The sequence below is a fragment of the Streptomyces sp. NPDC048248 genome, assembly GCF_043201875.1.
GTDB lineage: Bacteria > Actinomycetota > Actinomycetes > Streptomycetales > Streptomycetaceae > Streptomyces.
In genome coordinates, this window is sequence record NZ_JBICZL010000018.1 from 1 (window position 1) to 56,423 (window position 56,423).

Consider the following 56,423-nt stretch of genomic DNA (forward strand, 5'->3'; position numbering starts at 1 on the left):
CACCTGGTCACCGACCGGAACGGACTGCCGCTGTCGCTGGGGATCTCCGGCGCCAACATGCACGACAGTCTCGGCCTGCCACCGCTCGTGCGAGGCATCCCGCCCATCCGCTCCCGGCGCGGTCCCCGGCGCAGACGTCCTGCCAAGTTGCACGCCGACAAGGGCTACGACTACGACCACCTGCGGCGATGGCTCCGCGAGCGCGGAATCATTCATCGCATCGCCCGCAAAGGTGTCGAGCCCTCACAGCGGCTCGGTCGCCACCGCTGGGTGGTTGAGAGAACGGTGTCCTGGCTGGCCGGCTGCCGACGCCTCCACCGGCGCTACGAACGCAAGCCTGAGCACTTCCTCGCCTTCGTCGGCATAGCCGCAACCCTCATCTGCTACCGCCGACTCACCAAGTGAAACAACGTCTTACACGGCTAGCCCGAGCGCTCGGCGACGAGCAGGCCCAATCCGTCCAGGATGCGTTGCAGTCCGAACTCCAATGCCTGGTCCTGCCCACCGTCCTGGGCCACCGAGGTCAGGGCTGCGGCAAGGGCGGGGTAGTGCTCGCCGTGCGCCTCCATGAGTTCACCGAGAGCGGCACTGAACTGCGCTTCGGGGTGCCCCACCGGCCCGGCGGCATGGGCTTGTTGGGCGATTCCCCGCACATGGCCGACCAGCAGGACGACCGCGTCCATCCGTTCCGCTCCTGACAGACCGGTCCCCTCCAGCGCGGCGATGGCGCGTTCCGTCCAGGCGAGCTCCCTGGGCCCAAGGATCCTCGGGCCGACGGTGGCGTCCAGCAGCCATGGGTGACGGTGGAATACGGCTGCCAGTTCGCGTGCCCACGCGCCGAGTTGCTCCCGCCAGCCCGGGCGCGGCCCGTCCGGCGGCGGGCCCTCACCGATCGCGGTCTCCACCATCAGTGCCACCAGCTCGGACTTGCCGGGCACGTACCGGTAGAGCGCCATTTTGGTGACGTCGAGCAGCCCGGCGACCCGTTGCATGGAAACGGCGGCAAGCCCCTCCGCCTCGGCGACATCGACGCCGGCTCGAGCGATGCGTTCCAGGCTGAGGGTCGGTTTGGGCCCCCGGGAGGGCTTCGGGTGCGGGCCCCACAGCAGCCGCACTCCCGCGCTGCGCTCGTCGCTCATGCTCTCCGCTCCCGTCTCCGGTCTTGCCGGGCAGCAAAACTGTGTCTACGGTACACATAATAATTAGTGTCCATCGGACACAGTTCCAGGAAGTGGAGTGACACCCATGAGGAGAGTCCTGATCTCCGGTGCGAGCATCGCGGGGCCCGCGCTGGCGCACTGGCTCGGCCGCTACGGATTCGAGCCCACCGTGGTCGAGCTGGCACCCGCCTTACGGGGCGGCGGTCAGGCCGTCGACTTCCGCGGCGAGACGCATCTGACCGTGCTGGAGCGGATGGGCGTGCTCGCGCAGCTGCGCCGGATACGGACCGGAGGCAGCCCGATGCGTTTCGTCGACGATCGCGGGCGACAACTGCTCGGCCTGCCACCCGAGTTCGCGGGCGGCGATGTGGAGGTTCCCCGCGGCGACCTGGCGCGGGTGCTCCACGAACACAGCCTCCCGCACACCGAATACCTCTTCGGCGACTCGATCACCGGCCTCACCGAGACCGCAGGGGGCGTCCAGGTCACCTTCCGGAGCGCAGCGCCTCGGGAGTTCGATCTCGTGATCGGAGCCGACGGGCTGCATTCCCAGGTGCGCCGGCTCGCCTTCGGCCCGGAGGAGGGGTTCGTCCGTCATCTCGGCTATTACGCGGCCACCTGGCAGCTGCCCAACTACCGGGGATTCGGGCGGGGTTCGGTCGGTTTCAACACGCCGGGCAGGCTCGCGAGCGTGGGCGGCGACCCCCGGGACGCGGCGAAAGCCGGCGCCTTCTTCCTCTTCGCCTCCCCTCAGCTCACGTACGACCGCCATGACCCCGACCGGCAGAAGGCCCTGATCGGCGCGGCCTTCGCCGGGCTCGGCTGGGAGGTGCCACGGCTCCTCGATTCGCTCCGGCAGGCACCGGAGCTCTACTTCGATTCGATCAGCCGGGCCGACGTGCCGAGTTGGTCCAAGGGGCGGATCTGCCTGGTGGGGGATGCCGCCTGCGGCGCCACCATCGGCGGCATGGGCACGGGGACCGGCGTGGTGGCCGCCTACGTCCTTGCCGGCGAACTCGCGCTGGCCGGTGGAGATCACCGCGCGGCCTTCACCCGGTACGAGAACACGATGCGCGCCTACGTCCAGGGCTGCCAGAAGGGTGGCGACCGCACGGGCAAGTTCCTCGCCCCCGCCACCGCGACCGGCATCCGCGTCCGCAACGGCCTGATGAGCAGGCGCGCGATCCTGAACTGGATGCTCAGGGAGGGGCGGAAGGTCAGCACGCTTGCCCTCCCCGACTACCGGGCCGCGCTGCCCTCCGCGCCCGAGTGAGGAGCCCGACCCGTGCGCGACGTGGCCTCTGCACGGCCCCGGCGATGAATCCGGCCGGGCTCGCGCTCCCCGCTCACCCGGTCTTGGCGGCGGGCTCCTCCTCCGTGAAGGCCATCACCGGGGGCGCGACGCGGAAGCCCTTGGTGAGGTAGGCGAGGTAGCCGATGCCCAGGGCCAGCCAGATGACGCCGAGGGTGAGGGCCTTGCCGTCGAGATGGGCGAGGAGCCAGACGTCGACCGCGGCGCCGATGGCGGGTGCGACGACGTGGGTGAGGCGGTGGGGGCGTTCGCCGGCCCGGCGGCGCCGCAGGTAGGTGGCGATGACGCTGACGTTGACGAAGGTGAAGGCCGTGAAGGCGCCGAAGTTGATGAAGGAGGTGGAGGTCGCCACGTCCATCCGCACGGCGATCAGCCCCACGACTCCGGTGAGCAGGATGTTCAGGGCGGGGGTGCGGTAGCGGGGGTGGAGGTACCCGAAGATGCGGCGCGGCAGGACGGAGTCCCGGCCCATGGCGTACAGCAGTCGTGAGGCACTGGCCTGAGCGGCGATCCCGGAGGCGAATTGGGCCACGACCAGACCGGCGAGGAAGACGGACGAGAACACGTCGCCGCCGATGGTCTTGGCGATCTCGAACGCCGCCGAGTTGGGGTCGTCGAAGTCGCCGCCCGGGTGCACCAGTTGTGTGGCGTAGGCGACGGTCACGAAGACGGCGCCGCCGATGAGGGCCGTCAGCATGATCGCTCGCGGCATGGTCCGCTTCGGGTCGACGGTCTCCTCGGTGAGCGTGGTGACGGCGTCGAATCCCAGGAAGGAGTACGCGGCGAGGGCGGCGCCTGCGGAGATGCCCGCCAGCGTCGTGGCGTTGTTGGCGAAGGGCGCGGTGGAGGCGAGGGCACCGGCCCCGCCGAGGTGGAAGACGTGCCGCAGCGAGAGCAGGACGAATATCCCGATCACCAGCAGCTGGAAGATCATCAGCAGGTCGTTGGCCCGCTCCGCGGTCTTGATGCCGCGAAGGTTCAGCCCCGTGGTCACGCCGATGAAGCCGATGATCCACACCCAGAGCGGGACCCCGGGGAACTGCGCCTGCAGATAGGCGCCGCCGATCAGCCAGATGACCATGGGGAGGAAGAAGTAGTCCAACAGCGTTGCCCAGCCGACCAGGAAGCCCACCCGGGAGTCGATCGCCCGCCGGACATAGGTGTACGCGGAGCCGGCTACCGGGTGCGCGGCGGCCATCTTGCCGTAACTGTGTGCGGTGAAGAGCATCGCCGCCAGAGCCAGCAGGTAGGCCGTGGGGACCGCGCCACCGGTGTCGCCCGCGACCACACCGAAGGTGCCGAGCACGATCATCGGCGTCATGAGTGCCACGCCGAACAGGACGACGCTTCTGAGGTTGAGCTCCCGTGCCAGCTGCGGGGCGGGGAGGTGATCCATTCGAGACTCCGGGGACGAGAAGGGAACGGGGAAGGGACGGGGGCGGCGGGTAGCGCCGCGCCTCAGGAAGGGGTCGTGCCTCCCTGGCCGGGGTGCCAGCGCCGGGGATCGATCCGGCCGCCGTACAGGGGGAGGTCGATCGGGGTGTCGGCGTCCGTGAACTGCGCCCACATGCGGCTGAGCCCGGCCGTGCCGTAGGTCCGCGCCCGGGTGACATGGTCCAGGTCGAGCACGTCGGTCAGCACGGTGGCGCCGTCGCCCGGCGCCTCGGTACGGACCAGGCCCTCCGGGTCGACGACCAGGCTGCGGCCCGTCCCCGGTGGGCCCGCGGTGTTCACACTCACCACGAAGACCTGGTTGACGATGGCGTTGGCCCGGGCGAGGACCAGTTCCTGGGCCCGGTCCGAGGTGGTGGTCATGACCGGGTTGACGATGACCTCCGCCCCCATCCACGCCAGATGACGTGCGACTTCCGGGAACCAGGCGTCATAGCAGATGGAGAATCCGACCCGTCCCGTTCCGGGGATGTCGAAGACCACGAAACGGTCACCTGGGACGTACGGCTCGCGCGGGCGCCACGGAAAGACCTTCCGGTACGAGGCCGCCAGTTCGCCGTCCGGGGAGAAGGCCAACGCGGTGTTGTACAGCTCCCCCGCCGGCCCGCGCTCGCAGATGCTGCCGGGCAGCAGCCAGACGCCCAGGTCGCGGGCGAGGCTGCCCAGCTCGACGACGCGGCGGCCGTCCAGCGGCACCGCGGCCTCCTGGAGCTGCCGGTCCGCGTCCTCCGCCTCGTCGATCCCGCACAGGTGCAGCTCGGGGAAGACCATCAGCCGGGTCTGCGGAAAGCGCCGCAGAACGGCCTCCGCTTCCTCGGCGAAGCCGGACACGGGTGTCCCTGCCGGGCGCGGCGGCGCCTGGACGAGGGCGATGGGGAGGGGACGGGACACGTGCAGCCACCTGCTTCATATCGGGTGCACCGAAATTAGAGCAGGATGAGCAGTTAAACAAGAGTGCTCAAGATGAGCTGTTTTTCTGAGCAGCGGCTAGAGTGGCGTCATGCCTGGACCCAGCGACCCGCCCACGCCGGGCACGGCACCGCCTCCGGCGCCTTCTGCAGCCACCGGCGTCGCCTCTCCCCCGGCTCCGGCGGACGCCGAGCCCGGGAGTTCCATGGCTCTCAACGCCCCGCCGCTGAAGGGCATTCGACAGTTGTCGGCCCTGGAGACGGTGCGTGCCCGGATAGCCCTGGCCGTCGACCTCGGACTGCTGGCGCCCGGCGAGCGGCTGCCGGCCACCGGGCAGATCGCCGAGGCGCTGGGCGTCAGCGAGATCACGGTGCGCCGCGCGCTGGTCTCCCTGGACAAGGAGGGCGTGCTGGAGCGTCGCCGGGGCCGCAACGGCGGGACCCTCGTCGCCCTCCGCCCTCCCAAGGGCGCGGTCGAGGCAACCGCCGCCTACCGGTCCGATGCCACCGCCGTCACGGTGCACCAATTGATCGACCACCGGCTCGCCCTGGAATGCGGCATCGCGCATCTGGCCTCCGGCCACGCCGACGACGCCGCACTGGGAAGCCTGGATGCCCTGGTCGAGGAGATGGACGGCATTGACGGATGGGCGGAGTTCCACCGTTGCGACGAACGCTTCCACCTCGCGCTGGCCGCCGCCACCGGCCTCTCGTCGATCGTGGAGCCCTACACCGAGGTGCTCCACGACCTCTATCGCTACTACCTGCCGTATCCGGTGGAGACCCTCCGCGACTCCAACCACGAACACCGCGAACTGATTGCCGCCATCCGCAGGCGTGATGCCACCGCCGCGGCCCGCATCGCCCAGCGCCACGTCGAGATCCTGCACCGGACGATGTTCGTCGGCCTCATGGACAGCTGAGCGGGCCGCCCTCGCGCGAGCCGAGCGCGGACCGTCGACACGAAAGCACCGGCCCGCGCTTGGACCGCAGGGGCGTCGCCGCCCGCACAGGACGTCCCGCCGCTCAGATCAGGCCACGGCCATGATCAGGCCGCGGCACGCACCCGGGCGGCGAGGGCGTGTCCGATGAGGACGTAGACCACGGCGGGCAGACCGTAGTTGAGCACGGTCCGAAGCCAGTCCGGGTCCATCGTGAACAGGTCATGGGACCATCCGGCCAGCCAACCGGCTGCCGACTGCACCCAGCTGACCAGGTCGTTCGCGCGATTTGCGTCGAGGAGGGCGAAGAGGATCCAGAGCCCGAGGATCACCGCGGTGAGGTCCGCGATGACGACGATGACCTTCGCTGCTTCGCCTTTGCCACTACGAGTACGTCTGGACATGACAAGCGGATTGCCGTTTCCGGCCGATTGAAACCCGCCACGAGGAGCGGCGGCGTCAAACCTCACCGCGTCCAAGGGCAACCGGCTGCCGGAGGTGGCCGCTGTCAGGCCGTGAAGTGGCGGACGTACCGCCGCTGCCAGGGGGTTTCGACGGCACGAGGGTGATAGTTCTCGCGTACGAACTCCACGGCCCGGGCGGCCGGTACGCCGTCCAGCACAGCGAGGCAGGCCAGGGCCGTGCCGGTTCGGCCCCGGCCACCGGCGCAGGCGATCTCGACACGCTCGGCGTCGGCCAGCTCCCACGCCTCACGGAAGACGGCCCGGGCCTCCTCACGGCTCCTGGGAAGCCAGAAGTCCGGCCAGCGCAACCACCGTTCCTCCCAGGGGACTTCGGGCGGACGCTCACCGAGCAGATGGACGGCGAAGGTGGGCACCGGCCCGTCCGGCAACGGTCGCCGCAGCCCCCGCCCCCTCACGAGACGCCCGGAGGGAAACCGCAGGACACCGGCGTCGGTCGCCTTCCAAGGATCGGTCATCCGCTCACCGTAGATGACCGCGCAGCCGCAGCGGACCGGAAGGGCCGTCTCCTCGGCGGGGACCGGTGGAGCCTCGACGGTGAGCCGGGCCCCGTCCCGGCTCAGCCGCTCCACGACGTCGGCTGGAACGTCCCTCCGTACATGGGCAGTCCGATCCGGTCGCCGTAGCGGGCGAGCTGGGACCAGGGGCGGTTGATGCCGGCGGATCCGTAGGTGCGGACTCGGGTGACGGTGTCGAGATCGAGGACGCCGACCAGCACCTCCTCGCCGGAGCCCGCCTGCTGACGGACGACCCCCTCGGGGTCGACGATGGCACTGGCCCCGACACCGGCCGGGTCGGCGGCGTTGAGGTTGACGACATAGAGCTGATTGGTCCAGGCGTTGGCCCGCGCACAACGCGGTGCGGAAGGTACGGGGGTACGCCCTGTGCTCCCCCTCCCCCACCGTCCCGCCGGCGAGGCGGGCGGCCGCGTACAGCCCGGTGTGGAAGGTTCGCCGGTCGGTCTCCGGCAGCGGGCCGTCCTCGGGTCGGAAAAAGCCCGTCGCGCCCCGCGGCAGGGAGAAGCGGGCGTTCTCGTCCATGGTCATGCGCTCATCCTGCCCAGCGCGAGGGCGCTGGGCAGGTGGCTCGGGCTATGACCTCTTCGCCCTCCTCACGGGCTGGTCACGCCCTCCCCCAGTTGGCGTCGCGCCGGCGCAGTTCGCGTAGCGCGATGGTCCGCTTGTGGACCTCGTCCGGGCCGTCGGCCAGGCGCAGGGTGCGCAGGTGGGCGTACATGCTGGCGAGCGGGAAGTCGTCGGAGACGCCGCCGCCCCCGTGGACCTGGATGGCGCGGTCGATCACCTTCAGCGCGACCTCGGGAGCGGCGACCTTGATCGCGGCGATCTCGGTGCGGGCCTCCTTGTTGCCGACGGTGTCCATCAGGTAGGCGGCCTTCAGGGTGAGCAGACGCGCCATGTCGATCTCGATGCGTGCCTCGGCGATCCAGTCCTGGATGTTGGCCCGGTCGGCGAGGGGCGCCCCGAACGTCGTCCGTGCCTGCGCGCGGTCGATCATGAGATCGAGAGCACGCTCGGCCATGCCGATGGAACGCATGCAGTGGTGGATGCGGCCCGGCCCGAGCCGTGCCTGACTGATCATGAAACCGTCGCCCTCGCCGGCGAGCAGGGCCGTCGCCGGTACGCGGACGTCCTCGAAGAGCACCTCCGCGTGGCCCTCGCGGTCCTGGTAGCCGAACACCGGCAGATTGCGCAGGACGGTGACGCCCGGGGTGTCGAGCGGGACCACCATCATGCTCTGCTGTCGGTGGCTGGGGCCCTCCGGGTCGGTCTTGCCCATGACGATGAGGACCTTGCAGTTCTTGTGGAGGGCGTTGGAGGTCCACCACTTGCGCCCGTGCAGGACGTAACTGTCGCCGTCGCGCTCCATCCGCATCTGGATGTTGCGGGCATCGGAACTGGCGGCCGCCGGCTCGGTCATCGCGAACGCCGAGGCGATCTCACCGGCGAGCAGGGGCTTCAGCCACTTCTCCTTGTGCTCCTCGGTGCCGAAGAGGGTGAGGACCTCCATGTTGCCGGTATCGGGGGCGTTGCAGTTGGTGGCCTCGGGCGCCAAGTGCGCGCTGCGTCCCATGATTTCGGCGAGCGGCGCGTATTCGAGGTTGGTGAGACCGGGGCCCCACTCGGGGTGCGGGTGGAAGAGGTTCCACAGGCCCTGCTTGCGTGCCTCGGTCTTGAGCTCTTCGAGGATCGGCGGGTGGAAGTGCGGGTCCCCCGACGCGGCCATCTGCGCCTCGTAGAGGGGCTCGGCGGGGTAGATGTGCTCGTCCATGAAGGCGAGCAGCTTGTCCTGGTACTCCTTGGCCCTGTCGGACGTTTCGAACACGGGTCCTCCCACGGTCGCGGATCGCTGATTCACTGTTCGGTCGAAGACACCGGCCGACGGCCCGCCGGCGCCAGCAGCTCCCGCAGCTCGCGTGCGGTCGTGGCCGCTTCCCGGTGGACGACTCCCGAGAGGCCGATGCGGTGTGCGGCCGCGATGTTCTGCTGGAGATCGTCGACCATCACGGTGTCCTCGGGCCGTACACCGAGCCGCTCGCAGGCCGCCTGGTACGCGCGGCGCGACGGCTTGCGTACACCGATGTCGCGGGAGACGGTCACGGCGTCGAACATGGCGGGCAGATCGAAGCCCCGATAGCAGTCGTCGCCGAGGGAGTTGGAGAGCAGACCGACGCGGTGGCCGTCGGCCCGGAGCTCCGCCACCAGGGCGATCATGTCGGCGTCGGGGCTCAGCAGCGCCTGCATCCGGCTCACCAGGCCCTCGCCCTCCACCGTCACGCCGTGCGCACGCAGGCGTGCAGCGAAGCCCTCCTCGAACTCCCGCTCACCGATGCGCCCTTCCTCGTGCGCCACGAGGAGCGTGCTGCTCCGCTCATCCGTCCCCAGCAGCCGCAGAGGCAGCCGCGGGTCGGTGCCGAGCTGCCTCCCGACCTCCTCGAAGGCGGTGACCACGCTGGTGGTCAGAACGCCGCCGAAGTCGAAGAGGACGGCGTTGCGGGTGCCGGTCACTTCACTGCCTCCTGGTAGCGCCGCATGCCGCGTATCCATCGGTCGTAGTCGCTGCCCTTGCGGCGGTAGAAGTCGAGCACCTGCGCGTGCGGCAGGACCAGGAACCGCTCGTCGCCGACGGCGGCCAGCACGCGGTCGGCGACGTCCAGGGGTTGCAGCAGCTCCCCCGAGTCCAGTACGGCACGCGCACCGGCACGTTCGACGGGGTCGGCCGAACGCGTCCCCGCCATGAGCAGTCCGGTCTCGACGCCTTGCGGGCACAGGCAGCTGACCCGCACACCTTGATCCCCGTACGTCACCGAAAGCCACTCGGCGAAGGCCACCGCAGCGTGCTTGCTGACGGAGTAGGTGGCCGAGCCGATCTGCGTGAGCAGTCCCGCGGCCGACGCGGTGCTGAAGAAGTAGCCTCCGCCGCGCTCGACCCACCCCGGTACGAGCAGCTTCGCCGCGCGCACATGCGCCATGACATTGACGTCGAGCGCGGTGGACCACGCTTCCTCGCTCGCATCCAGCCCGGAGCCGCCGCCCACTCCGGCATTTGCGAAGTAGAGGTCGACGGGGCCGAACTCCGCCTCGGCCGCACCGATCAGGCGCCGCAGGTCCTGCGTCGACGAGGCGTCCGCGGCCACTCCCGCGGCCCGCCCGGCATGGGCGTCGGCGAGCCGCTTCGCCGTCGCGTCGAGGCGGGCGGCGTCCAGGTCCGTCAGCAGGACACCGCGCGCTCCTTCCTCGAGAAGGCGCTGCGCGATCGCGGCGCCGATGCCTCCCGCCGCGCCCGTGACGATCGCGACCTTGCCGTTGATCTGCACGAAGTCTCCGTCCCACACATCCCGTACGGCTGTCCGACGACCGCCTCGGCGGCCGACTCCGGTCACCGTATTTGAATCTGAGTTCAACTTCAATGGGTGGCATGGCGGTGAAGCGTCAGAGGGCGGGAGAGCTCGGGCGGGCCGTCAGCTCGGCAGGTGACCGGCGAAGAACGACCGCACGAGGTCGCGCACGGCGGGCACCGCGATGCGCGGATCGGCCCGGCCGACCATGGCGGCGCGCCCGGCGGCGGTCATCAGGCCGGCCCTGTGGAGCTGCGGGACGAGGGACGCGTAGTCGGTGAAGACCCAGTGCTCGGCGTCATCGAGCTGCCGCCGGGAAACGGGGCCCGCATGGGCGAGGAGCGCTCCCCAGGACCGGTCGAGCCGGGCGTCGCGGAAGCCGTCGGTGCCGACCAGGAGCAGCGGCCGGTCCGTCCCCTGCCGGGCCACGGGCAGGAGTTCGCCGTCCATCTGGTCGAGATATCCCTCCAGGTTGGCGGCGGCGGCGATCCGCCGGTCCTCGTGGAGCGCCTGCGCGGCCGCGGTGCCGCCCGCGGAGTGCCCGTAGACGCCGACCCGGTCGAGGCCGAGGGCATCGAGGACGAAGCGGAGGTCGGCGACCCGGGTGTCGATCATGGTGCGGAAGACCGCCGCGTCGGGCGGACCGTGCAGCGCGGTGGACCGGACCCGTTCGCGGCCGGGCCGCTCGTCGGGGAACTCCACCTGGCTCGCGTCCCCGGGATGATCGACGGTGAGGACCGTCCAGCCGTGCGAGGCGAGGTCCACCGCGAGGGAGCTGCCCGTCGTGCGGGCGTCGCCACCGCCGGGGCTGTAGAGGAGCACGCGGCGCCGGCCCGGCAAGGGCGGGGCCCCGGTCCGAGCATGCGTGAGGGTGGCCGCCCAGTCGACTCCGGAACCCGGGAGTTGCGGGTGGATCCGCTGGGCGAGGCCGGCGAAGCGAGCGGCGGCGCCCGGTGTCAGCTGCGGAGCGCGCGGGAAGCCGTGGCCGGGGGCGGCCGGCCGCAGGACGGTGACCATGATTTCGCGTACGCCGATCTCGGGCTCCCACGGGTCGTTGCGGGAGCGGTCGACGAGGTGCAGGGTCGTCGCACCGACGGGGCAGGGCCCGTCAGGAGCCGGCAGACGCAGGAACGGCGCGGCGCTGGAGGCGGCGGAGGCCCTGTCGCTGCCGATCAGCATCGTGGCAGCCCCGGCGAGGGCGCCCTTGGCCAGGGAACGGCGACCGGGTGTGAAGTAAGGGGTCATGAACGGCATCGTGGGGGCGGACACCATGTCGAGGCGAAGCTTGCGGCCTGGTCCGAAAAGCTGGCGCGCGGCGGGGGAATGTACATGATCCGGATCCACTTCACGGCGGATGATCTCGCGCGGGTGCGGTTCGCGCCGCGGCCCTCGCCCGTACCCGAACTGCACGCCGCCCTGCTGATGTTGGGCGCCCCGCACGAGGAGCTGCTGTTCGGACGCTGGCGGGGCAGGTTGCTGCGGTCCCTCCCGAGCGCGGCCGGGCCGCTCGCGGACCTCGCGCCGGAGGGTGTGGCCCCCTCCTTCCTCGATGTCCTCGGCGACACACCGGAAGAGGGGTTCGCTCTGATCAGATCGGCCCGCCCGGAGACCGTGCGGGCCGGGGTCGAGCAGGTCTACGCACGCCGGCCGGCCCCGCCGTGGATCCGCGCCCTGCACGCCGGGGACACCGGCGCCTGGCGGACACTCGGCCGGGCGCAGCGAGCGGCGTACGAGTCGGTGCTCGCGCCGGTGTGGCCCCAGGTCCAGGATCTGCACCGGGCGGAGTTCGCCCGCCATGCCGTCACGGTCTCCGGCCAGGGTCTCGGCGCCGCCCTGACGGCTCTGGCCCCGGGGTCACGGCTGCGCGACGGCGTCTGGGAATGGCCCCTGCCGGGCGCCCCGGGTGTGCGAGAGGTACGACTTCGCGGGCGCGGACTGCTCCTTCGGCCGACGTTCCACTGGCGGCGTGGCCCGCTCGTCCAGGATCTGGCGGACCGCCCGGTGGCGCTGGCCTACCCGGCGGGCGTGGGGCTGCCGATCGTCCCGGAGGGGGCAGGCCGGACGGGCGAGCCTCTCGCGGACGTCCTCGGCCGCACCCGGCTCGCGCTGCTGCGCTGCTTGGAGGAAGCCCTGACGACGACGGCTCTGGCGCGCCGCATGGGCGTCAGCAACGCGACGGCCTCCACCCACGCCTCGGCCCTGCGCGCCGCCGGGCTCCTCATCACCACACGCACGGGCCGCTCGGTGCACCACACGCGTACGCCCCTGGCGGAGCTGCTGTTGACCGGCGGACCGGCCGACTGACCTGGTCAGGATGGCGCAACTGCCGCGCTCCCCCGGGGGCGGACGTCTCCGGCGATCGACGTCACGACTGCCGACGGAGCCACCGAGCGGCGGCTCCGCAAGCGAACATCAGAGGGAACGGCCGAGGCGTGCCACCGCCCACGGCATCAGGTCCCGCGCCAGCGCCAGGCTGTACGGGCGGACCAGGTCGCGCAGTTCCTCGCACGCGTCGGGCCCCAGCGTGGTGTACGGCACGGCCGCGAGCCGGTCGGTGACCCGTTCGACGGCTGCTCGCCGCTCTCGCCCTTCGGGAGTCAGGACGAGGTCGGCAGCGTCCGTGAGCCATCCCCGTTCCCGCAGGCCGTCCGCCGCGCGTGCCCACTCCTGCGGAGCCCAGGACCGGGTGGTCCGCAGGGTCTCGGCGGCTATCTCCCCCGTCGCTGCGTGTGTGACCAGCGCTTCGATGCCGTTCAGCCCTGCCGCGAGCAGCGCCTGGACGTGGCCGTCGCCCCGGAACTCCCGGAGCAGGGTCTGCGCGTGCCACAGCACCAGATGAGGTTCGTCCGGCCACGGGAGCGCGGCGTGCGCGGCGAACAGGGGGCGCCCATGGAGGTGTGGCAGCGCGGCTTCGGCGCCCCGGCGGGCCAGTTCGGCAGCACGACGCAGGCGCACCGACGTGATGTCCTCACCGAGGACTCGGCGCAGCGTCGCGTCGATGCCCCGCAGCCGTGCGGCCAGGAAGGCCGCCGGCGGAGCCGCGTCCCACGCCGCGGGAAGCGCTGCGTGCACGGCCACGGGGTTGAAGTTGTAGAACGTGGCGACCGTGAGTTCCGCGGAGGCCGGTCCGAGAGCAGCGGAGCGCGAGGCGAAGTACGCCGCCTGTCCTGCCGACCCGAGCTCGCCGTAGCGTGCGTGGGCCTCGGGTGAGAAGTAGACGGCCCCGTGGTACGGCTCAAGGGTCCGCCATGTCTCGCGAGCGTAGGGCGGCGTGGCACCGGCCGCAGTTGTGGACGTCATGGGTTCAGTGACCTCCGGAAGGCGCGCGGTTGCCCTGGCTCGCGGTATCCGTGGTGGCCGCGGGCCCGAGCGCCGCTTCCGTCGTCTCCGCCTTCAGCGTGGCCGGGTCGATGGCCCGTTTGAGGATCTTTCCGGTCGGGCCCTTGGGGAGTTCGTCGACCACCGCCACGACGTGCGGCACCTTGTAGGCGGAGAGGCGTTCCTTGGCCCAGCGGCGGAGGTCTGCTGCGTCGAGGTGGGCGCCGGTCCGTAGGGCCACGACCGCCGCCACCTCCTCGCCGTAATGGGTGTCAGGGACACCGATGACGGCGGCCTCGACGATGTCGGGGTGCTCGTAGAGCACCTCCTCGACCTCGCGCGGGTAGACGTTGTAGCCGCCGCGGATGACGAGATCCTTCTTGCGGTCGACGATGCGGAGGTCCCCGTCGGGGTCCATGGTGCCGAGGTCGCCGGTCGCCAGCCGGCCGTCGTGCAGCACATCAGCGGTGGCTTCCGGGCGGTTCCAATACCCCTTCATCACCACCGGGCCCTTGACGTACACCTCACCGATCCCGCCCGGCGGCAACTCCGCGCCGTCGTCACCGCGTACGGACACCTCGCAGCCGGGCAGCGCCCGCCCGACACACCCGGGCTTCCGCGGGCGTCGCGGGTCCTGGAAGGTCGCGGCGCCCGCCGTCTCGGTCAGCCCGTACCCCTCGACGATGGCGCAGCCGAACCGCTCCTCGAAGGCGCGCATCACCTCGACGGGCAGCGAGGCGCCGCCGGACGACGCCAGGCGCAGGCCGGTGAAGTCCGCGGCGTCGGCGTCGCCGGCGGCGCGCAGCAGGGCGTTCCACATCGTGGGTACCCCTGCGGTGAAGGTGGGTCGGTCCCGCCGCAGCATGGCCAGCATCGAGTCGGCGTCGAAGCGTTCGAGGAGGGACAGGCTCGCGCCCGCGCGCATCGTGGTGGCCATGACGCACACCTGGCCGAAGACGTGGAACAGCGGCAGTCCGGTCACGGCCCGGTCCTCGGCCGTGATCTCGTACACCTCGCAGAAGACCGAGGCGCAGGCGACCAGATTGCCGTGGGTCAGCTGGGCGCCCTTGGGCCTGCCGGTGGTCCCGGAGGTGTAGAGCAGGACGGCTGTATCGTCGTCCTCGGTGGGGTGGGGCGCGCTGATCGCGAATTCCGCATCGGTGCCGCGTTCACCGAGGCCGGTGAAGCCGGCAAGACCCGGGTCCAACTCGCCGTAGGGGACGCCCAGTTCGACCGCGACTTGCTCGGGAGCCGGGGTGCTCGCGTGCCGTCCGAGGATGAGTGAGACGCCCGCGTCCGCGCCGATGTACGCCAGCTCCCGTTGTGGCGACATGGTGTTGGCGGTGACGGCGATGGCTCCGGCCGCGAGGATGCCGTAGTAGGCCGCGGCGAATTCGGGGACGGATGGGGCGACGAGCAGCACCCGATCGCCGGGCCGTACGCCGCGCTCGCGCAGTCGGCCGGCAACGGCGGCGGCCCGGGCGCGCAGCGTTCCGTATGTCCACGGCTCGCCGGTGTCGCCGCGCAGGGCGATGCGTTCGGGTGCGGCCCAGGAGTGTTCCCAGATGGCTTCAGCAGCGTTCGACATGCGCGCGCCTCCGGGGCGTCACTTGGGGTCGAGGGGGCGGAACACGGGCGGGCGGCTCTCCAGGTAGGCGGCGACGCCCTCGGCGGCATCGGGCCGCCGGAATGCCTCCGGCATCAGCGCGTCCGCCCGTTCGACCGCTGCGGCGAAGTCGGTGTCCAGTCCGCGGTACACCTGATCCTTGATCACGCTCATCGCCGTCGGGGAACACCAGGTCGCCAGCCCGGTGGCGTACGCGACCGCCTCGTCCAGGAGCCGGTCCGCCTCGACGAGGCGGTTGACAAGGCCCATCTCGTGGGCTTCCGTGCCTCGGATCACCCGTGCTGACAGCAGCAGGTCCAGCGCTCCGCCCGGCCCAACGAGACGCGGCAGGAGCCAGGCGATGCCGTACTCGGCGATCAGTCCGCGCCGGGCGAACGCCGTGGTGAACTTGGCGTCCGGGGTGCTGAACCGGACGTCGCAGTACAGCGCCTCGACGAGCCCGAGCCCGGCGACAGCGCCGTTGACCGCCGCCACCATCGGCTTGCGGACCGTCAGCGGGAACCACCGGGGCCGGACCCGGCCGGCGCGGTCCGCCAACCGGGCAGCGGCCGAGTCCGCCGCCGCGCCCGCCCGTTGCAGATCCGCCATGTCCGCGCCCGCGCAGAATCCGCGGCCCGCGCCGGTGAGGACGATCGCCCGTACGTCGGGGGCCGCCTCCGCCTCGTCGAGCAACGCGAAGTAGCGGTCCTCCAGCTCGTCGTTCCAGGCGTTGAGCCGGTCCGGCCTGTTCAGCGTGATCACCATGACCGCGCCGCGACGCTCGGCGAGAACCGTCTCCCCCGTCTGCACCTGAGCACCCTGAGTCACTTTCGTGACCTCCCCAGCTCGTCCTGTGGCCCGGATCCGGATCGTGCGGTGTCCGCCGCGCAACCTGTGGCGACGATCCGGACCCTACTGTGAAGATGAAGCCACATTCAATATTCATGCGAGCCCCGGCTCGGACCGCCCCTGTCGGTCGGTTGACGCCTGTCATCCCGTCGAACGAGGTGGTCAGACACCGGTGGAGGGGCAACGCCCGAGGTCAGGGGGCCACCAGCTGATAGCATCCGCTGCCACCCGTACGTGTTCGAACGACAGGGATGGACCACCTTGGCTGCCCAGGCCCCGGCCGCAGACGGCCGGAAGCAACCGATCACCCCGCGGAGCAGGCGCGGCATGCGGACGCGGAACGCGCTCATCGCCGCGGCGCGTGAAGTCTTCGAGCGCGACGGCTATCTCGATGCGCGGATCACGGACATCACCCAGGCCGCGAACGTCGCGTCGGGGTCGTTCTACACGTATTTCAACAGCAAGGAAGAGATCTTCCAGGCGCTCGTCGAGATGGTGCAGGAGGAGATGCTCCACCCGCACCTGCGCGAGCGCACCGGCATCACCGACACCCGGCAGCTCATCGACGCCGCCAACCGCGAGTACCTGCGCGCATACCAGCGCAATGCCCGCCTCATGGCGCTCTTCGAGCAAGTCGCTCAGATCGACGAGAACTTCCTGGCACTGCGCGTGGAGCGCGGTAACGCCTTCGTGCGGCGCAACGCCAAGATGATCCGCACCCTCCAGCAGGACGGCGAGGCCGATCCGAGCCTCGATCCGCTGGTCACCGCGCACGCGCTGTCCGTCATGGTGAGCCGCATGGCGTACCTGGTGTTCGTCCTGGAACACCGCATTCCGTTCGAGCGTCTCGTCACGACCCTCAACAAGATCTGGGAGAACGGCCTTCAGTTGAAGGACGCTCCCGGGGAGGGCGACCGAGAGCCCCGCGCGAAGCCCCCGGCCGGCGCCTGACCGAAAGCGGCCGCGTCGCGCAGCGGTAACCCGACGCGCGCCTAGCTCAAGGTCCTCACGGTGCTGGACGGGCCTGCACCGCGGCCAGTTGCGGACGCTTGGCGCTGCGGCCGTCGCCGGACGAGCGGCCCCGGATACGCCTGCCGATCCAAGGACCGAGGAACGCGGCGGCCCAGCGCGCCTCGGCCGCCGCCGCGCGCCACCCTGCCGGGACCGGGGTGGCAGGCGGGGGCAGCGGGTGCGTCCACGTCTCGTCGCTGCCCGGTAGTTCCAGGGCGTGCGCGACGGCGGCCGCGATCCGGTCATGGCCGAGCGGGGCGGCGTGCAGCCGGTCGGGGCTCCAGATCCGCGGGTCGGTGACGACGTCGTGGTGGGAGGTCTCCGCGACGACCACTCCGTGGCGCTGTGCCGCGGTGCGGATGCGGTGGTTCAGTGCGACGACGCGGGGCCTGATCGGGCGCGCGAGCGGGATGATCCGCCCGACGTCGGGGAAGGTCAGCGTGGCCACGCGGGCACCATATGCGGTCAGGGCCTCGAACATCGCTTCCAGGTGGCCTGCCACCTCGTCGGCGTCGAAGCTCGGGCGCAGCAGGTCGTTCATTCCCGCGACGACGGTGACCAGGTCGGGTCGCAGGGCGAGGGCGGGCGCGAGCTGCTGGGTGTGCACCTGGGCGGCGACGCATCCGCGGACGGCGAGATTGGCGTACCGCACCTCGGGTGTGGTCTGCGCGAGGCGCTCGGCGAGCCGGTCCGCCCAGCCTCTGAGGCCGGTGGCGTCGTCTCCGTCACCGAGGCCCTCGGTCTGACTGTCCCCGAGGGCGACATAGCGCAGGTATGGGGTGTTCGTCATGGTCGGCGCCTCTCAGGCCCGGTCGGCGGACGCCGTGCGGCGTGCCAGGATTTCCAGGACCTGTTGGCCCCATCGCAGGTTCTCCTCCTCGAAGGAGAAGCCCCGCAGCAGTGTCAGATAGGGGCCGATGCGCTCACCGTCCCGTAGGAACTCCTCCTCGCTCAGGTCGCCGAGGAGATGCCGGCGCAGCCGCTCGTAGCGGGCGAGCTTCCCGCGCGCCCACTCCATCCGCTCCTCGATGTGCGCCCGCACGGCCTCCACGTCTCCCCCGTCGACGGCCTGGACCTTGACCATGAGTTCGTCGCGGGCCGCGGTCGGGCGGGGCTGTTTGGCGGTGAAGGCGGCGAGGTCCTGCCGTCCGGCCTCCGAGAGGGTGAACATCCGCTTGTTGGGCCTGCGTTCCTGCGGAACGACCCGCGCAGCGATCAGGCCCTCCCCCGCCAGGCGCTCCAGTTCGCGGTAGAGCTGCTGAGGCGTCGCCGCCCAGAAGTTCGACACCGACACATCGAAGATCTTGGCCAGGTCATAGCCGGAGGCCTCGCCCTCCAGGAGCGCCGCCAGGACCGCGTACTTCAAAGACATATGGACACAGTACATCGATGCGATTACTGTCCTCCACACTTACTCATCAAATTGACTATGAGGTGACCCGCGTGCACGCATTCCGCAAGGCCGTGGAAGCGAACGACCACGAGGCCATGGAGGCACTACTGGCCGACAACGTCGTCTTCACCAGCCCTGTCGCCTTCCGCCCCTACCCCGGCAAAGCCATCACCGCGGCGATCCTTCGCGGCGTGTCCCGCGTCTTCGAGGACTTCCACTACATACGGGAGATCAACGACGCCGACGGCCGTGACCACGCCCTCGTCTTCGCCGCCCGGGTCGGCGACCGCGAGATCACCGGGTGCGACTTCCTGCACCTCGACGAAAACGGGCTCATCGACGAGTTCACCGTCATGGTCCGCCCGCTCTCGGCCGCTCAGGCCCTCTCCGACGCCATGGGAGCGCAGTTCGAGCAGATCAACAGGGAGGCGCAGGCCACGGCCGGTTGAGGGTACGGCCGCCGCAGACCGCTCCTACCAGGCCCGGGCGGACTGCAGCAGATGGTCGCGGACCAACGCGACGTGCGGATTGTCGGAGGCGCCGGGACGCTGGACGAGAAAGCCGGTGTTGATCGGTGGATCGTCCGGCTCGCCCAGCAGGACCAGCGCGCCGGAGGCGAGTTCGTCCAGGCAGAGGTAGCGGGGCAGCACGCTGAAGCCGGCGCCGCCGACGACCGCGGCTTTCACGGCCCGCAGGTCCGGCACGGTGACCGCGGCCCGGCACAGCAGCCGCTCGCCGAAGACATGGCGCCAGTAGCGGCGGACGATTGGCAGGTCCTCGGCGTACGAGACCAGGGGGATCCCGTGCAGCGCGGCCGGGCCTTCGGCGGCCACCCGGGCGGGGCCGCCGATCCGCTCCGCCCAGGAGGGCGCCGCGACCAGCACGAACTCCTCGTCCGTCAGCGGCACGGACGTCAGTTGCCGACCGCGGGGGCGGACCGTGGCGATCACCAGGTCGTGCCGCCCCGCGCGCATCTCCTCAAGGAGCGGCTCCGTCAGACCGGTGGCGATGCGCAGCCGCACGCCCCTCTCCACCAGCGGCCCGAGGGTGGGTACGACACTGTGGGACAGAAGCTCGGCCGGGCCCGCGAGGTGAACGGGTTCGGCTGCGTCCTCACCGGCGAATCCGCCGTGGCCGGCAACGGCGGCGAGGGCGTCCAGGGGCTCGACGACCCGGACTGCCAGCTCGTCGGCGAAAGGCGAGGGGGCGGCGCCGCGCGGCAACCGGGCGAACAGCTCCCTGCCCAGTTGCCCCTCCAGGGAGCGCACTTGCGCGGTGACCGTGGGCTGCGACAGACCGAGCAGGCGCGCGGCGGCCGTGAAGGATCCGGACCGGTACACCGCGAGGAAGGTACGCAGCAGGTTGAGGTCCGGCGGCGCAGTGCCGCCGGCCTGCGCCCTTCCGCCCTCGCCATCGGAATTCCTATGCCGCATATGGCCGAGCCTATTGGATTCCGATGGCTGATCGGGCCTACCTTCGGGGACGGCGGCGCACCGACGGGTACGCGCACCGAGTCCCGGGGTCGCGAACCCACGCGCCCCGGAGCATGCGTCGCGAAGTCCTCCGGCCCGGCAGGGCCCGCACCCCACACCGAAAGAGCCTCACCATGTCGAAGATCCTTTTCGTGATGACCGGCGCCGACCACTGGACGCTGGCCGACGGCACCAAGCACCCCACCGGCTACTGGGCCGAGGAGGCAGCCGCCCCGTACGGGGTGTTCAAGGACGCGGGCCACGAGATCGTCGTCGCCACCCCGGGCGGCGTCGTACCGCACGTCGACAAGGGCAGCCTGGCTCCCGAGGCGAACGGCGGCGAGGAGGGCGCCGCCAAGGTGTCGCAGACCCTCGCGTCCTTCGCCGAACTCCAGCACCCCCTCAGGCTGGAGGACGTGCGCCTCGACGACTACGACGCGGTCTTCTACCCCGGCGGCCACGGCCCCATGGAGGACCTCGCCGTCAATGCCGACTCCGGCAAGCTGCTGACGCGTGCCCTGGAGACCGGCAAGCCCCTGGCGCTGGTGTGCCACGCCCCGGCCGCCATGCTGGCAGCGACCGGGTCCGACGGTGCCAATTCCTTCGCGGGTTTCCGGCTGACCGGCTTCACCAACGCCGAGGAGAGCCAGGCGGGATTCGCCGACAAGGCGAAGTGGCTGCTCCAGGACCGTCTCGTCGAGGCCGGCGTCGACTTCCGGGAGAGCGAGCCGTGGGCGCCGCACGTGGTCAGCGACCGCAACCTGGTCACCGGGCAGAATCCCTCCTCCTCCGCTCCGCTCGCGACCGAGCTCCTCAAGAAGCTGGCCTGAGCACTTCTCAAGCCCCCGGAGCCATCGCGGACCGGAGAGGCCGGACGCGGGGACGGCGACGACGGTCCGTGACGAGGGGCCGTCAGTCGCCCTCTGCCGCTTCGAGCAGAGCGCGGACCTCGTCCTCGCCGGTCTCCTGGAGTTCCTCTCCGACGAGCAGCCAGCGGGTGATGCCGACCGAAGCGAGGAAGGGAAGGTCGTGGCCGGCGATCACGAGCGCGCCCTGGTAGGAGTCGAGAGCGCTGGTCAGCTGCCGGACGCTTGCCATGTCGAGGTTGTTGGTCGGCTCGTCGAGCAGCAGTAGCTGCGGCGCCGGTGCGGCGAGCATCGTCGCCGCGAGGGCGGCCCGGAAACGTTCCCCGCCCGAGAGGGTGCCGGCCGGCTGGTCGGCACGCGCGCCCTTGAACAGGAACCGCGCGAGCTGGGCACGGATGTGGTTGTCCGTGACCCCGGGGGCCAGACGGGCCACGTTGGCGGCGACGCTCAGCTCCTCGTCCAGCACGTCGAGGCGCTGCGGAAGGAACCTCAGCGGCACGAAGGCGCGGGCTTCGCCGGACAGCGGTGCGAGTTCTCCCGTCAGGATGCGCAGCAGGGTGGTCTTACCGGCTCCGTTGCGGCCGACGAGAGCGATGCGTTCGGGACCGTGCACATGGAGGCTGCCTTCGCGCAGCGCGCCGAAGGGAAGGCACAGCTCGTGCAGATTCAGGACGGTGCGGCCTGCGGGGACGGCGGTATGGGGAAGGCTCACACGGATCTCGGCGTCATTGCGGATCCCCTCCGCTGCCTCCTCGCGCCGCTCGCGCGCTTCGTGCAGGCGGTCCTCCTGAAGGCCGCGGAGCTTGTCCGCCGATTCCTGCGCGGACCGCTTGCGTTCGCCGGCGACGATTCTCGGGGCGCGCCGCTCGGCGTCCATCTTCTTGCTGTGCCGCTGGCGTCGGGCCAACTTGACCTGAGTTTCCTCCAGTTCGCGCTTCTGTCGGCGCACGTCCGCCTCGGCGGCCCGCAGCATCCGCCCCGCTGCTTCCTGCTGCGTCGCCACGGCCTCCTCGTATGCGGACCAGCCTCCTCCGTACCACGTCAGCGAGCCGGAACGCAGGTCCGCGATGCGGTCCACGCGCTCCAGGAGATCACGGTCGTGACTGACCACGACCAGCACTCCGGAGCGCCAGGAATCAACGGCGTCGTAGAGCCTGCGGCGCGCGAACAGATCGAGGTTGTTGGTCGGTTCGTCGAGCAGCAGCACGTCGGGGCGCTCCAGCAGCAGCGCGGCAAGGCGCAGCAGTACGGTCTCACCTCCGGACAACTGCCCTACGGTCCGGTCGAGTTCGACGTCGCCGAGTCCGAGTGAGCCCAGTGTCGCCAGGGCCCGCTCCTCGACGTCCCAGTCGTCACCGACCGTCTCGAAGTGCGCCTCGCTGACGTCGCCGGCCTCGATGGCGCGCAGCGCGTCGCGTCGTTCGGCGATGCCCAGGGCCCGGTCGACGCGCAGTGTCGTGTCGAGGGTGATGTTCTGTGGCAGGTAGGCGAGGCTGCCGCCGACGGTCACCGAACCCCGGGAGGGGCTGAGCCGTCCGGCGAGCAGTCGCAGCAGGGTGGATTTTCCGGTGCCGTTGGCGCCGACGAGACCGGTGCGGCCACGGCCGATGCCGAGGGAGAGTCCGTCGAAGACGGCCGTGCCGTCCGGCCACTGGAAGGACAGGGCGGAGCAGGTCACGGAGGCGCTGGGGGTGCTGGGGTGAGCCATGTGGTTTCTCGCAGTCGCAAGCGCGGGGAAGGGGACTTCGTTTGCGAGCACCACGCGGCGACCGAACCTGGAAAAGGGGGGTGCGGCCCTCCGCAGAAGTGTGGACGGCTCATGCACCGAGGTCGCATCCGCGCGGGGTCACGGGCGGCAGGAAAGCCGGCTGCAGCGTGACGGGAGTACGGCCGATGCCGTACCGCGCGATGATCGCGGACCTCAGATGCGCAACGTCCACCTCTATCGGAGACAACAGGACTCCAAAACTGTACCCCACCCCGGGCGCGGGCTGCGAGAGGTTTATGCGGGACGCGCCGGCCCGGACAAGAACGGCGCCGGACGTGCGAGAGAGAGCTTCCGGGCAGTCGGCCATCGGCACCATCACCCCGGACAATAGCAAAAGGTTCAAACCCCGCTTGACGCTCCCACGAGTTGGCGACCATGATTATGCAGCTGTTCGTATTCTGGGTTACTTCGGGGAACATATGAGTGACGGATACGGAGTGGACGCCGCGTCGATCGACGGCAGTGTGAATCTTCTCGTGGAGAGCGCGGCATTGCTCCACGAAGGCCGACTCGACAAAGATATCGGGACGCTTTCACGAATTCCGCATGCGCATCGCGAAGTGGCTGACGCGGTCGATGAATTCGCGCGTTTCGCCGTCGACCAGCAGCAGGACCTGGTTCTCCTGCTCACCGCGCTGTCCACCGCGCTCAAGACCACCGGAAACAACTACACCGAGGTCGACGAGCAGACACGCGACGATTTGCGGGCCGTCCTCGATTCCTCCCGGTACGAGGCACCGAAGGAGGCCACCGCGTGACCTACCACGCCGAGGTGAAATTCCTCCAGGACTGCAATCCTGCCCTCATCGAGCGAAATGCTGACGAGTTCAAGCGGATGTACGGCCTGCTGCACGCCGCGGCGCCGTCCGTGAAGAAGGCGGAGCGGCTCGATTGGACGAGCGACTCCCGCAGTCATTACGAAGCGCGACTTCGTGACGTCGACGGTCTGGTCACCGGATTGACGGAGGGATATCAGAAGGCGTGGAAAGCGCTGCTGGATTATTCGGACGCGCTGACACACGCCAAGCAGTTCCTCACGGACGGCGAGGAGGCACAGTCCGCACTCACGGACGTCATGTCGCGAGAGGCGAGCCCCATGACGTCCAAGGCCAAGGCCGCGGAACCCATGCGCCAGTGGGAGGACCTCCGGGGGACGACCGGTTTTCTGGACGCACTGGCCGAGCTGCTGGTCGATGTGGACGCCATTCGGGAGGAAGCCGACGGGTGGCACAAGCGTGCGTCCGAGGCCTTCGGCAACACGCTGAAGACCGAGGAGACCGCGCGAAGGGCATGCGTCGCCGAGCTGCGGTCGGCCCGCCGTCTCATCCCGAATTTCCGTACGGAATTCAAGGACGCGGCCGGCCTGATGGCACGCGTGGGCGCCTTGCAATCCGAAGCGCGCCAGGCCGAGGAAAGCCCCCTCACGCATCGATGGGCAGCGGCAACAAGACGGACTACTTCCCCGGCGTGGGGGCGAACACCGTGGTGTCCCCGGCGCTGATGCGGATCAAGCGGCTCTGCGCAGGACTGCCCGAGGGCACGGGCAACAACTACTGGCTGCCCTCCGATTCGGATGACAGCCGCCGGGACTGGATCGGCGCCAACCGCCAGATCCTCAAAGCCGCCGCCGAGGAAAACGGTCTGCCGCCGGACATGATCGCAGGCATCGCCTGGAAGGAAGTCGAAGGGGACCCGTGCGTCATCGACGATGTCGCCGACACGGTGCGCGGATTCGGTATCGGCGGAGAGGCCGACAAGACCTCCATGGGGCCGATGTCCATTCAGATCCGTCGCGCGGCCGAGGTACTGGGCTACGATCCCGCGCACCTCACCGGCATGCAGCGGGACCAGGTCGAGGAAGCGGTCAAGGATCCCGCCCAGAACGCCTTCATCACCTCGGAGTATCTGGCGCAGTTGAAGGCGGAGAGTTCCTTCGCCGACGTACCTGCCGACAGGATGACCCCCGAGCAGTACCGGGAGTTGGCCGCTCGCTACAACGGTGGCCCCTACTGGCAGAGCGATGACGCGCAGGGGTACGGCGACAGCTTCATGGCGCATCTGGGCAACGCGCGGCAGGCGCTGCGGTGAGGCGTTCCGTGGCGCGCGCCGCCGACGGGCGTGCGGGCACTTCCGAAGGCGGGGACCGAAGCGGGCGCCGAAGCGGGGGCGAAGCGATCGGGGCCGTCATCAGCGCCGCGGTACTGATCGCGGCGAATGCCGTGGCCCTCTACGTCGTGTACCTGGCGTTGGCCATCTCGCCTGACGGCCCCTGGGATGTGCGCGAGTCGGCCGACAAGGTCCAGATCCTGTGCCTCACCGCCGGGGCGCTCGCCTCGGCCGTGGCCCTGCTGACGGTGTTCGTTCTGGCGACCCGTTGGCTGCGCGGCAGATGGTGGCTCGCGGCGCCGACGCTGATGTTTCTGTGTGCCGTCGTCAGGTGGCTCCTTCCCTCCTGATTCCCCGCTCTCCAGGCGTCGTTGGCCGCCCGCGGGTCACGGTGGACGCCGCGGGCGGTTCAGCGATCGAACGGGCGGGAGCACCCGGGCGGTGCGACAGTGCTCCGTTCTGGGCTCAGAAGGTGAGCTTCCAGCTGTCGAGGTAGCCGGTGTCCTGTGCTGCCACGTCCTGCACCCGCAGCTTCCACGTCCCGTTAGCGGTCTCGCTGGAGGCGTTGACGGTGTAGGTCGCCAGGACGTTGTCCGCGGAGTCGTTGCCGCTGGAGTTCTTCAGCCGGTAGGAACTCCCGTCCGGGGCCAGGAGGTCGATGACGAGGTCGCCGCGCCAGGTGTGCTTGATGTCCACGCTCACCTTGAGGGCGTCGGGGGCATTGCCGGTGCGCCCGCTGACGGTGACGGAGGAGGTCACCGCCGCGCCGGCGTCCGGCACGGGAAGGTCGGCGGCGTTTTCGTAGACGTTTCCGGATGGGGGCGTGCTGCCCGCACTCAGCGTCCAGACCGCGTGCGCGACGGCATCGCTGTTGCGGTCCAGCGCGGTGTCGTTGATGTTCGCCGTCGTGTCGCACGAGGAGTGGTAGCAGCGGTCGAAGGATGTGCCCGCCGTACCGCCCCACTTCTGCGCCTGGGCGGAGGTCTTGGTGTAGTCGGCGCCGGTGAACAGGCCGCCCACCGGGATGCCGACGTTCTTGAACGGCGCGTGGTCGGAGCGTCCGTCGCCCTCGGTCTCGATCTCGGTGGGGACGTTGAGCGAGGCGAAGTAGTTCTTGAACACCGACTCGATCTGCGGGTCGTCGTCGTAGACGAAATAGCCGGGGTTGGGCGATCCGATCATGTCGAAGTTCAGGTAGCCGGCGACCTTCGCACGCTCGGTGGAGGGCAGGTTGTTCACGTAGTACTTGGAGCCGAGCAGACCGAGCTCCTCCGCGCCCCACCAGCCGAACCGCAGGTGCTTGGTGGGCTGCAGGCCCTCGCGGGCCACCGCGAGCGCCGTCTCCAGTACGGCGGACGACCCCGAGCCGTTGTCGTTGATGCCGGGGCCCGAGGTGACCGAGTCGAGGTGCGCGCCGGCCATCAGGACCTGTTGGGGGTCGCCGCCCGGCCAGTCGGCGATCAGGTTCCAGCCGGTGGCGCCGCCGGCGGTGAACTGCTGGAGGGTCGTGGTGTAACCGGCCGCGTCCAGCTTGCCCTTGATGTAGTCGATCGAGGCCCGGTATCCGGCACGGCCGTGGGCCCGGTTGCCGCCGTTGGCGGTGGCTATCGACTGCAGCTGGCTCAAGTGGGCCTTGACGTTGGCCAGGGGTATGTCGGGGGCGGCGACGGCCGGGGCGGCAGACCGGTGCGGGGCTGCGGCCGTTGCCGTGGGGGCCGTGGTGAGCAGCCCGAGTACCGCGCCGGCCGCGGTCACCGCCAGGGCAGCCCGGCGCGACCACGATCTTCGGGGGGTGGGCGCGGTGTGTCTTTCGGCGTGCGAGGACATGAGGGGTCTCCGGATTCCGTAAGGGAATGGGACGGACCGTGCATGACGCGAAGCCGATCGTCGGGGTGGCCCGCCCCGACGACAAGCCTGTATTCGGACACGCCACGCCGAATATCGACCCTGGGCGGTGCCGTGACGTCGTGAGCGGTGTCGTCCTCGGACTCTGGGCGCTGCCACGAGCCGCCGTTCCCGGACACATCGCAGGCGCCCGGAGCGTCACCGGCCCTCCCCCGACGCCCCATCAGGACGGGCGGCCGACTGACGTCATCCCACAGCCGCCGAAGACGTCACCACCAGGCGCTCCGGGGCCGACTTCGCAGGCGTGGGAAGGCGCAGTCCGCCCGCACCGGGCGTGATCGAGCCCAGGACGCTGGGGTGGCGGGCGCCGGTGCACGAGGGGACGGTGGCGGGCAGGCCGTGTGCGGTGAGAAAGCCGAGGACCGCGAACGCGTACGCCTCCTTGGCGGCAGCAGGCAGGCCGAGGTCGTCGGAGGTGTGGAGCCGGACGGCGCCGAGTTCGGTGCGGAGCATGGCCATCAGGGTCGGGTTCCTTGTGCCGCCGCCCGAGGCGATGACCTCCGTCGCCCCTACGGAACGCGCCGCGTCGGCGACCGTTCTGGCCGTGAGGTGGGTGATCGTCGCGGTCACGTCCTCGGCGGGCAGCGGCCCGCACTCGGCCAACGCCGCCAGGAGATACGGAAGATGGAAGAGCTCCTTGCCCGTCGTCTTCGGGGCCGGCCGGGCGTAGTAGGGCTCGTCGAGGAGCCGGTCGAGCAGACGGGTGCTGACAAAACCCCGCGCGGCCAGCGCACCGTCCGTGTCGTAGTCCAGGCGCCCGTTGGTGAGGTGATGGACGGCCGCGTCGATGAGGGCGTTCGCCGGACCGGTGTCGAAGGCGAGGGGTTCGGCGCCTTCCGGGAGCGCGGTGATGTTGGCGATTCCGCCGAGGTTCAGGGCGACGGGGGCTCCCTGCCTGCCTCGTAGCCACAAGCTGTCGAAGATGCTGACCAGGGGGGCGCCCTGACCACCGGCGGCGACGTCGCGGGTACGCAGATCGGCGACCACGGGTCGGCCGGTGGCCTCGGCGATCCAGGCGGGGCAACCGATCTGGAGGGTGCCGTGGACGCGTCCGTCGTCCGTCCAGTGAAAGACGGTCTGCCCATGGGAGACGATCAGCTCGGCGCGTCCTTCGCACAGTTCGCGGTCCGCGCGGACGGCCAGGGACGCGAAGGACTGCCCGATCCGGGTATCGAGCCGGCACACGTCCTCCATCGTGGTCCCCGCCGGGGGCAGGGCTGCGGCGAGCGCGGCGCGCAGCGTGTCCGGGTACGGCTCGCTCAGCATGCCGAGCGGGGCCAGTTCGAGGGTGTCTCCGACGAGGTGGAGGTCCGCTGCCGCGGCGTCGACCGCGTCGTAGGACGTCCCGGACATCAGGCCGATCACCCGCATGTCATCGCTCTCCTCTCGAGGCGCCGGTGCGCCCGGTCATCGGTGGGCCGGTCCGCACAGCGTCAGTCGCGCAGGGACCTGCGGTGGTCGTCGCCACGCAGTGTCAGCAGCGCGGCCACGCTGATGGCGCAGGTCACGGCCACGTAGTAGGCAGGGATGTCGGCGTCCCCGGTCCACTTGATCGCCTCGGTGATGATGAGGCCCGCGCAGCCCGAGAAGACGGCGTTGGACAGGGCGTAGGACAGGCCGAGGCCGGTACATCTGACGCGGGTGGGGAACATCTCGGCGAGCATGGCCGGCCCGGGCCCCGCCATGAGACCGACGACGGCGCCGGCGGCGAGGACCGCAAGTCCCTTGGCCGTCGTCGGGGCCGCGGGGTCCTGCAGCAAGTTCAGCAGCGGGAAGGCCAGGACGGCCACCAGGGCCGCGCCCGCCGTCATCACCCAACGCCTGCCGATGCGGTCGCTGAGCACGCCGGACGGGATGATGGCGAGGGCGAAGCCCAGGTTGGCCAGGACGGTCGCGAGGAGTGCCTGCCGGAAGCTCGCGTTCAGCGTGCTCTGCAAGTACGAGGGCAGCACGACGAGGAAGGTGTAGCCGGCAGCGGACCAGCCCATCAGCCGTCCGGCGCCGAGGGCGATCGCCCGCGCCACCTCCCCCGGGCGGGGTGCCACTGCCGGCCCCTCGGCCGGGCCCTGCGATCCGGGCGCGCGGTCCGGTTCCTCCTGTCGACCGGTCCGGGCCGCCTCCCCCTTCGTTCGCCTGAAGGCGGGTGTCTCCTCCATCCGCAGACGCAGCCAGAGCGCGGCGAGTCCCATGGGCAGGGTCGCCAGGAAGGGCAGGCGCCAGCCCCAGGATTCGAGGTCGGCCTGTGTCAGCACGACGGTCAGCAGGGCCGCCGCGCCCGCGCCACCGAGCAGCCCCAGGGCAACGGTGAAGGACTGCCACGCGCCGTAGAGACCTCGCTTCCCGGGCGGCGCGAACTCCGTCATGATCGACACCGCTCCACCGAACTCACCGCCCGCCGACAGCCCCTGCACGACACGCAGCAGCGTGAGCAGCCACGGGGCCGCCGCGCCGAGGGTCGCGTAGGTCGGCAGCAGGCCGATGAGTGTGGTGGCTCCGGTCATCAGCAGGATGACCAGGACAAGCGTCGGCCGGCGGCCGATCCGGTCACCGAGGCGCCCGAAGAACGCGGCGCCGACGGGGCGGAAGAAGAACGCCAACGCGAAGGAGGCGTACGTCTTGATGAGCGCTTCGACGTCGCCGCCGCCTTCGGGCGTGAAGAAGTTCGCGGCGATGATCGTCGCGAAGTAGCCGTAGACGCCGAATTCGTACCACTCGATGAAATTGCCGACGGATCCCGCCACCAGCGCGCGGCGGGAGCGGGACGGCTCGACGGGCTCCTGGGTCGTGGTGTGCACAGAGGCGGTCATGGGTCCCTCTCACGTCGCGGATTCCGGGCGGAGACGGAAGTCCGGGAGGAGAGTCAGTTTCACCGCCCCCTGAGAGGCCGTCAATAACCTTCACCCGCTCGCTGAATGTCGTCTTCCACCAGGCGGCACGGACGCGGGCGAGGAGCGAGCCGGGTGGCCGCGTCACCGTGCGGTGGCACGGCTTGACCAGGAGCTTGTCATTTCACGGGGTGTCACCCGGAATCGGCACTGTATGCGCGTACACAGATGCTCGTCAATGGTGTCTGTACGCGCATACACCTCCCTTGACATGGGCTGATGACACAGCGGTTTCGGCGGCCAACACCCGTCCCCTCGAAGGCCGCAGAAAGTCTTGACATCCCCGCAACAAGCCCTTTAACTCCAAGCCAACTTGTGTAACGAGAACCCCAAAAATTGCCGACCTTTGTTAAAAGGATGAACTCATGGCTGGTATTCAACGGCGCACCGTCCTGGCTGCGGTGGGGGGCACGGTCGCCGCGAGCGGCGCAGTCGGCAGCGGGCTGTTGGGCGGCGGTACGGCGCGTGCCGCGCAACCCGCCACCGTGCCGGCCCCCGCGAAGGCCCCTTCCGGGCCGCACGAGGCGAAGGTCAGGTCGCTGCTCGCCCGTATGACGGTCGAAGAGAAGCTCGGCCAGTTGCAGCAGTTGCCGTGGTCGTACAACACCGGTCCCGGCGGCGCGGAGACCAAGGACGTCGAGGACGCGGCGCGCAAGGGTCGGCTGGGGTCCGTCCTCAGCATTTTCGGGGCCCGCAGCAGCAACGCCCTGCAGCGGATCGCCGTCGAGGAGTCCCGGCTCGGCATCCCGCTGCTGTTCGGGCTGGACGTCATCCACGGGTTCTGGACCACCTTCCCCATCCCCCTCGCCCAGGCGGCCAGTTTCGACCCGGAGGTGAGCAAGCGGGACGGTGAGGTGTCCGCGAAGGAGGCCCGCTCCAGCGGGGTGCACTGGACGTTCGCCCCGATGATGGACGTCACGCACGAGCCACGCTGGGGACGCATCGCGGAGAGCTGCGGTGAGGACCCGTACCTCACCTCCGCCTTCGCCGCCGCCAAGGTCCATGGCTACCAGGGCAAGGACGCAGGTGAACTCGATGCGAAGGACCGCCTGGCCGCCTGCGCGAAGCACTTCGTCGCCTATGGCGGCGCCGAGGGCGGGCGCGACTACAACACCGTCGACGTCTCCGAGTCCCGACTGCGCAACCTCTATCTGCCACCGTTCAAGGCAGCGCTGGATGCCGGTGTGGCGACCGTGATGGCGTCGTTCAACACCATCGGCGGCGTACCGGCCCACGGCAACACCCACACCCTCACCGAAATCCTCAAGGGTGAGTGGGGCTTCGACGGCATGGTGGTGAGCGACTGGACCGGTGTCCAGGAACTGATCGCCCATGGCTTCGCCGAGGACGGCGCGGACGCCGCACGGCTCACCCTCAACGCCGGCGTCGACATGGAGATGACCAGCACCAACCTCGTCACGCACGGTAAGCAGCTGCTCAAGACCGGCCGGATCAGGGCCGACCGGCTGGACGAGGCGGTGTCACGGATCCTGCGGCTGAAGTTCGCACTCGGACTCTTCGAGCATCCGTATGTGGAGCAGTCCGCCGAGATCACCGAGCCGTCCAAGCAGGCGCGGGTCGCGGCGCGGGAGACCGGGGCGCGGTCGATGGTGCTGCTGAAGAACGAGGACGACACGCTGCCGCTGAGCGCGTCCGCCTCCTCGATCGCCGTGGTGGGGCCGTTCGGCGACTCCTCGGACCTGCTGGGGACCTGGGTGCTGCCCGCCGCGCAGGAGAAGTTCCCCTCGGTGAAGGTGCTGGACGCGGTCCGCAAGGCGGCACCGGGTGCGAAGGTCCGCTACGCCCGGGGGGTGGACGCGGAGGGCAAGGACGTGAGCGGCATCCCCGAGGCCGTCGCGGCGGCCAAGGCTGCCGACGTCACCATCGTCGTGGTGGGTGAGCCCCCGGCGATCAGCGGGGAGGCCGCCGCGCGCAGCGACATCTCCCTGCCCGGTGCGCAGGAGAAGCTGATCTCCGCGATCGCCAAGACCGGCAGGCCCTTTGTCGTCGTCCTGGTCAACGGCCGCCCGCTGACCATCGGTGGCTGGCTGGAGCAGGCTCCCGCCGTCCTGGAGGCGTGGCACCCGGGCATCGAGGCCGGAAACGCCATCGCGGACGTGCTCTTCGGTGCCGTCAATCCGGGCGGAAAGCTTCCGGCGACCTTCCCGCGCAGCGCCGGTCAGATCCCGGTCCACTACAACCACGAGAACACGGGCCGCCCGTACGACCCCGACAACAAGTACACCTCCAAGTACCTGGACCTGCCCGACGGGCCGCAGTTCGCCTTCGGATTCGGGCTCAGCTACACCACCTTCGAGGTCGGCGAGCCTCGGCTGAACAGCAGCCGCGTCGCGGCCGAGGCCCTGCGCAAGGGAGACACGGTCGAGGTCGCGGTCCCGGTCACCAACACCGGGGAGCGTGCGGGCGATGAGGTCGTGCAGCTGTACGTGCACGACCGGGCGGCCAGCATCGCCCAGCCCGTACGCAGGCTGCGCGGCTTCCGCCGCGTCGGCCTCGCGGCGGGCAAGAGCCGGACCGTGCGCTTCCGGCTCGGCGCCGAGGACTTCGGCTTCTGGAGCAACGACCCGGACGGCGAATTCCGCATCGAGCCGGGGGCGATCGATGTGTACGTCGGCAACAGCTCGCAGGCCAAGGCCAAAGTCACGCTGACGATCGGTTAGAGCGGGGGCTGACGGCTCCGGAGGACCTCAGGAGCCGACGGGTCGGGGGCGGATATGGGCATCCGTCCCCGACCCACCACCCTCACCCCACCGCTGGCGCCCCGCCGACGCCGCGCTCACCCTGCTCGCGCCACGGCCTGGGCCGGAGGACAACCGCAGCTTTCGCGCAGTACGACCTGCACGGGTAGTTGGCGGTGTGCTGGGGCGCGACGCCCCTGGCTCACCTGATCGGTGAGGAGTTCCACCGCGACCCGCCCGAGGGCATCCATCGGCTGGCGCACCGTGGTCAGACCCGGCCGCAGAAAGCGGCCCGCGTCGAGGCCGTCGAAGCCGGTGACCGCGATGTCGCCCGGCACCCGCACACCGTTTCGGACCAGCACATCGATGACACCGAGCGCGATCTGATCGCTGCCGCACACGATCGCCTCCGGCAGGCTTCCCCCGCGCAGCATCTCCTCGGTCATCGCACGGGCGTCGACGCGGAAGCCCGTTCCGCGCAGCTGAGGTTCGTCGGGTACGGGCAGCTGAGCAGCTCGCAGGGCCGAGCGGAAGCCCTGGAAGCGTTCCGCGCCATCAGCGCTCCGCCGCTCCTGCAGACCGACGAACCACAGGTCCCGTAGCCCGTGTGCTGCCAGCAGATGGTCCGTCATCGCCCGCATCCCGCCGACGTTGTCCACCGTCACATGGCTGAGCGGCGAGCCGGCCCCGGGGGGATCGGCGATCACCACGACCGGGATACGGCGGGCGACGTGTTCGAGCACCTCGTCCGGCACCACGCCCGGCAGCACCACGAGTCCGTCGACGCGCCCCGCCACCTCGCTGATCATCGCGTGACCCGGGTCGTCCTCGCCCCATCCGAGCATGAGCGCGAAGCCGCGGACCGTGCACTCAAGCTGAGCGCCGCGCAGCACCTCGTCGGCGAACAAGGGGTAGAGCCGCGGCTCGGCGACATCCCGCGCGATCGAAACGGGCGCGCCCGCCTCCAGCGGGGGAAGGGCGAATTCGTCCGGCTCGTGCCTGCCCCACGTGCACAGCCCGAACACGCCCGTCTGACGGGCCGCCAGGCCCCGGGCACTCCCGCTGGGGACGTATCCCAACGCGACCACGACCGAGCGGATCTTCTCCCGGGTCGCCTCCGCCACCTTCTCGGGCTGCCGGAAATACCGCGAAACCGTCGCGGTCGAGACTCCCGCGACGGACGCGACGTCATACACCGTCGGCACCCTGTCCACCTGCACCGCCGCATCCCTCCCCCGCCAGAATACGCGCCCGGCCCCGGCCGGATCCGGTAGGGCGGCGGCGGTGCGGACCCGGCGGAATGCCCCGTGCCCGACGACAGGCCCGGTCCATGGCCGGGCACCGCTCCCGGGCCGGGCCGGGAGCAAGCCGGGCCGTGCGGAGCCCGGTCGCGGATGGGCCCTCGCGGTGAGACGGTGGAACCGGGAAGCGTCGGCAAAGCGGCATGCCCGTAAAGGGACATGAGACCTCTCGGCACGGCAGCGCCGGGCAGGGGTCGGGGGTGTGCGCGCTTCGCGACGACATCCATCCGCAAGCGTTCGCAGCCTCGATGGTGCGCAGCAGCCCCTGCGGACTGCGCCCGAGGCCGCGGCAAGGGGAGAGTCATGAAGGCAGCCGTGTACGAGGGACCGCGCACAGTGACCGTCAAGGACGTGCCGGACCCGAAGATCGAGCATCCCTGCGACATCCTGGTGAAGATCACCAGCACCAACATCTGCGGCTCCGACCTGCACATGTACGAAGGGCGCACCTCCTTCGAGACAGGCCGCACCCTGGGGCACGAGAACCTGGGGAAGGTCGTCGAGGTCGGCTCCGCGGTGTCGAAGGTCCAGGTCGGCGAGTATGTGGTCCTGCCGTTCAACATCGCCTGCGGCTTCTGCAAGCAGTGCGAGCGCGGCCTGACGAACTACTGCCTGACCATGCAGCCGGAGCCGGACATGGCCGGGGCCGCATACGGTTTCGCGGAGATGGGGTCCTACCAGGGCGGGCAGGCGGAGTACCTGCGGGTGCCCTACGGCGACTTCAACGCCCTGCGGCTGGGTGAGGACGCCGCCGAGCGCCAGGTGGACTACGTGATGCTGGCGGACATCTTCCCCACCGGCTACCACGCCACGGAGATGGCCGACGTCAAACCGGGAGACCAGACGATCGTCTACGGCGCGGGCCCGGTGGGGCTGATGGCGGCCTACTCCGCACTGCTCAGGGGCGCCGGCCGGGTCTGGGTGGCCGACCACCATCCGGACCGCTTGCGCGTGGCCGAGGAGCTCGGCGCCATCCCGATCAACACCGCCGAGCAGAACCCCCCGGAGGTCGTCAAGGAAGCCACCCTCGGGCTGGGCGCCGACAACGGCTGCGAGTGCGTCGGCTACCAGGCGCACGACGCGGGGGGACACGAGGACGCCACCCTCACGCTGAACGGGCTGATCGACTCCGTCCGCTTCACCGGCGACCTCGGCGTGGTGGGTGTGTTCCTGCCCGAGGATCCCGGCGGGAAGGAGGCGCAGGGACAGCTCGAAGCCCAGGGAAAGGTACCGCTCGACTACGGCAAGATGTGGTTCAAGGGGCAGAAGATGGGCACCGGCCAGGCGCCGGTGAAGCGGTACAACCGGGCGCTGCGCGATCTGATCGCCGCCGGGAAGGCCGAACCCAGCCTGATCGTCTCCCACGAACTCAGCCTCGACGAGGCCCCCAGCGCCTACGAGCACTTCGACGACCGCGACGAGGGCTGGACCAAGATCGTCCTGCACCCCGGCGGCGCCGACTGACGCCGAGTCAGGAGTGCCGCCGCTTCTCCCGGTCCGCCGTGGCGGACCGGGAGAAGCGGCGTGGACCGTGGCGTGTGCCGCGCTACTTCGCCTGCGGGGTGTCGGCCTTCTTCAGCATCGCCTTGATCGCGTAGACGTCGCTGTAGTTGGCGGGACCGCTCATGGTGTCGTTGTAGTGCGCGTTGGCGGAGAAGTAGCTCATGTTGACGGCGCGCCGGTCCTGACCGAGTTCGATCCGGTAGGTCGTGCCCTTCTTCAGCCGTGCCTTGACGAAGGTCGAGCCGCGCACCGTGGACCAGCTGCCGGTGTTCGGCATGGCGATGACGCCCTCGGTGACCAGCTCGCCGGTGGCGTCGTCGTGGATGCGGAGCATCTTCATACCGCCGGCCACACCGGTGTTGACGGGGGCGCCGACAGCGGCGTCGGCCTGGAGGAGGTACTCGCCGTCGGCCTTCGGGGTGATCCGGGCCGTCAGCTTGTCATCCGGCGCGGTTCCCCAGTCGGCGTAGTAGGTCCCGCGGTCGTTGGTGGTCCTCTTCCCACCGGTCGCCTCGAAGTCCTCACCGGTGACCTTCTGAACACGGTCGTGGTCCGGCCCCCAGTAGCACTCCGGCTCGGCGTGCTGAGAGGTGTTGCCGCTGGAGGAGTAGCGCAGGCGGACGCTGTAGCAGTGGGAGACGGAGTCCAGGTCGGCGGAGCGGTCGTCCACCCAGGTCTGACGGCCGCGCTTGACGGGGACTCCCTCGGCGATCACGGCACCGTCCCGCAGGACATCCATGGTGACCTTGGATCCGTCCTCGTCGCCGGTGTCGAGCGACAACTGGAGCCTGTCTCCGGTGGAGTTGGGGGCGACGCGCCGCACATCCGGCGTTCTGGGGCCGTACAGCGCCTCCTTGGAGGAGAGGTCCACCGGGTGCCGGGCGGCCTCGCCGGAACCGGCCGCCGGCGCCCCCAGCTCGACCTCGACCCTGGCGGTGCCGTCGCCGAGCATGTCCTCGGTGAGGGGCCTGCCGGGGTCGATCCGCTTGCCGTTCAGCTTCATCGAGGAGACCTCGAAGGCGCCCTGTGCGGCCTTCCCCGGAGGGAGTTCGAGCCTGATGTCCAGCTTGTGCCCGCGGTAGTTCACGCCGTTGAGCGTGGCGCTGCGGCTGTCGGCGAAGTAGGTGTCGCGGAGCTTCGCCGGCAGGAACGGCTTGATGTGCAGGCCGTCTTCCTTCGCGTCGATGCCGAAGATGCTCTGCTGCACCATCGACATCATCCCGGCGACGCTCCACAGCTGCCGGTCGGAGTTGATGGCGGTGTCGGTCCTGCCGGTGGTGAGGTTGATGTTCTCCTTGTTGGTCCCGAACAGCGCGGCTCCCCTGACCAGGGAGTCGGCCTGTTGCGTCGCCACACCGTCGTTACCGGTCCTGGCCGCCGCCCGCATCATGTAGGCGGTGACGAAGGGCCAGATGCCGTTGTTGTGGTACGCCTCGACACCCTGCTGCTGGGGCCACAGCACGGACGGGCCGTACGGCGTCTGCGGGTAGTTCTTGACGGCCTTCGCTGCCTGACCGGGCGTCGCCACGCCGGTGAGCACGGCAAGCGAGGTGCCCAGCGCGTCGTAGCGGTCGACCGGGGAAGTGTCCAGCTCGGTGGAGAGCATCTGGGAGAACTGGCCCTTCTCCGGCAGCCAGAACTTCGTGCGGATCGCCTTGAGCAGGTCGCCGGCCCACCCACGGTACTTCCCGGCCGCGGCCCGGTCACCGGCGCCGGCCGCGAGACGGGCGGCGGTGTCGAGGGCGACCCAGTGGGCGACGTTCGTGGACAGCGAGCGGGACGAGGCGATGGTCGCCACATCGTCCTTGGTCCAGTCCGCGTAGCTCTGCTCACGCCAGTCGAGGAAGGAGTGCTCGCCCCGGTAGAGCCCGTCGCCGGTGTCGAAGACGACCTTCCGGTCGTGCTCGACGGTGTTGCGGATGGCGTCGTAGGCCTTGGCGGCGAACGCCTGGCGCTTGCCGTCCGGCAGCCAGTTGATGATCTCGCCCGCACCCAGGGCCCACACGACCCGGTCGGTGGAGTTGGGGTAGCTGCCGCCGGTGCCGGTGTCCTGGATGATCTGGGTGTCGCCGGATCCGTCGCGGCGGTCGCTGAGCTTGAAGGCCAGCGTGTTGCGCATCCGTTCCGGGTCGGCCGGGGTCAGGCCCAGGTCGGCGGAGTAGGAGACGTCGCGGGTCCAGACGTATGTCCAGGACTTGCCGGTGATGTAGCAGCCACCAGGGCACTCGACCGGGTCACCGTGGTTGTAGGAACCGTCGCTGACCTCATCGGTCCTGTTGAGTCGTGCGTCGTCGTGGGCCATCGCGTAGAGCCCGTCGAGGAGCACGGACCCGGACCGCAGGGTCGGGGTACCGGGCGCCTCCGTGAAGACCCGTTCCCCGGTCAGCGAGCTGCTCAGCTTGTACGTACGGCGGCAGTCGTCACCGACCTCGGTGACGGTCAGGACGGCGGAGCCGGTGGCGTCCTCGAACCGGCCGGGCTCCGCCGGGACATGACAGTCCGCGGGGCCCTTCGCACCGCCGGCCCTCGATGAGGTGGCGGTCGCCGGCTGGACGGTGGAGAGCAGGGCGGCCGTGACGGCGAAGGTGAGGACGGCCTTCGCCTTGGGCCTGCCGCTGGAGGACGTACGCGGCGGTTGCGGGCGCGAGGAGGTACTCATATTGCTCCTTGGCGGTGTCGCCCGACGAACGAGTCGCGGAGGAAGGCGTAGCTGCGTCTACGCCTTCCTCCGCATCGGGTCGGGGAGAAGGGGCGGAATACAAGGGGCGGATGTGCGGTGAGCGGAAAGGTACGGAGATGAGCGGGGGCTGCGGGTTCAGCCCATCTCCTCCAGTGCCTTGCCCTTGGTCTCCGGCACCCACTTGAGGATGAAGGGGATCGAGAGCGCGGCGAAGGCCGTGTAGATGAGGTACGCGCCCGACAGGTTCCAGTCGGAGAGGTTGGGGAAGGTCACGGTGATCAGCCAGTTGGCGACCCACTGGGCGGAGGCGGCGACGCCCAGCGCAGCGGCCCGGATCCGGTTCGGGAACATCTCGCCGAGCAGCACCCAGACGACCACTCCCCACGAGAGCGCGAAGAAGAGCACGAAGGAGTGCGCGGCCACGAGCGCGACGGTGCCCTGGAGATCGGGCATGGCGATGTCCGTGCCGGTGCCGGTCTTGTACGAGAAGGCCCAGGCGGCGACACCCAGGGAGACCGCCATGCCGGCGGAGCCGATGAGCGCCAGCGGCTTGCGGCCGATGCGGTCGACGAAGGCCATCGCGATCACGGTGCCGACGATGTTGATGATCGAGGTGGTGAAGCTGTAGAAGAACGAGCTGCTCGGGTCGATGCCGACGGACTGCCACAGCGACGACGAGTAGTAGAAAATCACGTTGATGCCGACGAGCTGCTGGAAGACCGACAGCCCGATGCCGATCCACACGACCGGGAGCAGGCCGGCCCGGCCGCCCGTCAGGTCCTTGAAGGTCGACTTCCGCTCGCTGCGCAGGGCGGTCTCGATCTCGGTGACGCGGACGTCGAGGTCGACCTGCCCGCCCTCGACCTCGGCCAGCACCTGCTTCGCCGCGTCGAGGCGACCGACCGAGATCAGGAAGCGGGGCGACTCGGGGATCCGGTACGACAGCAGGCCGTAGAGCACGGCCGGCAGGACCATCACACCGAGCATCCACTGCCAGGCCTCAAGGCCCGCCAGCGTGCCGCGCTGGTCGCCGTCGGCGAGACCGAGGATGCCCCAGTTCACCAGCTGGGAGACGGCGATGCCGATGACGATCGCGGCCTGCTGGAAGGAGGCGAGGCGGCCACGGTAGGCGGGGGGAGCGACCTCGGCGATGTAGGCCGGGCCGATGACCGAGGCCATACCGATGGCGCCGCCACCCAGGATGCGCCACATGGTCAGGTCCCACAGGCCGAACGGCAGTGCCGAGCCGACCGCGCTGACGGTGAACAGGGCCGCGGCTATCTGCATGACCCGGATGCGGCCCAGTCGATCGGCCAGGCGTCCGGCCATGGCTGCGCCCAGTGCGCAGCCGATGAGGGCGGCCGCGATGACCTGGGCGAGGGTGGCGGGGCCGACGCCGAAGCGGCCCCGGATGGCCTCGACCGCACCGTTGATGACGGAGCTGTCGTAACCGAAGAGGAAGCCGCCCATCGCGGCGGCCGCCGTGATGAAGATGACGTGGCCGAGTTTCTCCGGCCCGGCCTTACGGCCCTCGGTCGGCGGTGACTGCACGGTGCTGCTCAAGGTGTACTCCTTGACCCCGCCGCGCGGCAGGGCGCGCGGCGACGTTCCGGGACAGGCAGGTAGCCCTTCGGGCGGCGCACGTAGCGGCCGCTAGGTGAAGGTGAAAACGACGTTGCAGAGACTATGCGTTCGGGTTTCGAAGTCAACAGTCTTCACGAGACGGATATCTGGATGCAGCCTCAGGTTTTGCTTACAAGGTTTGAATGAATGGCACGTCGCCTCGCAAGCCACCAGGGCAATCTCCCCACCGACCGGAGAGTGGCGCAAAAGACTGATGCAGGACCTTTCTGCCTCAATGGCGCACAGTGACCTCGCGCCGGGCTCGACGGCGATGACGGAACGGGCGCGGCGGCAACGGCCCGGCCGAAGAGAACGCGAGCGCGGGCCCGCGACAGCAAGCCCGCGACAGCAAGAAGCTGCGCCCCGGGCAGATGCCAGGGCGCAGCTCGTGAGGCTCGGACCTGCCGGCCTCGGCCGGGGTCACCAGATTTTGGACTGTCAGGTGCTTCGCCCCGCACGCCTCACTCGCACGGTCCGAATCGCGTGGCGCGGCCGTTACGCAGCAGGACCTGTCGCGTCGAGAGGGTCAGCGAGCGGCGGCGCTCAGTCCTCCACGCTCTCCGCCAGCCTGAAGGGGCCGGCGGCCCCCGGGCCGAACATCACCGGCAGGCTGCGCCCGTGCGGCAGAACGACGAGCGGCTCTTCACGATATTCCCTGAGAAAGTTCTCCAGCGGCTCCCAGATGAGGCTCCGGTACCCGGACTCCGACCGCTGCCCCTCGAAGGAGAGGGTCAGCGCAGCATCCATCACCGTGACGCTTATGGAGTCCACCCCCAGCCACTCGCCGCCGATCCACGCTTCGAGCCTTACGTATGACATGGCGTAAGAGTGCCTTGTCCGGCAGGTCAGCCGCAATCGCCTGCGAACGCGCCGCCGGCCGACGGGGAGGGAGGGGTGGCGGGTGCCAGGGCGTCGCCCTGCTGATGATTCCGGCGGTCGACGGCGTCGGCCGCCGGGTCAGGCAGCCTCGCCCCGCGGCCCACGTCACGCCTCCCCGGCCCCCAGGCGTTCCGGCTCCGACAGCACCGGCGGTCCCGGGGCGACCCAACGAGGTGCGGCTCGCGGCCGTCGGTGCGGGAACCCGGGCGTCTCCCGCCGGGGCTTCCACACCCGAACGGAATCTCACCGGACAGCTACGGAATGCGCCAACTCGCAGAACGCTCCACGCGGGCATTGGGCACCATGCGATGAGCCCAGGCGCCCCAGGCGGCAGATTCACCGCACCCCCTCGCCCAACTACCGTGACTCCCCTGCATACCTGACAACCCCTCAGGTCATCTATGGACCTTGAACGCAGAGCATCCGGGCCCCGCACACGGCACCTTTGGTTCACGAGGTGCAGCCACGTCGAGTCGCGCCCAGCCAGGGCCACCGCCGCACGCCTCGCGAAAGGAGGGGAGCCCCGTCAGGTCCGGCTCCCGTTCCAGGCCACGTCGGAAGGGCTCCCCTCGCCATCCCGTCATCGCTGTGGATGAAGGAGCCTTATGCGGGACGGGGACAACCTCAACGAGACCGATACCGCCGAACCGGAAGTGGTCGAGACGACCAGGCGGCGCATGGACCGCTGGATCAGCGGCGGCGCCACGTCGCCCCGACGAGTTTCCTGCGCGGCGTCGCCCACGGCGTCAGCGCCGGCGGTATCGGTCTCGTCGCCTGGTGGATCGAGAACCGCTGGGTCCCGGACACCCACTTGCCCCCGTACCCGCCAGGTGCCGGGGCTCTGCGCTGTCCCGCCACCGGGGCACGAAACTGTCCCGCCACCGGGGCACGGACGCCCAAGCGCACCGCCACCGCGACGTCGCGCGTGGCGACGGCACCCCGCGCGGGACCGCTCCATGCGCCGGTGAGGGCAGGCGCCAGCGATCTCCACAGGGGGCGGCACACGTACGATGCCCACCAACGGTGTCATGAGCAAGGACACTACGAGTCAGAACGCCGTTCAGCAATACTGAACAGGGAGCTGTTTCATGGTCCAGGCGGTGCACAGGGCTGTCCACGTCCTCCGGGAGCTCGCCACGGCGACCCCGCGCCTCGGGGTGACCGAACTGGCCGACCGCATCGGGATCGCGAAGCCGACCGTGCACGCGCTGCTGCGCACCCTGGAGGCGGAGGGCATGGTCGTCCAGGACCGGGAGACGGGCAAATACCAGCTGGGGCCCAGCCTGGTGGCCCTGGGCAATGCCTACCTGGATTCGCACGAGCTGCGCACCCGGGCTGTGACCTGGGCCGATCTCCTCGCCACCCAGGCCGGTGCGGCCGTATGGGTGGGCGTACTGACGGGCGATCACATCCTGGTCATCCATCACGCGTTCCGCCCCGGCGGGTCGGTGCAGGTGCTGGAGACCGGGGCCAGCCTGCCCTGGAACACCTGCGCCCTGGGGAAGGCCGTCGCGGCATTCCTCCCCGTCGAACGCCGTACCGAGCTGCTGGCGGGCGAACTGCCGAGGGTCACCGGCTCCAGCATCGACGATCCCGCGGAGCTCTCCACGCAGCTGGATGAGGTGCGCAAGACCGGATACGCCCTGGACGACCAGGAATTGACGTTGGGCGATGCCGGTATCGCGGCACCCGTGTTCGACCGCACCGGCGAGGTGGTGGGTGGCCTCGGCCTGGTGGGCCCGGTCGAGCGCCTGCTGGTGGACAGTGCGCGCCAGGAGTGCGCCATCGCGGTGCGCGAAGTGGCGCGGAGCCTGTCGCGGGACCTGGGCGCACCGCGCAACGCGGGGTTGCGCGCCGGCGGCTGACGCTCACCGCGGGACGACCGACCGGTCGTTGAGAATTCATCAACTTGCCCACTTCGGGCGCCCATTGGCCCTGAATGTGCCCTCGGCCCGATCGTCGCGCAAGAAGTCCTTGACGGAGCCGGGGTCGCTGCGTTTTGCTCTGCATGGGCATTCGGTAATGCCGAACACCTTTCGGATCGCGTCAGCGGTCCGACGCACCGCTCAACGCTGCGCGGGTCACGGGGGAACGAAGGAGCGCCTGGCATGCGGAAGATTGCAGAAAATCCTGACAAGTTATCCGGGGAGCCCCTCGGCACGCCCTCCGCTGCCGGAGGTCCAGGGGTGTCTCCCTCTCCTGTCAACGGCCCTGGCAGCACGGTCGTGCGGGAGTTGTGCGCGATCTTCGCCGATGCCGTCGCAGTCGTGACACCGCGCGGGAGCACACCGACGCGCAGCGCTGGACGATCCGCACCCGAAGGAGGACCGGTGGATGTTTCACTCGCCCTTGGCTGGATGCAGAACACTGCCGCGGCCATGAGCCGCCATCAGGACTACCTCACCCAGCTGGATTCGGCCATCGGGGACGGTGATCACGGAGCCAATATGGCTCGCGGCTTCGGCGCCGTACGCGACCGGCTCGACGACGCATCGCGAAGACCCGACTCGGTCAGCGAGATCCTGGTGATGGCAGGCAGCTCCCTGCTGTCCGTGGTCGGTGGCGCCTCCGGGCCGCTGTTCGGCAGTGCGTTCCGGGCGGTCGGCGAGGCGGTCGGCACCGCGTCGCACATCGACGTCCCCCACTTCGCGGAAGCGCTCGCCGCCGGGCTGAAGAAGGCCCAGCAACTGGGTGCGGCCGTGCCCGGCGACAAGACGATGATCGACGCTTACGCACCCGCCGTCAGCGCCTTCGGTGACGCGGCAACGGCCGGCGCCGACTTCCGCACGGCCGCCCATGCCGCGGCCGACGCGGCCGAGGCCGGTATGCGCGCCACAGTCCCCTTGCAGGCAAGGAGAGGCCGGGCGGCGTATCTGGGGTTGCGCAGCATCGGCCACAAGGACCCGGGCGCGACATCGACCGCCTATGTCTTCCGCGCTCTCGCCGACGCGGCCGAGACCCGGCGACCCACGCTGCCTCGACCACCTCACGCCTCGGCGTGATCTCGCGTACGGGTCCGGAGCGGTCCGGGCCCGAGCGTCCGTAGGACGGCATCCCGCCGCACGGACGGCAGCGCGACGGCCCCGCAGGAGCCGTCGCCCCTGATGAACCAAGCCCCGCGGCCGGGGCTGCCGTCGGGCTGCCCGCCCGCAGCACCACGGGAGCGATCCCGGCCGTGCAGCCGGTGCGGCCCCGTGCCGCCCGTACCTCACCCTCCACCACAGATCGGATCAACGTGACCGCCCATTCCATCGACCACGTCGAGTTCTTCGTCGGGGACGTCAACCAGGCCGCCCACTACTACCGCGGCACCTACGGCTTCCGGGTGGTGGCCGAGGCGGGCCCGCACACCGGGCTCGCCGGGGCACGCTCCCTCGTGCTGGCCCACGGAGGCGTCCGCGTGGTGCTGACGTCCGCCCTGCACGCCGACCACGCCGCGGCACGGTTCGTCCGCAAGCACGGCGACGGCGTACGCGATGTCGCCCTGCGGACCACCGACGCCGTCGGCGACTTCGAGCGGGCGGTGGCCGCCGGGGCCTACGCAGTCGCGGAACCCGCGACCTTCGGGGACGACGGTGCCCGGGTCATCCGGGCGACCGTTGCAGCCACCAACGACCTGGTGCACACGTTCGTCCAGCGTGATGATCCGTCAGGTGCGTTTCTCCCGGGTCGGTATCGCTCCACGGCCGACGCCGACACGACCGACCCGGGGCTGCTCCGCTCGATCGATCACCTGGCGCTGTGCCTGCGCCCCGGTTCGCTGGAGAGCATGGTCGACTTCTACCAGCGCGCCCTGGGCCTGCGGCACACCTACGACGAGTACATCGTCGTAGGCGGCCAGGCGATGGCGTCCAAGGTCGTGCAGGACGAGACCAGAGGCGTCACCTTCACCATGGTGGAGCCCGACCCCATCAGTGACCGCGGACAGCTCAACGACTTCCTCGACGGCTTCGACGGGCCCGGTGTCCAGCATGTCGCGTACGGAACGGACGACATCGTCCGGGCAGCACGCGAACTGCGCTCCACCGGCGTCGAGTTGCTCTCGACACCGGCGGGCTACTACGCCGCGCTGGCCGAGCGGGGCATCGAGGTGGACATCGACACGACGGTGCTCCAGGAACTGGGACTCCTCGCCGACCGTGACGAATGGGGCCAGCTGGTCCAGGTGTTCACCCGCTCCCCCTACGCCCGCCGGACGGTCTTCTTCGAGCTGATCCAGCGGCTCGAAGCCCGCACTTTCGGCAGCGGCAACATCAAGGCCCTCTACGAGGCCGTGGAGCGCGAGCGCTCCGACGATGCGCAGGCCGCCGTACCGGTCGGCGCCGCGTCGGGAGCCGAAGGGTGACCGCGTCGTCGACCGTCCGGTCCGACGCGCCGGAGGAACGCACGCTGCTGTCCCCGCAGGACTACGCGGCGGCGGCGCGTGACCGGCTCGACGGACCGGTGTGGGACTACATCGCGGGCGGCAGCGGCGACGAGGTGACCCTGCGGGGCGACCGCGCGGCCTACGACCGCTACCGGCTGCGCCCACGGGTCCTCGTGGACGTGTCCCACTGCGAGTTGAGCACCACACTGCTCGGCCGTCCGGTGGCCCTCCCCGTGGGCATCGCGCCGATGGCGTACCACCGCCTGGTCCACCCGGAGGGCGAGACCGCCACGGTCCGTGCTGCAGGCGAAGTGGGCGCGCTCACGATCGCCAGCACCTTCGCGAGCAAGACGCTGGAGGAGACCGCACGCGCCGCGACCGGCCCTCTGTGGTTACAGCTGTATGTGTTGCGTCGCAGGGAGATCACCGAGTCCCTGGTCCGCCGGGCAGAAGCAGCCGGCTACCGGGCCCTGGTCATCACCGTCGACACGCCGCGCATGGCGCGCCGGGAGCGCGATCTGCGCAACGGCTTCAGCCTCCCCTCGCACATCCGGCCGGTCAATCTCGACGAAGCCCACACGGCCGGGCTGCACCGGGGCCGCTCCGGCAGCTCCACGCTGGCCGAACACTCCGTCCGCCACCACGACGACACGTTCACCTGGGAGGACCTGGCCTGGGTGCGCTCACTGACCGATCTGCCAGTGGTGCTCAAGGGGGTACTCACGGCGCAGGACGCCCGCCGGGCTGCCGACCTGGGCGTCGAGGGGCTGATCGTGTCGACCCACGGCGGCCGCCAACTCGACGGCGCCGTCGCCGCGTTGGACGCGCTGCCGGAAGTCGTCGCGGCGGTCGAGGGCCGGTGCGAGGTCCTGGTCGACGGGGGTGTCCGGCGCGGTACGGACGTGCTCAAGGCGCTGGCGCTCGGAGCCCGCGCGGTACTGGTCGGCCGCCCCGTCCTCTGGGGGCTCGCCGTCGACGGCGCCGCCGGTGTCGAGCGGGTGCTCTCCGCCCTCAAGGACGAGTTGGCGGAGGCCATGGCACTGACCGGCCGGCCCCGCCTCGACACGATCGACCCGGAGCTGCTGAACGGCCCCTCCGGATTCACGCATCACTCCATCACTCACGACAGGGATATGGCATGACGATGAACGATTCCCGCTTCGAGCTGACCGATGCCGAGCAGGAGCTGCTGCCCTCCGACGAGGAGGTGCAGTTCTACCAGGAGCACGGCTGGTACCTGTCGAAGAAGCTGCTGAGCGACGAGGAGGTCGACCTCCTCGACTCCGCGACCGACCGCTTCTACGCCGGGCACCGGGACCGTTCCCTGCCGGCGCGGCCGCCGCGCCTTGCGTACTGGGAGCCCGAGAAGGGCGATGTGCACCGCCACAACGACTACATCTTCTACGAGGACGACACGATCCGCGGCATCCTGTCCAAGCCGATCATCGCGGCAGTCGCGGCACGTATCGCGGAAACCAGCCAAATACGGCTGTGGAACAGCACCCTCATCCACAAGCCGCAGCGCGCGGACGACGCCCGCAACATCGTGCCCTGGCACTTCGACCGCCACTACTGGCAGACCTGCTCCTCCGACGAGATGCTCACCGCCTTCATCCCCTTCCACGACTGTGGCGAGGAGATGGGGACGATCACGATGGTCGACGGCAGCCACCGGTGGAAGGAGATCGGCGGGGACGACTCCACCAGCCGCCACTTCGCCGAGCGCGACCGGTCCGAACTGGAGGAGATGCTGGAGGAGAACGCCGCCTTCAACCAGGCGGAGGTGCGCAAGGTCCCGGTCACCATCCCCAAGGGACACATCAGCTTCCACCACTGCCGCACCTACCACGGCAGCGGATACAACGTCAGCGACCGTCCGCGCCGGGCCATTTCCCTGCACCTTCAGGACCGCACCAACCAGTGGCGCCCCTTCGAGCTGTCCTCCGGGGAGCAGGTCATCTACAACAACGACGTGCTCGTCCGGGCCGATGCGCAGGGCAACCCCGACTACACCGACCCGGACTTCTGCCCCGTCCTGTGGGAGGGCTCCCGGTGAGTGACGGCTCCCCCACCACCGTCCTGCCGGCCGGCGAGCTGCACGGTTCGCTCGGTGATCCGCTCATGGAGGTGATGAACTTTCTCAACGAAGTCACCTCCCGCCATCCGGACGCGATCTCCTTCGGCCCCGGCCGCCCCTACGAGGGGCTGTTCGAGGTCGAGCGGATCGGCCTCTACCTCGACGCCTACAAGCGACACCTCACCGAGGACCTGGGCCGCACCCCGGACGAGGTCCGGACGATGCTCTTCCAGTACGGGCGCACCAATGGCCAGATCCACGACCTGGTGGCCCGCACCCTGCGCAACGACGAGGGCATCGACGCGGACCCCGCGTCCCTGGTGGTCACGGTGGGCTGCCAGGAGGGCATGTTCATCACCCTGCGTGCCCTGTTTGCCGAGCCCTCCGACGTCCTGCTCGTCTCCTCGCCGTGCTACGTCGGCATCACGGGAGCGGCCCGGCTGCTGGACATCGAGACGGCGCACGTCCCCGAGGGCGAGAACGGACTCGACCCCGACGTGCTGCGACGGACCGTCGATGAGCTGCGGGCGGCCGGCAAGCGTCCGCGAGCGCTCTATGTGGTGCCGGACTTCTCCAACCCGACGGGCACGTGCCTGCCTCTGGACACCCGCCATCGGCTCCTCGGCCTGGCCGAGGAGGAGGATCTGCTCCTCCTGGAGGACAACCCGTACGGCTTCTTCACCCGGGCCGGCACCGGCCTGCCCACGCTCAAGGCACTGGACAACCGACAGCGAGTGATCTACCTGGGCTCCTTCGCCAAGACCTGCTTCCCCGGAGCCCGCGTCGGCTACGTGGTCGCGGACCAGCAGGTGCAGGCGCCGGACGGCAGCCGGACGCTCCTGGCGGACGAACTGTCCAAGATCAAGGGCATGGTGACGGTCAACACCCCGGCACTCAGCCAGGCGGTCATCGCAGGGATGCTCCTCACCCACGACTTCCGGCTGCGGGAGGCCAACAAACCGGCCGCCGACTTCTACCAGGGGAACCTGTCGGTCCTGCTGGACAGTCTTGAGCGCCTGCTTCCCCGGAAGCGGCGCGAGGCGGCAGGCATCCACTGGAACTCTCCTGAAGGTGGCTTCTTTCTCACCCTGACGCTCCCCGTCCCGGCGGACAATGCGCTCCTCGAAGAGTCCGCCCGCGACCACGGAGTGATCTGGACGCCTATGAGCTACTTCCATCCCGACGGCGGCGGCACGCACCAGATGAGGCTGTCCCTCAGCTATCTGACGCCCGACCAAGTCATCGAGGGAGCACGTCGGTTGGCCGGTCTGCTGGAGAGGAGCTGCCTGTGAACGCCGTGCTCTACGTCGTGACCGTACTGATCTGGGGCTCCACCTGGCTGGCCATCAAGGGCCAGCTCGGTGATGTGCACCCCACGGCTTCCATCGCCTACCGGTTCGCACTGGCCGCCGTCATCCTGCTGGCCTACGCCCGCCTGCGCGGCCTGCCGCTGCGCTATCCACCGCGCGTCCACGGGCAGTTCGCCCTGATGGGCCTGCTGATGTTCTCCACCAACTTCGTCTGTTTCTACTTCGCCGAAGGACACCTGACCACCGGTCTGGTCTCGATCATCTTCGCGATGTCGCTGGTGGTGAACATGGCGTTCGCCCGCCTCTTCTTCCGGCGCAAAATCACCGTGAAGATGCTCATCGGCGCGGGCATCGGACTGCTGGGGATCGCCACCGTGTTCTGGCCGGAGTTCCGGAACTTCGACCTCTCCTCGGGGTCGGGGCCCGGCATCGTGCTCTCCGCCCTCGGCACCCTGGTCTTCTGCCTGGGCAACGTGGTCTCCGGCAAGACGCAGGCCGCGGGCATCCCGGTGGTCCAGGGCACCGGCTACGCCATGGGTTACGGGGCGTTGCTGATGGCGCCGTTCGCCGCCTTCCTCGGAGACGGCGCCCTGTTCGAACCCACGCCGGAGTACCTCGGCTCGCTCGTCTACCTCGCCGTCTTCGGTTCGGTGATCGGCTTCGGTGCCTATCTCACCCTGCTCGGCCGGATCGGTGGGGAGCGTGCGGCGTACGCGATGGTGCTCTTCCCGATCGTGGCGCTCCTGCTGTCCACGGTGTTCGAGGACTTCCACTGGACACCGCGGGACGTGCTGGGCGTGGTCCTGATCCTGATCGGCAATGCCGTGATGCTGACCAACCCGGCGCTGCTGCGGCGGTTGACCGGCAAGCAGGCACCCGCGGAACCGGCCACACCCGCGCCGGCAGAACGGTAATCCCTTCCGCGCCCGTACGGTCCCGCCCGGCGGGACCGTACGGGCGCACCGCCCACCCCATCAGGTCGAGGAGCCCCCCTTGCACACCGCTGCAGTCGTCGGCACCGGTCTCATCGGCACATCGATCGCCCTGGCCCTGACCGGCCGGGGAGTGACCACCCACCTCATCGATCGCGACCCCGAAAGCCTGCGCCTGGCCGTCGCGCGCGGTGCGGGGACGCCGGAACCACCGTCGGCGCCCGTGGACATCGCGGTCATCGCCGTCCCTCCGTCCGCCGTTGCCAGAACCCTCGCGGACCACCAGAAAAACGAGTTGGCCTCGGTGTACACCGATGTGGCGAGCGTCAAGTCGCTCCCCCGCGCCGAGTGCCTCGCCCTCGGATGTGACACCGCCACCGTGGTGGGCGGGCACCCGCTGGCCGGGCGGGAACGCTCCGGCCCGCTGTCGGCCCGCGCCGATCTCTTCCACGACCGCCACTGGGTGCTCACTCCGACCCCGGAGACCCACGAGAGCGCCCTCAACCGTGCCTTGGAACTGGTGTCGCTGTGCGGAGCGGTACCGGTTCTGCTCGACGCGGCGGCCCACGACCGGGCCGTGGCACTGGTCTCCCATCTCCCCCATCTGATGGCGAGCCTCACCGCCGCCCGGCTGCTGGAAGGGGAGGACTTCGCCGTACGGCTGGCCGGCCGCGGCATGCGCGATGTCACCCGGATCGCGGCCGGTGACGCCGGGCTGTGGGCCGACATCCTCGCCGCCAACGCCGCCGCCGTCGGGCCCCTGCTCGCGGAGCTGACCGCGGACCTCCGCAGAACGGCGGAGGCGCTGAGCCTGCTCACCGAAGCGGCACCGGAGCAACAGGCCGCCGCCCTTTCGGACCTGACCGAGATCTTGCGGCGCGGCGGCGAGGGCAGGGCCCGCATCGCCACCGCACACGGCGACTCGGACGCCCATACCCTCCTCTCGGTCGCCCTCGGTGATCACGGCCGGCAGTTGGATCGACTGCTCGACGACGTCGGCGAGGCGAGAGTGGACCTGGAGGGCATGGTGCTCCCGGAAGCCGGGGCGCCCGCCCACGCGCCGGTCGGTCTGCGGGTCGCCCCGGGCGTCGCCCGCCCGCTGACCGATGCCCTGCGCGACCGGGGCTGGGCGGTCCGCTGAGGCGTGTCCGCACGGCCCCGTCGTCCGACCGCAGAAGCCGCGTCGCGCCGGGCACCGAAGCCCTGTTGAGCCGGCCGGATCCCGGTGCGAGAGTGTCGGCGGGTCACGTCGACACCGAGACCGGCCGAGCCGGACCGAATTCGACCGCCCGACCAGCCCTGACAAGGAGACGCAAGGACCATGCCGCACATCACCGTCGAGTACGACAAAGCCCTGGACCGTTCCTTCGACCGCCGCCGCTTCGCTCTCGAACTGCACGCGCTGGCGGCCAGGACGGTCGAGGGGATCACGGTCGAAAGCTGCAAGACACGCTTCCGGCAGGCCGAAGAGGTCGTCATCGCGAACGGTGAGCCGGGGCAGGCGCTGATCCACATCGACTTCGCGATTCTGCCGGGCCGTACGGCCGAGGCCAAGTCGGCACTGAGCAGCGCGGTACTCGGCCTTGTCCGCCTCCACACGGCGTCGGTACCGGGCACCGCGGTGCACGCCTCCGTGGACATCTGGGACCTCAGCACGGCATACACCAAACACGTGGAGCCCGCTTCGGCCGAACCGCGTCTTCAGGCATGAGCGCGCCCGTACGCTCGCGCATCTCCGCGTACGCGATCGCCACCGCGGACAGCCAGTTGTTGTTGACGCGCCTGTCCGAGGCATCGGCGGTCTTCGCACCCGGGTTGTGGCACCTGCCCGGCGGGGGCGTCGATCCGGGTGAGCAACCTCCGGAGGCCCTCGCGCGCGAGCTGCACGAGGAGACCGGCCTCGAACTGCTCGATGCCCGCTTGGTCGACGCACGCACCTATACGGCCCACCGGCTCGGGGTGAACTGGCATCTGGCGGGACTCTTCTACGCCGTCGAGTTCATCCCTGGCCCTCTCCAGGTCACCAAGGCCGATGACTCGACCTCCGAGGTGGCGTGGATGCCCCTGACCGGGCTCAAGGAGTCGTCGCTGTCCCCGGCGACCATCGACGCACTGGCGATGATCCGTCAGGGACAAGGGCGGCCGGTGGCAGGTCGCTGAATCTGGAAGGACGACGCCGGCTCAGCAGAGGGGGAAAGCCCAGCCACCGGGATAGAAGGGCTCCCGCTCGCCGCGGAAGGCAGCGGTGGCGCGGGCCGGCGCACCCGGTCGCAGCTCCTGCACCAGGCCCGCCGCCGCGAGCGCCGCCGGCGTCGTCCCGCCCAGGAAGAGCGATCCCAACTCGGCCATGCCCAGCCGGAGTTCGGCCGGCGCCTTCGTAGGGGTGCAGCTCACGTCATCACCCTCGGCCTGCAAGCGGTGGCGTCCGCCGTTCCACGGGCAGAAGGCGTCCTCCACCTCCAGGACCAGGTCCACGGCCGTCGCATAGCGGCGGCCCGCCAGCGCCCGGTCGACGTCCACCAACCGCACCCACAGCCGGTCGACCACCGACGAACGCACCGCTCGCGGGTCCGTCAGAAGATGCGGAAGCGCCTCGTCCACCGCGCCTTCGTAGTCGATGTACGGCGCCAGATCGATCCCCGCGAGAAAGCGCCACAGCGCGGCGTAGGCCTGCCGTGAGGCTGCAGCCAACTCCACGACCTGCACCGTTCTGCCGTCGCCGCCCGCCGCGTCCCGCGTGGTCAGGTGCCGGTAGAGGATGTATCCGGTGGTTCGCCCGTCCGGCTCCCGGTGCACGGCGAACCGCAGTGACGTCGCGCCGCCCCGGGCCCGGGGCTCGTCGAACAGGCGGACGTTCCAGTGGCTTTCCTGCCGGTCATGCGCGCCCACGTCTCGAACTCGTCGTCGGTGACGGGGCGGAGGGGGTAGGGATCAGCCACCGGGCCTGTATAGCGGACGACGCGCGGCCGCGCGATCGGATTTCGACCGGCACTTGATCGATTGCCCCCGCCCCTCCTCCTCAGCCTCGCCTCCCGCGCCTTGCCGTCATCTCCCCGCCGTGGCTCTGTTCGCACGACTGCCACGCCCCCTTAACGCCACGCCGTTGACCAGGCCCGTAGCGCGCTGCGAGCATCGAGGCATGGTTTCCACGCTGTGTTGTACGGGCTACTGCCACTGATCCTCCGGGGTTCCGGTGGCCGACGCTGTCGTCCTGCCGACCGAGCGAGGAGCCCATGGCCACCGTTGCCGCCCCTGCCCGCCCGCCGCTGCTGATCGCACCCGCGCTGCCGTACCCGCCGCCGGAGGTACGGGCCGCGCCGAGGGACGGTGCGGGTGTGGTGCTGCGGGCCGTGCTGCGCGGCGGTCCGCTCGCCCGCACCGCCCTGGCGCGCGCCACCGGTCTCAGCCCGGCCGCCGTATCCCGGTACACCGCGGAGCTCGTAGGGCTCGGGCTGCTGCGGGAAGTTCCGCCGCCTGCCGGGCCGCCGCGTGCCGGACGTCCGCAGATGCCGGTGGAGGTGGACCGCGCGCACCACGCGGCGTGCGGGGTCCACATAGCGGTGGACATGGTGACGTTCACACTGGTGGATCTGCGCGGGGCGGTGCTGGCCGAGGAACGGATCCGGCACCGGCGGTCGGCGGACGACGTGCTGGGACGGATCCGTTCGTATCTGCCGGGCTTCCTGGCGCGCCGGTCGCGTCACCGGTCGGTGCTGGGGCTGGGCGTGGTGACCGGCGGCTGGGTGGACAGTGAGCGGGGCACGGTCGTCGAGCACTCCCTGCTGGGGTGGCGCGACGTGCCCGTGCGCCAGGTGCTCTCCGCGTCGACGCGGCTGCCGGTGCACGTGGACGGGCACGCGCGGGCCCTTGCGCGGGCGGAGCTGCTGTTCGGCGCCGGGAGCGGCAGCGCGGAGCTGGTGCAGCTGTTCGTCGGCAATGTGGTGGACGCGGCCATAGCGGCGGGTGGCGGAGTGCTGCGCGGCCGCAGCTCGGGCGCCGGGGACATCGCGCATCTGCCGCTGGGCGCCCCGGGACCGCCGTGCGCGTGCGGCCGCAGCGGGTGCCTCCAGGCCACGGTGTCCGAACACACCTTGGGTCAACGGGCGTTCGCGGAAGGGCTGATCGAGACCGCGGACTTCGCGCTGCTGCTGGCGCGGGCCCGGGACGGCCACCCAGTGGCGTTGCGCATGTTCCGCGAGCGGTTGCGGATGGTGGGCCGGGCGGCGGCGCTGCTGCTTGACGTGCTCAATCCGGAGCTGCTGGTGGTCGCCGAGGCCGCCGTGGTGCACCTTCCGCACCTGATGGCCGACCTGCACGAGGAGGTCGCGGCGCATTCCCACCTGTGCACCGACCCGGAGCACGTGGTGGTGGCGACCAGCTTCGGTGAGCAGGTGCTGGCGGTGTCAGCTGGCGCGGTGGTACTGGACGCGGTCCACCGCCGCCCCATGGAGCTGCGTACGGCCGGTTCGGCATGAGAGCGACGCCGAGGAGGCCGGAGGAGACGGGTACTTCGAGGGTGTCCGGGAAGCCGGCGTGGGTTTCTTCCACGGCGTCGCAAATCATTGCCCGGGGTGTGCGGCCCGACGAGAATCGAGGCATGGACGCGACAGTGAGGACAGCGGTGCGCAGCGCCGCCGGGCGACAGGCGGCAGTGGGCCGCCCGGGGGAACCCCTCCGCGTTCGCCTCCCTCAGCGCGCCTCTCGCCCCGACGGTCGCGGCGGTTGTCGCCGCGGCTGTCCCCCGTGTCCGGGCTGTCCGCGCCCTCCGTACGCGCTGCGCTGACCCCGTCGGGTCCCCGCACCTCCCGGTATTCGGCCTCAGGCGCCGACGACGCCGTCGCCGCAGGTACCTCTTCGCGCCCCGGACTCGCTGCGGCCTGTCCGCGGGCCTCCCCCTCTTCTCTCCCGGCGCTGCTCTCCTGCCCATCCCAGCGCTCCCTTTCCGAGGAACTGTTGATGACCACAAACGACCGGCAACTGCATCTCAACCTCTTCCTGATGGGTGTCGGCCACCACGAGGCCGCATGGCGGCATCCGTTCACCGATCCCGCACGGCTCTCCGACATCGCCCACTTCCAGGACTTGGCGCGGAAGGCCGAGGAGGCCGCGTTCGACTCGGTGTTCCTCGCCGACGGCCTGGAGGTGCGCAGCCCCGTCCAGTACGGGCTGGTGAACCACTTCGAGCCGCTGACCCTGCTGTCCGCGATCGCGGCCGTCACCACCCGCATCGGGGTGATCGGCACCGCATCGACGGGGTACAGCGAACCCTTCAACCTGGCCCGGCAGTTCGCCTCGCTCGACCATCTCAGCCACGGCCGCGCCGGGTGGAACATCGTCACCTCCGCCGGCGACCGGGCCGCGCAGAACTTCAGCCGGGACGCCAATCAGGCGCACGCGGAACGCTACGCACGGGCCGCTGAGTTCCTTGAGGTCACCCAGGCGCTGTGGGACAGCTGGGAGGACGGCGCGCTCGTGCTCGACCGGGAGTCCGGTGCGTACGCGGACCCGTCGAAGGTGCACGAGATCAACCACAGCGGGACGTACTTCCGCGTCCGAGGCCCTCTGAACGTACCGCGCAGCCCGCAGGGCAGGCCGCTGCTGGTGCAGGCGGGGTCGTCGGAGGACGGCAAGGCGTTCGCGGCGCGGTACGCGGAGGCGGTGTTCACCGCGCAGCAGACACTGCGGGACGCACAAGCCTTCTACCAGGACCTCAAGCGGCGAGCCGCCGCGCACGGTCGCGATCCGGAGGGGTTGAAGGTGCTGCCCGGCATCGTGCCGGTGATCGGGTCCACCGAGGCCGAGGCCCGGGCACTGGACCGGGAGCTGAACGAGCTGATCACTCCGCAGCGCGCGGTGGCCGTGCTCTCCACGACCCTGGGCGTCGACCTCACCGACCATCCGCTCGATGCGCCGCTGCCGCCGCTGCCGCCGGTCAGCGCAGTCAACGGCGCGAAGAGCCGATTCGAGCTCATCAGGGACCTGGCCGAACGCGAGGGACTGACGCTGCGCCAGTTGATCGGCAGGCTCGGTGGCGGCCGCGGGCACCAGGTGTTCGCCGGTACACCGGAGCAGATCGCCGACTTCATCGAGGGGTGGTTCCGCGAGGGCGCGGCCGACGGCTTCAATGTGATGCCTCCGGTGCTGCCGGCGGGCCTCGACGCCTTCGTCGACCATGTCCTGCCCCTGCTGCGCAAGCGCGGGCTGTTCCGCGAGGGCTACACCGGCTCGACGCTGCGCGAGCACTACGGCCTGCCGCTGCCGGCCGAAGAAGCGGTGGCGGCATGAGCCTCAGCCGACGCACGCTGGCCGCCGGGATCGGCGGGGCGGTGGTCGCGGCCGGTCTGTGCGCCACCGGAATCGCCACAGCCCGCGAGGACCGGGGCCGCTCGGGGCGCCGGCCGCAGACCCGGACCATTCGCTACCAGGGCTCGGCCGGTGCGGTCACCCCGCTCGAACTGGCCGCGGGACTCGGCTACTTGGAGGACGTACGGCTGGAGTGGATCGGCAACAGCACCAGCGGCCCGCAGGACATCCAGGCCACGGTCACCGGCGACACCGACATCGGCGGGGCCTTCAACGGCGCCATCATCCGGCTGATCGCGGCGGGCGCCCCCATTACGTCGCTGTACAGCTACTACGGGGTCGACGCCGAGGTGTGGTCGGGGTACTACGTCCGCGAGGACAGCCCGGTACGCACGGTGCGGGACCTGGCCGACCGCACCGTGGGCGCCAACACGCTGGGCGGGCAGGCCGAGGACGTGCTGCGGATGCGGCTGCGGTCGGCGGGCCTTCCCGCGGGCCGTGCCCGGTCGGCGCAGATCGTGGTGGTCCCGCCGGTCAGCGCCGAACAGGCCCTGCGTTCGGGCCAGTTGGACGTAGCCGTGCTCGGCGGCATCCTGCGCGACGCGGCCCTGGAGCGTGGCGGTATCCGGCCGGTCTTCAACGACTACCAGGTGCTGGGTGCCTTCAGCTGCGGGTGCCAGGTGATGCGGGACGGCTTCGTCCACGACAACCCGGACACCGTACGCGCCGTGGTCGGCGCGGTGGCCCGCGCCCTCGCCTGGAGTCAGAGCAGGCCCGCCCCGCAGGTCATCGACCGGTTCCGGCGCATCCTCAAGGCCAGGAAGCGCGCCGAGGACGCCTCGGCGCTGCAGTTCTGGAAGGGCTACGGCGTCGCCGGGCGGGGCGGCGTGATCGACGCACGAGAACTGTCCGTGTGGCGCGACCGGCTGGTGGACGACGGCATCGTCGACCGCCGCGACGCACCTCTCGACCGGCTGTACACCAACCGGTTCAACCCCTACTCAGGAGCGGCATGAGCAGCTCGATCGTCTTCGAGAACGTCACCAAGACCTTTCCGTCCCGTGAGGGCGAGGAGCTGACCGCGCTGCGGGACGTCGGCCTGGAGATCGCCCCCGGTGAGTTCACCGTGGTGGTCGGCCCGAGCGGCTGCGGCAAGTCCACGCTGCTGGATCTGCTGGCCGGCCTGGCCACACCGAGCAGCGGCCGCGTCCTGGTGGACGGGGCGCCGGTGCTGGGGCCGGGCCTGGACCGGGGCGTGGTCTTCCAGCAGTACGCGTTGCTGCCGTGGCGCGACGCCCGCGGCAATGTCGAGTTCGGCCTGGAGGCGAAGGGCGTACCGCGCCGGGAGCGCCGCGAGCGGGCGCAGGAGTACCTCGAACTCGTCGGCCTGACCGGCTTCGGCAACCGCTACCCGCACGAGCTGTCGGGCGGGATGCGGCAGCGGGTCGCCATCGCACGGT

General features: G+C 70.3%; 51 protein-coding genes and 1 pseudogene (1 of these 52 running past the window's edge). 27 read left to right on the top strand and 25 right to left on the bottom strand.

Going from position 1 to position 56,423, the window contains the following annotated elements; all coding sequences use genetic code 11:
- A partial coding sequence (locus ACGFZW_RS31540) for an IS5 family transposase (RefSeq protein ID WP_393896693.1) occupies positions 1-405 on the top strand: 405 nt, incomplete at its 5' end.
- 17 nt (positions 406-422) lie between these two features.
- On the opposite strand, the gene ACGFZW_RS31545 is transcribed toward ACGFZW_RS31540, so the two are convergent.
- Positions 423-1,139 carry a TetR/AcrR family transcriptional regulator gene (locus tag ACGFZW_RS31545; RefSeq protein ID WP_393896694.1) on the bottom strand — a complete coding sequence of 239 codons (717 nt, stop codon included), beginning with the start codon at positions 1,137-1,139 and terminating at the stop codon, positions 423-425.
- Between the two features lie 106 nt (positions 1,140-1,245).
- Between ACGFZW_RS31545 and ACGFZW_RS31550 the strand changes: the two genes are divergently transcribed.
- The gene (locus tag ACGFZW_RS31550) at positions 1,246-2,433 is read left to right on the top strand and encodes an FAD-dependent monooxygenase (protein ID WP_393896695.1); all 1,188 of its coding nucleotides are present in this window, start codon (positions 1,246-1,248) and stop codon (positions 2,431-2,433) included.
- Between the two features lie 73 nt (positions 2,434-2,506).
- Here ACGFZW_RS31550 and ACGFZW_RS31555 read toward each other — a convergent pair whose 3' ends face one another.
- On the bottom strand, positions 2,507-3,868 hold the full coding sequence (locus ACGFZW_RS31555; protein ID WP_393896696.1) for an APC family permease: 1,362 nt from the start codon (positions 3,866-3,868) through the stop codon (positions 2,507-2,509).
- A 62-nt stretch (positions 3,869-3,930) separates the two neighbouring features.
- On the bottom strand, positions 3,931-4,815 hold the full coding sequence (locus ACGFZW_RS31560) for a carbon-nitrogen hydrolase family protein (protein WP_393896697.1): 885 nt from the start codon (positions 4,813-4,815) through the stop codon (positions 3,931-3,933).
- A gap of 109 nt (positions 4,816-4,924) precedes the next feature.
- On the opposite strand from ACGFZW_RS31560, the gene ACGFZW_RS31565 reads away from it, so the two are divergent.
- Complete coding sequence (locus ACGFZW_RS31565; protein ID WP_393896698.1) at positions 4,925-5,755, top strand: FadR/GntR family transcriptional regulator; 831 nt, start codon at positions 4,925-4,927, stop codon at positions 5,753-5,755.
- Between the two features lie 125 nt (positions 5,756-5,880).
- Here the strand turns inward: ACGFZW_RS31565 and ACGFZW_RS31570 are convergent, their stop codons facing one another.
- The 7 genes and pseudogenes from ACGFZW_RS31570 to ACGFZW_RS31600 all read right to left on the bottom strand — a co-directional run bounded on the left by ACGFZW_RS31570 (position 5,881) and on the right by ACGFZW_RS31600 (position 11,356).
- The gene (locus ACGFZW_RS31570; protein WP_393896699.1) at positions 5,881-6,177 is read right to left on the bottom strand and encodes a hypothetical protein; all 297 of its coding nucleotides are present in this window, start codon (positions 6,175-6,177) and stop codon (positions 5,881-5,883) included.
- A 104-nt stretch (positions 6,178-6,281) separates the two neighbouring features.
- On the bottom strand, positions 6,282-6,713 hold the full coding sequence (locus ACGFZW_RS31575; RefSeq protein WP_393896804.1) for a protein phosphatase: 432 nt from the start codon (positions 6,711-6,713) through the stop codon (positions 6,282-6,284).
- Positions 6,714-6,814: 101 nt separating this feature from the next.
- Positions 6,815-7,096 (bottom strand): annotated as a pseudogene (locus tag ACGFZW_RS31580) (nitrilase-related carbon-nitrogen hydrolase); the annotation flags it as partial.
- 281 nt (positions 7,097-7,377) lie between these two features.
- Positions 7,378-8,598, bottom strand: a complete 1,221-nt coding sequence (locus ACGFZW_RS31585; protein ID WP_393896700.1) for an acyl-CoA dehydrogenase family protein — start codon at positions 8,596-8,598, stop codon at positions 7,378-7,380.
- 29 nt (positions 8,599-8,627) lie between these two features.
- Positions 8,628-9,281: an HAD family hydrolase gene (locus tag ACGFZW_RS31590; RefSeq protein WP_393896701.1), complete on the bottom strand. Its 654-nt coding sequence runs from the start codon at positions 9,279-9,281 to the stop codon at positions 8,628-8,630.
- Positions 9,278-10,090, bottom strand: coding sequence for an SDR family oxidoreductase (locus tag ACGFZW_RS31595; RefSeq protein WP_393896702.1), 813 nt, complete (start codon positions 10,088-10,090; stop codon positions 9,278-9,280). The genes ACGFZW_RS31590 and ACGFZW_RS31595 overlap by 4 nt, the downstream gene beginning before the upstream one ends.
- 144 nt (positions 10,091-10,234) lie before the next feature.
- Positions 10,235-11,356 (bottom strand): alpha/beta fold hydrolase, encoded by a 1,122-nt coding sequence (locus ACGFZW_RS31600; RefSeq protein WP_393896703.1) that lies wholly within the window; start codon positions 11,354-11,356, stop codon positions 10,235-10,237.
- Positions 11,357-11,440: 84 nt separating this feature from the next.
- Here ACGFZW_RS31600 and ACGFZW_RS31605 point away from each other — a divergent pair, with 84 nt between their 5' ends.
- Positions 11,441-12,415: an ArsR/SmtB family transcription factor gene (locus tag ACGFZW_RS31605; protein WP_393896704.1), complete on the top strand. Its 975-nt coding sequence runs from the start codon at positions 11,441-11,443 to the stop codon at positions 12,413-12,415.
- Positions 12,416-12,523: 108 nt separating this feature from the next.
- Here ACGFZW_RS31605 and ACGFZW_RS31610 read toward each other — a convergent pair whose 3' ends face one another.
- Genes ACGFZW_RS31610 through ACGFZW_RS31620 form a run of 3 tightly spaced genes read right to left on the bottom strand, consistent with a single transcriptional unit; the run spans position 12,524 to position 15,863 of the window.
- On the bottom strand, positions 12,524-13,411 hold the full coding sequence (locus tag ACGFZW_RS31610; protein WP_393896705.1) for a hypothetical protein: 888 nt from the start codon (positions 13,409-13,411) through the stop codon (positions 12,524-12,526).
- A gap of 4 nt (positions 13,412-13,415) precedes the next feature.
- On the bottom strand, positions 13,416-15,017 hold the full coding sequence (locus ACGFZW_RS31615; protein WP_393896706.1) for a long-chain fatty acid--CoA ligase: 1,602 nt from the start codon (positions 15,015-15,017) through the stop codon (positions 13,416-13,418).
- Between the two features lie 18 nt (positions 15,018-15,035).
- Complete coding sequence (locus tag ACGFZW_RS31620) at positions 15,036-15,863, bottom strand: enoyl-CoA hydratase-related protein (RefSeq protein ID WP_393896707.1); 828 nt, start codon at positions 15,861-15,863, stop codon at positions 15,036-15,038.
- A 348-nt stretch (positions 15,864-16,211) separates the two neighbouring features.
- Between ACGFZW_RS31620 and ACGFZW_RS31625 the strand changes: the two genes are divergently transcribed.
- Positions 16,212-16,835: a TetR/AcrR family transcriptional regulator gene (locus ACGFZW_RS31625; RefSeq protein WP_393896708.1), complete on the top strand. Its 624-nt coding sequence runs from the start codon at positions 16,212-16,214 to the stop codon at positions 16,833-16,835.
- A 55-nt stretch (positions 16,836-16,890) separates the two neighbouring features.
- On the opposite strand, the gene ACGFZW_RS31630 is transcribed toward ACGFZW_RS31625, so the two are convergent.
- Together ACGFZW_RS31630 and ACGFZW_RS31635 are read right to left on the bottom strand one after the other, a co-directional pair.
- Entirely contained in the window at positions 16,891-17,685 is a 795-nt protein-coding gene (locus tag ACGFZW_RS31630; RefSeq protein WP_393896709.1) for an SGNH/GDSL hydrolase family protein, read from the bottom strand.
- 12 nt (positions 17,686-17,697) lie between these two features.
- The gene (locus tag ACGFZW_RS31635; RefSeq protein WP_393896710.1) at positions 17,698-18,267 is read right to left on the bottom strand and encodes a PadR family transcriptional regulator; all 570 of its coding nucleotides are present in this window, start codon (positions 18,265-18,267) and stop codon (positions 17,698-17,700) included.
- Between the two features lie 71 nt (positions 18,268-18,338).
- Here ACGFZW_RS31635 and ACGFZW_RS31640 point away from each other — a divergent pair, with 71 nt between their 5' ends.
- Positions 18,339-18,737: a nuclear transport factor 2 family protein gene (locus ACGFZW_RS31640; RefSeq protein WP_393896711.1), complete on the top strand. Its 399-nt coding sequence runs from the start codon at positions 18,339-18,341 to the stop codon at positions 18,735-18,737.
- Positions 18,738-18,761: 24 nt separating this feature from the next.
- On the opposite strand, the gene ACGFZW_RS31645 is transcribed toward ACGFZW_RS31640, so the two are convergent.
- Positions 18,762-19,721 (bottom strand): LysR family transcriptional regulator, encoded by a 960-nt coding sequence (locus tag ACGFZW_RS31645; RefSeq protein ID WP_393896712.1) that lies wholly within the window; start codon positions 19,719-19,721, stop codon positions 18,762-18,764.
- A 173-nt stretch (positions 19,722-19,894) separates the two neighbouring features.
- Between ACGFZW_RS31645 and ACGFZW_RS31650 the strand changes: the two genes are divergently transcribed.
- Positions 19,895-20,590 (top strand): type 1 glutamine amidotransferase domain-containing protein, encoded by a 696-nt coding sequence (locus ACGFZW_RS31650; RefSeq protein ID WP_393896713.1) that lies wholly within the window; start codon positions 19,895-19,897, stop codon positions 20,588-20,590.
- Between the two features lie 82 nt (positions 20,591-20,672).
- Here ACGFZW_RS31650 and ACGFZW_RS31655 read toward each other — a convergent pair whose 3' ends face one another.
- Positions 20,673-22,334, bottom strand: a complete 1,662-nt coding sequence (locus ACGFZW_RS31655; protein ID WP_393896714.1) for an ABC-F family ATP-binding cassette domain-containing protein — start codon at positions 22,332-22,334, stop codon at positions 20,673-20,675.
- Between the two features lie 497 nt (positions 22,335-22,831).
- Here ACGFZW_RS31655 and ACGFZW_RS31660 point away from each other — a divergent pair, with 497 nt between their 5' ends.
- The 4 genes from ACGFZW_RS31660 to ACGFZW_RS31675 are packed head-to-tail and all read left to right on the top strand — an operon-like array spanning position 22,832 to position 24,850.
- Positions 22,832-23,152 carry a hypothetical protein gene (locus ACGFZW_RS31660; protein ID WP_393896715.1) on the top strand — a complete coding sequence of 107 codons (321 nt, stop codon included), beginning with the start codon at positions 22,832-22,834 and terminating at the stop codon, positions 23,150-23,152.
- On the top strand, positions 23,149-23,895 hold the full coding sequence (locus ACGFZW_RS31665) for a hypothetical protein (RefSeq protein WP_393896716.1): 747 nt from the start codon (positions 23,149-23,151) through the stop codon (positions 23,893-23,895). Before ACGFZW_RS31660 ends, ACGFZW_RS31665 begins: the two co-directional genes overlap by 4 nt.
- On the top strand, positions 23,862-24,482 hold the full coding sequence (locus tag ACGFZW_RS31670) for a hypothetical protein (RefSeq protein ID WP_393896717.1): 621 nt from the start codon (positions 23,862-23,864) through the stop codon (positions 24,480-24,482). The genes ACGFZW_RS31665 and ACGFZW_RS31670 overlap by 34 nt, the downstream gene beginning before the upstream one ends.
- An 8-nt stretch (positions 24,483-24,490) precedes the next feature.
- Positions 24,491-24,850, top strand: coding sequence for a hypothetical protein (locus tag ACGFZW_RS31675; RefSeq protein WP_393896718.1), 360 nt, complete (start codon positions 24,491-24,493; stop codon positions 24,848-24,850).
- A 115-nt stretch (positions 24,851-24,965) separates the two neighbouring features.
- On the opposite strand, the gene ACGFZW_RS31680 is transcribed toward ACGFZW_RS31675, so the two are convergent.
- The 3 genes from ACGFZW_RS31680 to ACGFZW_RS31690 all read right to left on the bottom strand — a co-directional run bounded on the left by ACGFZW_RS31680 (position 24,966) and on the right by ACGFZW_RS31690 (position 29,212).
- Positions 24,966-26,327, bottom strand: coding sequence for a M28 family metallopeptidase (locus ACGFZW_RS31680; RefSeq protein WP_393896719.1), 1,362 nt, complete (start codon positions 26,325-26,327; stop codon positions 24,966-24,968).
- 264 nt (positions 26,328-26,591) lie between these two features.
- Complete coding sequence (locus ACGFZW_RS31685) at positions 26,592-27,776, bottom strand: anhydro-N-acetylmuramic acid kinase (RefSeq protein ID WP_393896720.1); 1,185 nt, start codon at positions 27,774-27,776, stop codon at positions 26,592-26,594.
- 62 nt (positions 27,777-27,838) lie between these two features.
- Positions 27,839-29,212, bottom strand: a complete 1,374-nt coding sequence (locus ACGFZW_RS31690; protein WP_393896721.1) for an MFS transporter — start codon at positions 29,210-29,212, stop codon at positions 27,839-27,841.
- A 443-nt stretch (positions 29,213-29,655) separates the two neighbouring features.
- Between ACGFZW_RS31690 and ACGFZW_RS31695 the strand changes: the two genes are divergently transcribed.
- Positions 29,656-31,971, top strand: coding sequence for a glycoside hydrolase family 3 N-terminal domain-containing protein (locus ACGFZW_RS31695; RefSeq protein WP_393896722.1), 2,316 nt, complete (start codon positions 29,656-29,658; stop codon positions 31,969-31,971).
- A 116-nt stretch (positions 31,972-32,087) separates the two neighbouring features.
- Here the strand turns inward: ACGFZW_RS31695 and ACGFZW_RS31700 are convergent, their stop codons facing one another.
- Complete coding sequence (locus ACGFZW_RS31700) at positions 32,088-33,194, bottom strand: LacI family DNA-binding transcriptional regulator (RefSeq protein WP_393896723.1); 1,107 nt, start codon at positions 33,192-33,194, stop codon at positions 32,088-32,090.
- Positions 33,195-33,593: 399 nt separating this feature from the next.
- Here ACGFZW_RS31700 and ACGFZW_RS31705 point away from each other — a divergent pair, with 399 nt between their 5' ends.
- Complete coding sequence (locus ACGFZW_RS31705) at positions 33,594-34,754, top strand: glutathione-independent formaldehyde dehydrogenase (RefSeq protein WP_393896724.1); 1,161 nt, start codon at positions 33,594-33,596, stop codon at positions 34,752-34,754.
- 82 nt (positions 34,755-34,836) lie between these two features.
- On the opposite strand, the gene ACGFZW_RS31710 is transcribed toward ACGFZW_RS31705, so the two are convergent.
- The 3 genes from ACGFZW_RS31710 to ACGFZW_RS31720 form a co-directional block, all read right to left on the bottom strand.
- Positions 34,837-37,452, bottom strand: a complete 2,616-nt coding sequence (locus ACGFZW_RS31710; RefSeq protein WP_393896725.1) for a hypothetical protein — start codon at positions 37,450-37,452, stop codon at positions 34,837-34,839.
- A gap of 156 nt (positions 37,453-37,608) precedes the next feature.
- On the bottom strand, positions 37,609-39,036 hold the full coding sequence (locus tag ACGFZW_RS31715) for a sugar porter family MFS transporter (RefSeq protein ID WP_393896726.1): 1,428 nt from the start codon (positions 39,034-39,036) through the stop codon (positions 37,609-37,611).
- Positions 39,037-39,639: 603 nt separating this feature from the next.
- The gene (locus tag ACGFZW_RS31720) at positions 39,640-39,915 is read right to left on the bottom strand and encodes a hypothetical protein (RefSeq protein WP_393896727.1); all 276 of its coding nucleotides are present in this window, start codon (positions 39,913-39,915) and stop codon (positions 39,640-39,642) included.
- Positions 39,916-41,063: 1,148 nt separating this feature from the next.
- On the opposite strand from ACGFZW_RS31720, the gene ACGFZW_RS31725 reads away from it, so the two are divergent.
- The 10 genes from ACGFZW_RS31725 (at position 41,064) to ACGFZW_RS31770 (ending at position 50,820) form a co-directional block, all read left to right on the top strand.
- A complete protein-coding gene (locus tag ACGFZW_RS31725) occupies positions 41,064-41,840 on the top strand; it encodes an IclR family transcriptional regulator (RefSeq protein WP_393896728.1) in 777 nt (258 codons plus the stop codon).
- A 492-nt stretch (positions 41,841-42,332) separates the two neighbouring features.
- On the top strand, positions 42,333-42,977 hold the full coding sequence (gene dhaL, locus ACGFZW_RS31730; protein WP_393896805.1) for a dihydroxyacetone kinase subunit DhaL: 645 nt from the start codon (positions 42,333-42,335) through the stop codon (positions 42,975-42,977).
- Positions 42,978-43,210: 233 nt separating this feature from the next.
- Positions 43,211-44,320 (top strand): 4-hydroxyphenylpyruvate dioxygenase, encoded by a 1,110-nt coding sequence (gene hppD / locus ACGFZW_RS31735; RefSeq protein WP_393896729.1) that lies wholly within the window; start codon positions 43,211-43,213, stop codon positions 44,318-44,320.
- Positions 44,317-45,483, top strand: coding sequence for an alpha-hydroxy acid oxidase (locus tag ACGFZW_RS31740; protein ID WP_393896730.1), 1,167 nt, complete (start codon positions 44,317-44,319; stop codon positions 45,481-45,483). Before hppD ends, ACGFZW_RS31740 begins: the two co-directional genes overlap by 4 nt.
- Positions 45,480-46,397 carry a phytanoyl-CoA dioxygenase family protein gene (locus ACGFZW_RS31745; protein WP_393896731.1) on the top strand — a complete coding sequence of 306 codons (918 nt, stop codon included), beginning with the start codon at positions 45,480-45,482 and terminating at the stop codon, positions 46,395-46,397. Before ACGFZW_RS31740 ends, ACGFZW_RS31745 begins: the two co-directional genes overlap by 4 nt.
- A gap of 65 nt (positions 46,398-46,462) precedes the next feature.
- Positions 46,463-47,710, top strand: a complete 1,248-nt coding sequence (locus tag ACGFZW_RS31750; RefSeq protein ID WP_393896806.1) for a PLP-dependent aminotransferase family protein — start codon at positions 46,463-46,465, stop codon at positions 47,708-47,710.
- Positions 47,707-48,642: a DMT family transporter gene (locus ACGFZW_RS31755; protein ID WP_393896732.1), complete on the top strand. Its 936-nt coding sequence runs from the start codon at positions 47,707-47,709 to the stop codon at positions 48,640-48,642. The genes ACGFZW_RS31750 and ACGFZW_RS31755 overlap by 4 nt, the downstream gene beginning before the upstream one ends.
- Before the next feature lie 79 nt (positions 48,643-48,721).
- Complete coding sequence (locus ACGFZW_RS31760; RefSeq protein ID WP_393896733.1) at positions 48,722-49,801, top strand: prephenate dehydrogenase; 1,080 nt, start codon at positions 48,722-48,724, stop codon at positions 49,799-49,801.
- Positions 49,802-49,981: 180 nt separating this feature from the next.
- Positions 49,982-50,371 (top strand): 5-carboxymethyl-2-hydroxymuconate Delta-isomerase, encoded by a 390-nt coding sequence (locus tag ACGFZW_RS31765; protein WP_393896734.1) that lies wholly within the window; start codon positions 49,982-49,984, stop codon positions 50,369-50,371.
- Positions 50,368-50,820, top strand: coding sequence for an NUDIX hydrolase (locus ACGFZW_RS31770; RefSeq protein WP_393896735.1), 453 nt, complete (start codon positions 50,368-50,370; stop codon positions 50,818-50,820). Before ACGFZW_RS31765 ends, ACGFZW_RS31770 begins: the two co-directional genes overlap by 4 nt.
- 21 nt (positions 50,821-50,841) lie before the next feature.
- On the opposite strand, the gene ACGFZW_RS31775 is transcribed toward ACGFZW_RS31770, so the two are convergent.
- Complete coding sequence (locus ACGFZW_RS31775; RefSeq protein ID WP_393896736.1) at positions 50,842-51,549, bottom strand: sterol carrier protein domain-containing protein; 708 nt, start codon at positions 51,547-51,549, stop codon at positions 50,842-50,844.
- A 344-nt stretch (positions 51,550-51,893) separates the two neighbouring features.
- Here ACGFZW_RS31775 and ACGFZW_RS31780 point away from each other — a divergent pair, with 344 nt between their 5' ends.
- The 4 genes from ACGFZW_RS31780 to ACGFZW_RS31795 all read left to right on the top strand — a co-directional run.
- Positions 51,894-53,135: an ROK family transcriptional regulator gene (locus ACGFZW_RS31780; RefSeq protein WP_393896737.1), complete on the top strand. Its 1,242-nt coding sequence runs from the start codon at positions 51,894-51,896 to the stop codon at positions 53,133-53,135.
- Positions 53,136-53,616: 481 nt separating this feature from the next.
- Complete coding sequence (locus ACGFZW_RS31785) at positions 53,617-54,945, top strand: LLM class flavin-dependent oxidoreductase (RefSeq protein WP_393896738.1); 1,329 nt, start codon at positions 53,617-53,619, stop codon at positions 54,943-54,945.
- On the top strand, positions 54,942-55,979 hold the full coding sequence (locus tag ACGFZW_RS31790) for an ABC transporter substrate-binding protein (protein WP_393896739.1): 1,038 nt from the start codon (positions 54,942-54,944) through the stop codon (positions 55,977-55,979). Before ACGFZW_RS31785 ends, ACGFZW_RS31790 begins: the two co-directional genes overlap by 4 nt.
- Positions 55,976-56,423, top strand: the 5' portion of a protein-coding gene (locus ACGFZW_RS31795) for an ABC transporter ATP-binding protein (protein WP_393896740.1). The gene runs 359 nt beyond the window's last position; 448 of the gene's 807 nt are visible here — the first part of the coding sequence; it begins with the start codon at positions 55,976-55,978; its stop codon lies beyond the right edge, outside the window. Before ACGFZW_RS31790 ends, ACGFZW_RS31795 begins: the two co-directional genes overlap by 4 nt.

Coding starts and splice junctions, on each gene's coding strand:
- ACGFZW_RS31655 (WP_393896714.1), bottom strand. CDS start 22,334: ATGGCTCACCCCAGCACCCCCAGCGCCTCCGTGACCTGCTCCGCCCTG.
- ACGFZW_RS31695 (WP_393896722.1), top strand. CDS start 29,656: ATGGCTGGTATTCAACGGCGCACCGTCCTGGCTGCGGTGGGGGGCACG.
- ACGFZW_RS31550 (WP_393896695.1), top strand. CDS start 1,246: ATGAGGAGAGTCCTGATCTCCGGTGCGAGCATCGCGGGGCCCGCGCTG.
- ACGFZW_RS31630 (WP_393896709.1), bottom strand. CDS start 17,685: ATGACGAACACCCCATACCTGCGCTATGTCGCCCTCGGGGACAGTCAG.
- ACGFZW_RS31725 (WP_393896728.1), top strand. CDS start 41,064: ATGGTCCAGGCGGTGCACAGGGCTGTCCACGTCCTCCGGGAGCTCGCC.
- ACGFZW_RS31615 (WP_393896706.1), bottom strand. CDS start 15,017: ATGTCGAACGCTGCTGAAGCCATCTGGGAACACTCCTGGGCCGCACCC.
- ACGFZW_RS31685 (WP_393896720.1), bottom strand. CDS start 27,776: ATGCGGGTGATCGGCCTGATGTCCGGGACGTCCTACGACGCGGTCGAC.
- ACGFZW_RS31780 (WP_393896737.1), top strand. CDS start 51,894: ATGGCCACCGTTGCCGCCCCTGCCCGCCCGCCGCTGCTGATCGCACCC.
- dhaL (WP_393896805.1), top strand. CDS start 42,333: ATGCAGAACACTGCCGCGGCCATGAGCCGCCATCAGGACTACCTCACC.
- ACGFZW_RS31605 (WP_393896704.1), top strand. CDS start 11,441: ATGATCCGGATCCACTTCACGGCGGATGATCTCGCGCGGGTGCGGTTC.
- ACGFZW_RS31790 (WP_393896739.1), top strand. CDS start 54,942: ATGAGCCTCAGCCGACGCACGCTGGCCGCCGGGATCGGCGGGGCGGTG.
- ACGFZW_RS31645 (WP_393896712.1), bottom strand. CDS start 19,721: ATGCGGCATAGGAATTCCGATGGCGAGGGCGGAAGGGCGCAGGCCGGC.
- ACGFZW_RS31770 (WP_393896735.1), top strand. CDS start 50,368: ATGAGCGCGCCCGTACGCTCGCGCATCTCCGCGTACGCGATCGCCACC.
- ACGFZW_RS31545 (WP_393896694.1), bottom strand. CDS start 1,139: ATGAGCGACGAGCGCAGCGCGGGAGTGCGGCTGCTGTGGGGCCCGCAC.
- ACGFZW_RS31610 (WP_393896705.1), bottom strand. CDS start 13,411: ATGACGTCCACAACTGCGGCCGGTGCCACGCCGCCCTACGCTCGCGAG.
- ACGFZW_RS31720 (WP_393896727.1), bottom strand. CDS start 39,915: ATGTCATACGTAAGGCTCGAAGCGTGGATCGGCGGCGAGTGGCTGGGG.
- ACGFZW_RS31785 (WP_393896738.1), top strand. CDS start 53,617: ATGACCACAAACGACCGGCAACTGCATCTCAACCTCTTCCTGATGGGT.
- ACGFZW_RS31690 (WP_393896721.1), bottom strand. CDS start 29,212: ATGACCGCCTCTGTGCACACCACGACCCAGGAGCCCGTCGAGCCGTCC.
- ACGFZW_RS31635 (WP_393896710.1), bottom strand. CDS start 18,267: ATGTCTTTGAAGTACGCGGTCCTGGCGGCGCTCCTGGAGGGCGAGGCC.
- ACGFZW_RS31750 (WP_393896806.1), top strand. CDS start 46,463: ATGGAGGTGATGAACTTTCTCAACGAAGTCACCTCCCGCCATCCGGAC.
- ACGFZW_RS31575 (WP_393896804.1), bottom strand. CDS start 6,713: ATGACCGATCCTTGGAAGGCGACCGACGCCGGTGTCCTGCGGTTTCCC.
- ACGFZW_RS31705 (WP_393896724.1), top strand. CDS start 33,594: ATGAAGGCAGCCGTGTACGAGGGACCGCGCACAGTGACCGTCAAGGAC.
- ACGFZW_RS31565 (WP_393896698.1), top strand. CDS start 4,925: ATGCCTGGACCCAGCGACCCGCCCACGCCGGGCACGGCACCGCCTCCG.
- ACGFZW_RS31745 (WP_393896731.1), top strand. CDS start 45,480: ATGACGATGAACGATTCCCGCTTCGAGCTGACCGATGCCGAGCAGGAG.
- ACGFZW_RS31570 (WP_393896699.1), bottom strand. CDS start 6,177: ATGTCCAGACGTACTCGTAGTGGCAAAGGCGAAGCAGCGAAGGTCATC.
- ACGFZW_RS31555 (WP_393896696.1), bottom strand. CDS start 3,868: ATGGATCACCTCCCCGCCCCGCAGCTGGCACGGGAGCTCAACCTCAGA.
- ACGFZW_RS31680 (WP_393896719.1), bottom strand. CDS start 26,327: ATGTCCTCGCACGCCGAAAGACACACCGCGCCCACCCCCCGAAGATCG.
- ACGFZW_RS31600 (WP_393896703.1), bottom strand. CDS start 11,356: ATGACCCCTTACTTCACACCCGGTCGCCGTTCCCTGGCCAAGGGCGCC.
- ACGFZW_RS31625 (WP_393896708.1), top strand. CDS start 16,212: ATGCGGACGCGGAACGCGCTCATCGCCGCGGCGCGTGAAGTCTTCGAG.
- ACGFZW_RS31650 (WP_393896713.1), top strand. CDS start 19,895: ATGTCGAAGATCCTTTTCGTGATGACCGGCGCCGACCACTGGACGCTG.
- ACGFZW_RS31765 (WP_393896734.1), top strand. CDS start 49,982: ATGCCGCACATCACCGTCGAGTACGACAAAGCCCTGGACCGTTCCTTC.
- ACGFZW_RS31710 (WP_393896725.1), bottom strand. CDS start 37,452: ATGAGTACCTCCTCGCGCCCGCAACCGCCGCGTACGTCCTCCAGCGGC.